Genomic DNA, 44,017 nt, shown 5'->3' with positions numbered 1-44,017 from the left:
CCCCGCCGTTCACGTTGACCCGCGACATGTCGACGCCGACCTCGCGCTGCCAGGCCAGGGGGACGCTCGCGAAGGCCTCGTTCATCTCGAAGAGGTCGATCTCGTCGAGCGTCGTGACGCCGTCCCGATGCAGCGCATCCCGGATCGCGTTCGCGGGTTGGTGCAGCAGGGACGTGTCCGGTCCGGACACCGTCCCGTACGCCCCGATCTCCGCGATCCACGCGAGGCCGAGCGGATCGAGCGCGGCGGCCAGCCGACGCACCCCTTCGGGCCTGAGGTTGAAGTTGAGGTCCAGCATCAGCTCGGCGCCGGCGCCCGCCCCGGCGCGCAGGCGCTCCACCAGCCGGCACGCGTCGGCGACCAGTGCCCGGGAGGCGTTCAGCGCGGGATCGGCGTGCGCGCCGCGCCGTAGAACAGGGTGCCCATGGATCGAATCTAGGCCGACGGGCCGCAGGATGAACCGGGCATCCTCGATCGAGGAGCTCGCCGCCGCCGTGCGCGAGCACGCCCGAGGGCGGGGGATGACGGTCTCGGTCGCCGAGTCGCTCACGGGTGGCGCCCTCAGTGCGGCACTCGCGAGGGCGGGCGACGCGAGCGAGTGGTTCGCCGGCGGGGTGGTCGCCTACCGGAACGGGACCAAGTACCGCGCGCTCGGCGTGCCCGAAGGGCCGGTGGTCTCCCGGGCGGCGGCGCGGGCTTCCAGGGCGGCCAGGGCGTCGCCCTTGGTCACGCGGCCGTCCTTGCCGGTGCCCGCGACCTTCGACAGGTCCAGGCCGGTCTCGGCGGCGATGCGAGCCGGAGCCGGGCTGACCGGCGCGGCGGCCGGAGCCGCGGCGGCGACCGGCGCGGGCGCCGGGGCCGGAGCAGCGGCGGGAGCCGGAGCCGGCTTCGGCGCCTCGGCGGCCTTCGGGGCGGCCGGAGCGGCGGCCGCGGCGGCGCCTTCGGTCACCACGCCCAGGACCGTGCCCGGAACAACCGTCGCGCCTTCGGCGGCGCCGATGGCCGACAGCACGCCGTCGGCGGGCGAGGCCACTTCCAGCGAAACCTTGTCGGTTTCCAGCTCGACGAGGATCTCGTCCTTCTTCACGGCCTCACCGACCTTCTTGGTCCAGCGCGCCACCGTGGCTTCGGTGACGGATTCGCCGAGGGCGGGCGTATTGATGTCGGCCATGGGGCTTTCCGAGTCTCTCTTGCTTGGTCCGGCGGGTTTGTTGGTAACGGGAGCCTTCGCTTACGCGAAGGCCTCGTTGAGGAAGGTCTCGAGTTCTTTCAGGTGGCGGCTCATCAGGCCGGCGGCCGTCGAGGCCGAGGCCGGACGACCGACATAGCGGGCGCGCTTGGCCTTGATGTCCAGCTTGTCCAGCGTCAGCTCCAGCCACGGGTCGACGAAGGTCCAGCCGCCCATGTTCTTCGGCTCTTCCTGGCACCAGACCAGGTCAGCGTTCTTGAAGCGACCCAGCACGTTCATCAGCGACTTCATCGGCCACGGATAGAACTGCTCCAGACGCAGCAGATAGACGTCGTCGCGGCCGGTCTTGGCGCGGTGATCGACCAGGTCGAAGTAGACCTTGCCCGAGCAGACGATGACGCGCTTGATCTTGTCGTCGCTCTTCAGCGTGATCCCGCCGACGTCGCAGCCGGCCTCGGCGCCGTCCACCATCACGCGGTGGAAGCTGGAGCCTTCGGCGAAGTCCGCCAGGTTCGAGACGGCGCGCTTGTGGCGCAGCAGGCTCTTGGGCGACATCACGATCAGCGGCTTGCGGAACTCGCGCTTCATCTGGCGACGAAGGGCGTGGAAGTAGTTGGCCGGCGTGGTGCAGTTCAGCACCTGCATGTTGTCTTCGGCGCACGACTGCAGGAAGCGCTCGAGGCGGGCCGAGCTGTGCTCGGGGCCCTGGCCTTCGTAGCCGTGCGGCAGCAGCATCACGAGGCCGCTCATCCGCAGCCACTTGCGCTCGCCCGAGCTGATGAACTGGTCGATCACCACCTGGGCGCCGTTCACGAAGTCGCCGAACTGGCCTTCCCACAGGGTCAGGGTGTTCGGATCGGCCAGCGAGAAGCCGTATTCGAAGCCCAGCACCGCCTCTTCCGACAGGGCCGAGTCGATCACTTCATAGTGCGCCTGGCCCGGACGGATGTTGTTGAGGGGCGTGTAGTGCTCCTCGGTCTTCTGGTCGATGATGTCCGAGTGGCGCTGGGTGAAGGTGCCGCGCACCGAGTCCTGGCCCGACAGGCGGACCGGATAGCCCTCGTCGAGCAGGGTGGCGAAGGCCAGGTGCTCGGCCGCGCCCCAGTCGATGCCCTCGCCCTTCTCGAACGCGTCGCGACGGTTCTCGATGGCGCGGCGCACGGTCTTGTGGGCGTCGATGCGCTCGGGGATCGTGGTGATCAGGCGGCCCAGTTCGAGCAGGCGGGTCTTCGGGAAGGCGGTCTTGCCGCGGCGATCCTCGTCGCCCGGCAGGGTCAGGCCGGCCCACTTGCCGTCCAGCCAGTCGGCCTTGTTCGGCTTGTAGGCCTTGCCCGCATCGAATTCCTTGTCGAGGAAGGTCTCGAATTCCGAGACCCAGCCGTCGACCTCGGCTTGCGTGACCACGCCTTCGCCGACCAGACGGCTGGCGTAGAGTTCGCGGGTCGGCGGGTGACCCTTGATCTTGGCGTACATGATCGGCGACGTCATGGTCGGATCGTCGCCTTCGTTGTGACCGAAGCGACGATAGCAGAACATGTCGATGACCACGTCCTTGCCGAACTTCTGGCGGTACTCGGTCGCGACCTTCGAGGCGAAGACGACGGCTTCGGGGTCGTCGCCGTTCACGTGGAAGATCGGGGCCTCGACCATCAGGGCGACGTCGGAGGGGTACGGCGAGCTGCGCGAGTAGCGCGGGCTGGTCGTGAAGCCGATCTGGTTGTTGACGATGAAGTGGATGGTGCCGCCCGTGCGGTAGCCCTTCAGGCCCGACAGGGTGAAGCACTCGGCCACCACGCCCTGGCCGGCGAAGGCGGCGTCGCCGTGCAGCAGAAGCGGCAGGACGTGGCCGCGGCCGGCGTCCGGCTGCTCGCGCAGCGTGAAGGCCTGCTTGGCGCGGGCCTTGCCGATCACGACCGGGTTGACGATTTCCAGGTGCGACGGATTGGCGGTGAGCGACAGGTGGACCTTGTTGTCGTCGAACTCACGGTCCGACGAGGCGCCCATGTGGTACTTCACGTCGCCCGAGCCCTCGACGTCCGAGGGGACCGACGAGCCGCCTTGGAACTCGTGGAAGATGACGTGGTAGGGCTTGCCCATCACGGCGGCCAAGACGTTCAGGCGACCGCGGTGCGGCATGCCCAGGACGATGTCCTTCACGCCCAGCGCGCCGCCGCGCTTGATGATCTGCTCCATGGCCGGGACCATGGCTTCGCCGCCGTCCAGGCCGAAGCGCTTGGTGCCGGGGAAGCGCTTGTGCAGGAACTTCTCGAAGCCCTCGGCCTCGATCAGCTTCTTCAGGATGGCGACCTTGCCTTCCTTGGTGAAGGTGATTTCCTTGTCGCGGCCTTCGATGCGCTCCTGCAGCCAGGCCTTCTCGGCCGGGTCGGAGATGTGCATGTACTGCACGCCGACATTGCCGCAGTAGGTGCGGCGCAGGATGTCGAGGATTTCGCGGATCGTGGCGGTCTCGAGGCCCAGCACGAAGTCCAGGAAGATCGGACGGTCGTAGTCGGCGTCCGAGAAGCCGTAGGTGGCCGGATCCAGTTCCGGTGCCGGCTTCGGCGGCTCAAGGCCCAGCGGGTCGAGGTTGGCGGCGAGGTGGCCGCGCATCCGGTAGGCCCGGATCATCATGATGGCGCGCAGGCTGTCCAGCGTGGCGGCGCGGACGGCTTCGGCGGAGGCGCCGGGGGCCTTGCCCTCGACGGCCTTGGCGATCTTGGCTTCGACGGCGGGGGCGACGGTGGCCCATTGGCCATCCAGGGCCGACAGCCAGTCCGGACGGACGGTCGGGACCTTCTTGGGCGTCCAGGCCGGATCCTGGGCCGCGCGCTTCACCTGGTCGGCCTGTTCGGCCAGGCTGGAGAAGAAGGCGTTCCACGAGGGCTCGACCGAGGCGGGGTTCTCCGCCCACTGGGCGTAGAGGTCCTCAACGAACGCCGCGTTGGCGCCGTAGAGGAAGCTGGTCTCGGTCAAGACCTGGTTGATGATGCCTGCGTCGTCCGCCATGGATTTTGTCGCCTTCAGATCCGCTTGCTTACGGGAGCGCTACCGCAAGCCCGTAAATATAGTCTCTCAATCGCCCGGGCGCCCGTCGCTTGGCGGGGCCCAGGTGATTTTTTCGGATCGTCGACTGGCGGTCGCAAAAAACCTGGGCCCCGCCGAGGCGGGGTTTCGGTGTTCTAGTTAGCCCTTGAGCACTTCAAGCAGGGTCTCGCCCAGCTTGGCCGGCGAAGGCGAGACGCGGATGCCCGCGTCTTCCATCGCCGCGATCTTGTCCTCGGCGCCGCCCTTGCCGCCCGAGACGATCGCGCCCGCGTGGCCCATGTGGCGGCCAGGAGGGGCCGTACGGCCGGCGATGAAACCAACCATCGGCTTCTTGCGGCCGCGCTTGGCTTCGTCCTTCAGGAACTGAGCCGCTTCTTCCTCGGCCGAGCCGCCGATCTCGCCGATCATGACGATCGACTTGGTGGCTTCGTCGGCCAGGAACATTTCCAGGACGTCGATGAACTCGGTGCCCTTGACCGGATCGCCGCCGATGCCGACGGCCGTGGTCTGGCCCAGGCCCGCGTTCGTGGTCTGGAACACCGCTTCGTAGGTCAGGGTGCCCGAGCGCGACACGACGCCAACCGAGCCCTTCGAGAAGATCGAGCCCGGCATGATGCCGATCTTGCACTCGCCCGGCGTCAGGACGCCGGGGCAGTTCGGGCCGATCAGGCGCGAACGCGAGCCTTGCAGGGCCTTCTTGACCTTGACCATGTCCAGCACCGGGATGCCCTCGGTGATGCAGACGATCAGCGGGATCTCGGCTTCGATGGCTTCCAGGATCGAGTCGGCCGCGAAGGGCGGCGGGACGTAGATCACCGAGGCGTCGGCGCCGGTGGCGTCCTTGGCTTCGGCGACGGTGTCGAACACCGGCAGGCCGATGTGCGTTTGACCGCCCTTACCCGGGGTGACGCCGCCGACCATCTTGGTGCCGTAGGCGATGGCCTGCTCGGAGTGGAACGTGCCTTGAGCGCCGGTGATGCCCTGGCAGATGACCTTGGTGTGAGAACCGATCAGAACCGACATTTAGCGGGCGCCCTTCACAGCGGCGACGATCTTCTCGGCGCCGTCAGACAGATCGTTGGCGGCGATGACGTTCAGGCCGCTTTCCGAGATGATTTTCTTGCCGAGTTCGACGTTGGTGCCTTCCAGACGGACGACCAGCGGAACCTTCAAGCCGACTTCCTTCACGGCGGCGATGACGCCTTCCGCGATGATGTCGCAGCGCATGATGCCGCCGAAAATGTTGACCAGGATGCCCTTCACGGCCGGATCGGCGGTGATGATCTTGAAGGCCGCGGTGACCTTCTCCTTGCTGGCGCCGCCGCCGACATCGAGGAAGTTGGCCGGCTCGGCGCCGTACAGCTTGATGATGTCCATGGTGGCCATGGCCAGGCCCGCGCCGTTGACCATGCAGCCGATTTCGCCGTCGAGGGCGATGTAGGCCAGGTCGTACTTCGAGGCTTCGATTTCCTTGGGGTCTTCTTCGCTCTCGTCGCGAAGCGCCTTGATGTCCGGGTGGCGGAACAGGCTGTTGCCGTCGAACGACAGCTTGGCGTCGAGGACGCGCAGGTGATCATCCGCCGTCACGATCAGCGGGTTGATCTCCAGCATGGCCATGTCCTTGGCCATGAACGCGGTATAGAGCTGGGTCAGCAGCGAGGCGGCTTCCTTGGCCAGGCCGCCGGTCAGGCCCAGGGCCTTGGCCAGAGCACGCTGGTGGGTCGGCCACACGCCCGTCGCCGGGTCGATGGTGAAGGTGTGGATCTTCTCGGGCGTCGAGTGGGCGACGTCCTCGATGTCCATGCCGCCTTCGGTCGAGGCGACGACCGAGACCTTGCTCGAGGCGCGGTCCACGAGAAGCGACAGGTAGAATTCCTTGGCGATCGCCGCGCCTTCTTCGATGTAGAGGCGGTTGACCTGCTTGCCCTTGGGGCCCGTCTGGTGGGTCACCAGCACGCGGCCGAGCATTTCGGCGGCGTTGGTCTTGACCTCTTCGACCGACTTGACGACGCGCACGCCGCCCTTGGCGTCGGGGCCGAGGCCCTCGAACTTGCCCTTGCCGCGGCCGCCGGCGTGGATCTGGCTCTTCACGACGAAGACCGGCCCGCCCAGCTTTTCAGCGGCGGCGGCGGCTTCATCGGGCGTGAAGGCGGCGAAGCCGCGCGGCACGGGGGCGCCGAACTCGGCGAGTACGGCTTTGGCTTGATGTTCGTGGATGTTCATGAGGGCCCGGTCTCGACGACGGCTTTCTGAAATGTGGCGGGGTTATAGGAGCGCTATTTCACAGGCGCAACCGCGTGTGGACGATAAGGTGAAGGCTTGCGCGCTTATCGCCCCCAATGAGAGGTCATCGCGCATCCCCTGCCCCGGCCAGGCAAGAGAAAGCCTTGACGTTGCGGAATTGTTACCGGTCACACCCTTTTCGCGCGATGACAACGTTTTCCATCCGAACAACGCATGGGATCATGCGTCCGAGGCCACCGAGGCGGTCGCCCGCCGCTCCAGCTTGCCCCAGCCGACGCGGCCGCCGCGGATGGCCATGACCACCGACTTGACCACCACATAGTACATCAGCTGGCGATAGCCGAAGCGCTGGACCGGCAGGAACGGCAGGTCGGCCCAAGGCGCGCGCTTCTCCAGGGCCATGCCCAGGGCGCCAGCCGAAAGATCCACCGCGATGAAGATCGCCCAGTAGACGAGACCCAGCAGCATGTCGTCGGGCCGCCACTCCACCGGGTGGGCGATAGCGCCATAGAGGCCGCTGATCAGGCTCCAGACCACCGCCAGGTCGACCAGCGGGGCGGCGACGGCCAGGATGATCTGGAACAGCCAGATCTGCGGCAGGGCCACGAAGCCCAGCACCGGCGTCTTGCGGCTGAACATCGCCCGGCGGTGCTTCCACACGCATTGCAGCGTGCCGAACGACCAGCGGAAGCGCTGCTTGAGCAGACCGCCGACCGTATCCGGCGCCTCGGTATAGGCGCGGGCCTCGGGATCGAAGGCGACCTTCCAGCCAGCGCGCTGGCAGGCGATGGTCAGGTCCTGGTCCTCGGCCAGGGTGTCGGCCGGATAGCCGCCCAGGGCGTCGAGCACGCTCTTTCGCCAGGCCCCGACCGCGCCGGGCACCACGGTGACCGCGCCCAGGGCCGAGAGCGCCCGACGCTCCAGGTTCTGGGCGGTCACGTATTCCAGGGCCTGCCAGCGGGTGACGATGTTGACCCGGTTGCCGACGATGGCGTTGCCGGCCACCGCCCCGATGTCCGGATCCTGGAACCAACGGGCCAGGCGGCCGATCGTCTCGCGCGGGAACAGGGTGTCGGCGTCCAGCGCCACGACATATTCGCCCTTGGCCACGGCCAGGCCCCGGTTGACCGCCCGCGCCTTGCCGCCGTTCTCGAACGACAGCAGCGTCACGCGCGGATCATTGGCGAAGTGCTTGCGCACCTCGTCGGCCGTGCGGTCCTTGGAGCCGTCGTCGAGGACCAGGACCTCCAGGTTCTTCCAGTCGCTCTCCAGGATCCGCGCCACCGAGGCGGCGATCACCTTCTCCTCGTTGAAGCAAGGGATCAGCACGCTGACCAGCGGGCCGGTCTCGGGATCGAGGTCGGCGGGCTCCTCGTGCGTCCAGAAGCGATGGACCAGCGACAGGCTCGCCAGGAACACCAGACGCGCCACGCCCAGGAAGATAGCCAGGATGAACAGGGCGGCCATGCCGGCCTGGGTCCAGCGGAAGAAATCGAAGCCCAGGCGGTCGATCGCCAGGTCGAGCGCCGTGCGCGAGGTCGGCGGCATCACCTGCTCGGGCGTCATGCCGGCCAGCTCACCCACCGTGACGAGCTTGTAGCCGCGCGCCCGGATCGCGTCGATCAGACCGGGCAGCGCCTCGATCGTATGACTGCGGTCGCCGCCGGCGTCGTGCAGCAGCACCACCTGGCCCGGCCGATCGCCCGGATTGTCCAGGCGGTCGAGCGTGCGGTCGATAATCTGTTGCGGCGTGGGCTTTTGCCAGTCGTCCGGGTCGATCCGCAGGCCCACGGTCATGTAGCCCAGGGTCTGGGCGATCACCAGCGGGGCGACCTCGTGCGGGGTCGAGGGCTCGGCGTCGCCGAAGTACGGCGGCCGGAACAGGCGCATCGACCGGCCGGTCAACACCTCGAACAGGCGCTGAGTGGCGTTCAGCTCGACCTGCACCTGAGGCAGCGGCGTCTCGCCGATGTTGGGATGGGTCCAGCTGTGGCCGCCGACATCGTGGCCCTCGGCCACCTCGCGCTGAACGATATCGGGCCGCTTCTGCATGTTCTGGCCGATCACGAAGAACGTGGCCGGCGCTTGCTTCTCCTTGAGGATGTCGAGGATTTTCGGCGTCCAGCGCGGGTCCGGTCCGTCGTCGAAGGTCAGGGCGACCATGCCCTTTTGCTGGCCGTAGCGCTCGATGACGTAGGAGCTGGGGATGACGTCGTAGGTCTCGTTGGAGATCAGGCCCGTGGCTGGATCGAGCTGCAGGCTGCGCTTGCCCGGCGTCGGCAGCGCCGCGACCCGCAGCACCTCGCCCCCACCGTCGAAGTCCACGCCCTGGCCGTTGGCCAGGGTCGTGAGCCCGGCGATCGAGGCCTGACCATAGGGCTTGCCCAGCAGCGACCAGACGCCCGGATCCTCCATGCCCATCCGCCAGAGGGCATAGCCGCGCGGCTTCCAGGGGTCGGAGACCTTGACCTCGTTGAACAGCGTGACCGCGTCCATGAACCAGACGACGTGATCGTCGCCGTTGTCGTCGGTGTACGCGTAGGTCGGGTTCAGCACGTCCGGGTCCATCCGGATCGACGCCCCGGCGTCCTGGGCGTTGCGCATGGCCTCGTGGAACGTCGCCGGCGCGCCGGACGCCGGGCGGCCATGCTTGTCCAGCGTCCAGTCGTAGCCGTAGGCGGCCAAGGCCAGCACCGTGCGCGCCGGGTCAAGCTCGGCGAAGCGCTTGGCGAGCTCGGCCTGATACCAGTCCTGGCCGGCGTTGGGGCCTGGGTCTCCTCCGGCGTAGTGCTGGTCATAGGCCATCAGCACCACGGTGTCGGAGGCCTGCGCCAAATGCTTCAGCGGCCATCCTTGCGCGTCGTAGGGCGCGGCGACCCAGACCTCGCGGCCAGCGGGCTGCAAGGCGGCGCGGGCCTCGGCCAGGAACTTGGGATAGGCGGCCAGACCCTTGTCGGAGAGCGCCTCGAAGTCGAAGACATAGCCGCCGTAGCCGCGCTGGGCGGCCAGGTCCTTGAGATTGGCGATCAGCTTGGCCCGCGCCTTGGGGTCGCCCAGAAGCGCGTCGGCCAGCGGTCCGTTGAAGGCGGCGTTGGCCGAGTTGTGCACCAGGGGCAGGACGGCCGGGTGGTTGGGCGCGTTAGCGATGCGCGCGGCGCCTTCCGGATCGTCGGTGACGACGATGTCGCCCCCGGAGCCCTTGATCGCGACCCACTGCGGCGAGACGACGTCCAGCTTGTCGATGTTGCGGCGCAGGGACTCGCGGCTGTCCTGATCCCAATCGACATAGAAGCCGACCGAGAGCGGCCGCGCCGCGGCGCCGTTGGGCGCGGCCTTTGGGCGCGGAACGCGCTTCCAGGAGGTGACCGGCTTGGTCTTGCGCGGCGTCTCTTGGTGCAGGGCCGTCAGGGCGCGGGGGTCCTTGAGCGGCGCGTCCGGAAGACGCGGCGCGAAGGCCAGGGTCGCCACGAAGCCCGCCACCAGCGCGGCGATCAGCGAAATGACGATCCCGAGGATCAGCTTTGCCCGTCGTTCACGCTTGCCCGTAGGGTCGTGAAAGATGTGGCGGTCTTCGGGGGTCATTCAGGGCGCTCGCGATTTGCCGCGGGCTTGATACCTGAAATTGTCCGAAGCGTGGCGGTTGGGACCTTGCGACCTTCCGCCGCCCCCTTAGTCGACCCAGTCGCGCTCCAGGCGTCGCGAGGCCAGGAAGAACAGCAGCGCCGCCAGCAGGTAGAAGCCCATGCCGGTATAGATCGCCCAGCGTAGCGACTCCGCGCCGAACACCGGCTTCAGCAGGTCCGAGACCTTGCCGAAGTAGTAGAGGCCGACGGCGATGCCGAGCAGGTTGTTGATCAGCAGGAACAGGGCCGAGGCCGTGGTGCGCATCGGCGCGGGCGCCAGGTGCTGGACGGCGGCGGTGATGGGGCCCAGCCACGTCAGGTTCAGGCCCGTGGGGATCAGGAAGATCAGGAACGCCACGGCCAGCGCCGCCTGACCGCCGAGGTCGCCCACCAGCGCGCCGCTGTTCATCGCCAGCAGGAAGCACGGCACCGAGATCAGGAAGGCCACTGCCGGGGTCAGCGGATAGCCCGCCTTGGACTTGGCGCCGAGCTTGTCGGCCATCACGCCGCCCAGCCAGATGCCGACGACGCCGCCCAGGAAGGCGATGCCCGAATAGTACCAAGCGGTCTGCGCCAGGGTCAGGCCCAGGCTGCGCATGAAGAACGACGGCAGCCAGGCCGCGACGCCGTAGCCGCAGACCGACGACGAGGCCGCGCCCAGAGAGAGCAGCCAGAAGCTGGGCTTGGCCGCCAGCAGGCGCGCGACCTGGCCCAGCGGCGCGGCCGGCGCGGGAGCGGGGCCCGGCTCGCCGGGCGCGCGGTCGGCGCCGCCACGCGGCGGGTCGCGCACGATCAGGCGGAACATCGGCGCCAGCAGCACGCCCAGCAGGCCGACCACGATGAAGGCCGTCCGCCAGCCGTAGTGGACCGCCAGCAGGCCGCCGACCAGGGTCCCGGCCGCGGTGCCCAGCGGGATGCCGAAGGCGTAGGCCGCGAGCGCCCGCGCGCGCTGATGCTTGGGGAAGTAGTCCGAGATCAGCGAATAGGCTGGCGCGACGCCGCCCGCCTCGCCGATGCCCACGCCCATCCGGGCCAGGAACAGATGACCGAAGCTGCCGACGACGCCGCACAGGGCGGTGAAGCCGCTCCACAGGGTCAGGGCCGCCGTCATGATCCAGACGCGGCTGAAGCGGTCGGCCAGCCAGGCGATCGGTATTGCGAGGGTCGTGTACAGCAGGGCGAAGGCCAGGCCGCCCATCAGGCCGAACTGGGCGTCGGTCAGGCCGAACTCGTCCTTGATCGGCTTGGCCAGGATGCCGAGGATCTGCCGGTCCAGGAAATTGAAGGTGTAGGCCAGCACCAGCATGGCCAGGACGACATAGCGATATCCCGACGCCTTCTCCGGCGCCGCGTTTCCATTGTCGCTCATCGATCGTCCCCCGCTCACGCCACTGGTTACATAAAAAACGGGCGGGGCTTGTTGCAGCAAGCCCCGCCCCAGCTTTCGCCTAGAGGATTAGAACGCCACCTCGATCGAGCCGGCGATGGTGCGCGGCGGGCCGTAGAAGCCGATCACCGAGTTGTTGTAGGTGGCCCCGGCGAAGTTGTAGCCGCCGGTGCGATAGCGCTCGTCGGTCAGGTTCTTGCCGGTCAGGGCCAGCTTGTACTTGCCGCCCGGCGCGGTCCAGATCGCCGTCAGGTCGACCAGGGTGAAGGCCTTCTGGTCGAGGGCCGGCAGGGGCTGCTCGAACTGCTGGTACTTGTCGCGATAGCTGACCATCGGCGTGATCGCCAGATCACCGCCGGCCAGTTCGCCCCGCCAGGTCAGGCTGACATTGCCGGTCCACTGCGGGGTGTTCTGGAAGCCGTAGAGGTCGGCGACGTTGATCACCTGACCGGTCGCCAGGGTCTGCGACGGGTTCAGCGGGTTGGGCGCGCCGGCCGGCACGAAGCGGCTGAAAGTGTCATACTTGGCGTGGATGTAGCCCAGGGCGACATTGGCCGAGAGGCTGCGGCTCAGCTTGGCGTTCGCCTCGAACTCGGCGCCGTACAGCGTCGAGGCGCCGGCGTTGTCGACCGAGCTGGCGATGCCCGACGGCACCACGACCTGGGTCGTGACCTGCTGGTCGGTGTACTTCGACAGGAAGACCGCCGACGAGAACGACACGCGGCGCTCCAGGGCGAAGCCCTTCAGGCCGGCTTCGTAAGTCTTCACGATCTCGGGCTTGTAGCCATTGACCGTCTGCGGGGTGATGAAGGCGTCGCCGCGCATGTCCCAGCCGCCCGACTTGTAGCCCTTGGAGAACGAGGCGTAGGTCGTCAGGTCGTCGTTCAGCTCGTACGAGACCGAGATGCGCGGGGTGAACTGCTCGAAAGTCTTGTCGGCGCTGTAGTTGGTGCGCGTCTGCAGGATCGGCCGCTGCGCGCCGCCTTGGAACGGCGAGCGGGTGGCGCCGAGATAGAAGAGGCGGAACACGTTGGCGCGCTTGGCGTCGCGGGTGGCGCGGGCGCCCAGGGAGACCTTCAGGCGGTCCGTGAGGTTGGCGCTGAAGTCGAAGAAGGCCGCGAAGCTCTGGGTGCTGACCTTGCCGCCGTCGGCGATCGACACGCCGAGATTGCCGGCGATGGTGTCGAACTCGCCCGAGGCCTGGCTGTTCATGTAGTACAGGCCAAAGACCCCCTGGACATTGTCGTCCGCGTAGACGGCCTGCAGTTCCTGCGAGAACGAGCGGTCGTCATAGGTGGCCGGCACGTCCAGGGTCGGCAGCGGGGTGCCGTCGAAGTCGATCAGGGTGTCGGTGTGGCCGCGACGATTGGCGGTGATCGACTTCAGCGTGACCTTGTCGGTGACGTTCCACTGGCCGGTCAGCGACACGCCCTTGGTCAGGACGTGGTTCTTGTCGCCCAGGCCCGCCTGGGTGTCATAGACGTCCAGCACCTGATAGCCGCCCGTCAGCGAGGGCAGCTCCCGGCGACCGTGGCGGGGATTGGAGTTGTCCTCGACCCGGTCGTAGGCCAGGCGGAAGAACAGGTCTTCGGTCGGCTTGTACTCGGCGCTCAGGCGATAGGCGTGGACGTCCTTGTCGTAATGGTCAGCGCCGGTCGTCAGGTTCTTGCCGTAGCCATCACGCTTGTAGAGGGCGTAGGCGGCGCCGACCGACAGGCCGGTGTCGGCGATCGGGGTCTGGGCCGTGACCAGCACATCGGTCTGGTTGTAGCTGCCATAGGTCGCCTTGACCTTGGCGCCGGCTTCGTCGCCCAGGCGCTTGGTGACGTACTTGATCGCGCCGCCGATGGTGTTGCGGCCGTACAGCGTGCCCTGCGGACCGCGCAGCACTTCGATGCGCTCGATGTCGAAGATGTCCAGCACCGCGCCCTGCGGGCGGTAGATGTAGACGTCGTCGACGTACAGGCCGACGCCGGGCTCATAGCCCCACAGCGGGTCCTGCTGGCCCACGCCGCGGATATAGCTGATCAGGGTCGAGTTCGAACCGCGCGCCGTCTGCACCGTGATGTTCGGCGTCGTCTGCTGCAGCACGGTGATGTCGGTCCCGCCCGCGCGTTCCAGCTTGTCGGCCGAGAAGGCCGAGACCGCGACGGGCACGTCCTTGAGGTTCTCTTCGCGCCGGCGGGCGGTCACGACCACCTGTTCGACGCCGACGCTGTCGTCGGCGGCCGGAGCCTGTTGCGCCGAAGCCGCGCCCGCGACAGCGCTCCACGCCGCGCCCGCCAGCAATGCGGCCTTCCACATCGAAGTCATGGGTTTCCCTCCCTCGTTTCCGCCCGTCCCGGTCGGTCCGTCTTCGCGGACGCGCGCTCGGGAGTTTCGCCAATTCATCGAACAGCGAATTGACGACACCATCACCCGAACCGGCGCCATGCGCCAGCCCTTTTTCATCAGGTGATGAAAATAGACGAAGGGTGTTGTTCCGAAGACAGACTAGGCCGCGCCAGCCTTGGCGATCACCGCCTCGAAGCCGGCGGCGCAATAGGAGAACAGCCGAGCCCTCACCGCCTCCAGATCGCTGGAGTGGCATTCGCCCTCCGACAGCGAGTCGATCCGTCCGGTCTCGGACAGGGCCAGCATCATCGAGCCGGTCAGGAACTGATAGCACCAGTAAAGATCGCGGTACTCGGCCTGGGGCCGCACGCTCTTCAGCGTCTCGACCAGCCGGTGGACCACGGGATCGAAGAACCGGGTCATGGTCTCGCCGCCCCAGGCCGGCGTGTTGTTCACCTGGGCCACCAAGGCGAAATAGCTTTTCCAACCCGGACCGCCGTCCTGCGAAATGCGCAGAAGCGGGTCGATAAAGGCCTCGATCACGCCCTCGACCGTCATGGCGCCGCCATGGTCTCTCAGATAGGCGTCCATCGACGCCTCGCGGGCCTGGTTCAGGATTTCGGCCCGGCGCAGGAACACCGCGTCGAACAGCTCCCGCTTGGCGCCGAAGTAGTAGTGGATCAGGGCGGTGTCGACGCCGGCCTCGGCCGCCACCTGCCGGGTGGTGACGCCATAGAAGCCGTGGCGCGCGAACAGGCCCTCGGCCGCGTCTAGGATCGTCTCCTTCAGGTCCAGGCCCTTGGCCTTGGACGGACGGCCCCGCCCGCCGGGGCGGGCCCCTGACTTGGGTGCAGTCTTGGCTGCGGTCATGAGGAAGGGCCCGCCTTGGTTGCGCTGCGTCCCCGGATAGGCGCAACCCGGCGGGCCTGGCAAGGACCGGCGTTCTCTAAGCTTGCACGAACACCCCGTGAAAGGTCACCGGCAGGGCCACCGGCGCGCGCCAGGCGGCGATCGGCCCCCTGTCCACGCGGCGGGCGTCGAACACATGCAGCTCGGTCGCCTTGGCGTCGAGGTTCAGGGTCGTGCCCACGATCCAGCCGTCCAGTTCCTGGCTGGCGCCCGGGCGCGGGACGAAGACCATCTCCTCGACCAGGTGTCGCGGCCCGAAGCCGAAGATCTGCTCGCGATCGCGCTTCCAGTCGCGCACCGCGACGCCCTGGAACAGCGGACGGTCAGGTTGCTCGTTGGTGACGTGGACCGAGTACTGACGAACTTCGCCGGCGAAGCGGGGATCGCCGCGCGGGAACTCGGCGGTAATCGCTTCCCTGGCCAGCTCGGCCTGGCCGTCAGCGCGCAGGGTGATGAAGGCCCGCCGGGGCGGCGGGCCCGGCACATGCTGGCCCCGCAGGAACATGCCCGCGTTCTGGGCCGTGCCGACGGGGCTTTCGTCGACGCAGGCGTCGAAGCGAATGGTCCCGTCGCGCTCCTCCCAGGCGTCGCCCAGGTGGAAGAAGAAGAACGGCGGCAGCTCAAACACGCGGCGCTTGGACAGGTCGTCCTTGTCGATGACCAGGACCTGGGTTCCCAGCTCCGGCTTCCAGGCCATGGCCGTGGCGATGGGCATGCGGAAGCGCTCGACCACCCACGGCTGCAGCAGGATGACGAGGTGGCGCGAGGTGGCCGTGAAGTCGTGCATGTAGCTGGCGCGCGGCAGCGCGATCATCTCGGCCTTCTGCAGGGCGCCGTCGGGGGCGAGCTTCCAGACGATGGCGTGGCGACCCGACAGGCCGAGGTTCCAGATCGTCCCGTCCGGCTGGACGCGCGGGTGCGCCAGGAACGGCATGCCCTTGAGATCAGGACGCAGCGTCTTGAAGCCGCGCGTCTCCAGGCTTGCGGGGTCGAGCGCGGTGGGCGAACCGCCCTCCCACAGGGCCCACAGCTCGCCGCCGGCCATGATCACCGAGGTGTTGGCGGCGTTGGCGTCGTCGGGGCCCGTCAGGCGCGCGCCGGGCCCAGGGGCGGTGCCGTAGCCGGGGGTGATCACGGCGTTGGCGGCCGTGTCGTTGCGGCGCTTGACCGTGTCGACGAACCGGGCGGCCATCCGCGCCTCGCCATCGGCGATCTGGAACTTGCGGACCATGCCGTCGCCGTCGAACCAGTGGCCGACCGAGCCGCCCGGCCGCCGGAACTTGGCCGGGCCGTTGCGGAACAAGGTCCCCTTCAGCTCGGCCGGCGCGCGGCCGTGCAGGCGGATCATGGCGGTCGGCGCGACGTCGCTCTCGACATCGGCCAGACCCAGGGCCCAATCGCCGGCCGTGACGTTGGCCGCGCCGGCCCAAACCGCCTCGGGGGTCAGCAGGGCGGCCCCGCCCATCAGGGCCGCGCCGCGCAGGATGTCGCGTCGGTTCATGATCCCCTCCTTAGTGCAGGTGCAGCGCTTGGGCGTTGGCGCCGGCCTTCACCGCGAAGGCGGCGTCATCGAAGGTCGGCGGGCCCATGGCGCCCATGGCGTCGCGCGAGAAGCCGTACGGCTCGGTCGGCAGGCCAAAGGGGTTCTTGCCCATCTTGCCGTCGCCATCGACGTCCTGGAACGCGCGGACGGCGTAGGTCCCGGCCGGCAGGGCGGGGATCTTGGCGCTGGGCTCGGCGTCCGAGGCGCTGGCGACGGCGACCCGCACGGCCTTGCCGGCGGCCCAGCCCTGGGCGCTGTCATAGACCGCGATCATCACCTTGCCGGACTTGGTGGCCAGGCCGGGGAAGCTCAGGGTCAGGTCGCCGAGGGCCTCCTGGGCGCGGGCGGCCGGGACGAGCGCCAGGGCGGCGAAGGCGAGGCCGGCGAGCAGGGTCTTGGGCAGGGTCTTGGAGAGGGTCATGTCGGGACTCCTTGTATTTCGATGTGAGGAAAGGCGGGCTCAGCCCAGGAACAGCGCCCAGAGCAGGCGGCCGGGGATGAAGGCGAACAGGCCGGCCAGCAGCAGGCCGCCGACGAACATGCCGGTCATGGCCTTACGGTGGGTGGCGACCTTGCCGCGCTTGATCGCGTAGACCGCGCCGGGCAGGCCGACGATCGTCCAGCCGGACAAGAGGTGGATGAGGCTGAAGTGGCCGTGGTTCAGCTGGCGGATGAACAGCGAGCTGACGGCGGTGACGCCCATGGCGATCACCCAGGTCCAGCCCAGGGTCTTGTGCAGGCCGGTCCCCTTCACCCGCATCATCAGGGCGACGCCGATCAGCAGGGCGGTGATGGCGGCGGTCAGGTGGATCTTGATCGCCAGCGGCTGAGCCGCCAGCAGCGACAGGTTGGGCGCATGGGGATGGACGCCGCGCTCGACCAGGAAGGCGCCCATTCCGGTGAACATCCTGGGTCCGGCGACCACCACGATCAGGACCGCCAGCCCCACGCCCAGAATCGCGTTCCGCAGGGCGTCGTCGCTCATCACCAGGCGACCGATTGACTTGGCCTTCGCATCCATCTTCCTTCACTCCCGGTTCGAGCGGGGCGACCGATCGCCTCGCCGTCGACATCGGTGTTGGAGTGGGCGGCCTCGTGTCTCAATCGTCTTTGCGTCAATCGCCGCCCTCGGTTCGTGAGCGGCTGGCGGACGCCATTCACGCTTCGCGAACGGCGCTGTTCGGACGCGAGGCGGTGCGGGGCTATCTCGTGTCGGGCGGGGCCGGCGTCTTTCTCGCGCTGATCGGCGCGATGGGCTCCCACAACGTGCCGATGCTCATGCGGCTCGCCTACTGGGTCGGCCTCTGCCTGGCCGGCGCGGTCGTGGGCACGGGCGTCACCCAGCTGATTGGGCGCGAGGGACGGGCCGACAACCACCCTTGGCTCTATGGCGTGATGACGGTGGTCCTAATCACCCTGCCGTTCACCGGCGTCGTCTGGTTCGTCAGCGAGATACTGTTCGCGCGGGGCCTGCGCCTCGAGGTCCTGCCGCGCTATCTCTTGCCAGTGTTCATCATGACCACGGCCATGACGGCCCTCAACTTCCTGGTCCAGCGCCAGCCGATCGAGACCCACGCCGCCCCCAAGGGCGCCCCCGCCCCGCGCTTCCTTGACCGCCTGCCGCCCAAGCTGCGCGGCGCGGACCTCTACGCGGTCGAGGCCCAGGATCACTATCTGCGCCTGCACACCTCGCGCGGACAGGACCTGGTGCTGATGCGCCTCTCGGACGCGATCGCCGAGCTGGAGGGCATAGAAGGCGCCCAGACCCACCGCTCGTGGTGGGTGGCCAAGGGCGCGGTCGAGGACGCCCGGCGCGGCGACGGCCGGGCGGTCCTCTCCCTCAAGGGCGGCGTCGAGGCGCCGGTCAGCCGCGCCTACGCCAAGGCCCTTCGCGAGGCGGGCTGGTTCTGATCAGCCGTAGTGGATGTCGGCGGCGGTCGCCCCGGTTCCGACGCTGAGACCCGTGACGCCGACAAGGCGGATCAGGCCGTCGCCGGCATTGACCGCGACCGTGGCGTCCTGGTGGTAGATGTAGGTGTCGCCGTTGTACTCAAAGACGCCCGTGGCGTTGGCCGCCACCTGGCCCGAGACGTTGATCAGGGCCTGCTCCAGCGTCGTCGCCGAGCCCGCGCTCAGACCCGTGACCACAGAAGGAATCTCGACGCCGAGGTTCACCTGATCCACGCCCTTGGCGAAGTCGGTGATCGTGGAATAGGTGGTCACCTTGTTGTTCTCGACGCCCAGGTTCGAGAAGCGCGGCGCGGCGAAGCCATCCTGATAGAGTTTGAAGACGTCGGCGCCGGCGCCCAGCGTATAGACGGAGACTGATTGCCCGCGCAGATCGGCGGCGACACTGTCGTTGTAGCTGGACAACACGACGGTGACCTGTCGGCTGTCCGGGCCATCCGTGCCGATCCCGGTGATATCGACGCCGCCCGAGCCCGAGGCGTCCAGGCTGTAGGTCGTATAGTCCGCGCCGCTGACATTGCTGACAAAGCCGGCGGTGAGGCGGCCGATCCCGGTGACAATGACCGTGCTGATATCCCCGGTGGCGGTCTGGGAGTTGATGGTCCCCAGCACGCTGTCGCTCTGGACATGCAGCGTCAGCGCGCCGTCATTGCCCGTGACGTAGAGATTGCTCTTGGTCGCGCCATTGCTGGTGACGCCGTTCAGATAGGCGTGGACGCCCTTCGCTCCGGATTGGACCGAGGACGGGCCGCTGAACACCAGATCGGTGTGATAGTTGGCCGTCAGCGTCGCGCCGCTGACGCCGTCCATCTTCAAGGCCACGCCGTCGGCGATCTCGTTGATCTTCGTCGTGTGTGAGGAGCGCAGCGTAATGTCCTGCAGACCGGCGTAGCCCGCCACGCTGAGCGGAAAGATCTGAACCTCGCCCGTGCTCGGCAGGGTGAACGACAGCTTGAAATTGTTGAGCACCAGGTGCTCGACATTGGTGATCTTGGTCTTGTCGAACAGGTCGGTGTCCGCGCCCATCACGAGCGTGTCGTCGCCCGCGCCGCCGTCGATGATCGCGCCGTTTACCACCTTGCCGATGGTGATCAAGTCGTTGCCGGCGCCGCCGCTGATCTTGCCGTTCGGCGCGCCGCCCAGGACATCGACGGCGGCGTTCAGCTGACCGACGGTGATGGTGTCATTACCATCGCCGCCGTCGATATAGCCGCCCACCGCGCCCGAGAAGGTGATGACGTCGTGGCCGCCGGCGGTCAGGATAGACTGCGAGGCGTTGCTGTCGGCCCCCGTCACCGTATCGTTGTCGGCCGTCGATCGCAGGCCCGCCGTCGCCGCGTCGGGCGAGACGCTCTGGCTGGAGGTCACCGCGATCGTTGCGCCGGTCGCGAAGGTCGGCTGCTGACCATAGACGCCCAGCAAGTCAACATTGAACGAAGCCTGGCCGTCGGCCGCCAGATCAGCCAGGAAGGCGTCGTTGGCCTTGGCGTAGACCCCGAGATCGGCCTTGGCCGCCTCATTTAGCAGCCAGCCGACCATGGCGGCCTTGGTTCCCTGGCCATTCAGGCCATCGCCGCCGTAGCTGGCGAAATACTGGGCGCGGGCGTAGGTCCCGCCGAGGCCGTTGGGCACCTGGTCGTTCAGGATGGCGTCGATCTTGCCGGCCGCCGGCGCGAAGCCGAAAATCTCCGTATAGGCCTTGGTCGCCGAGGCGGTCAGGTCCAGCGCGCCGTAGGCGGCTTGGAACTTGGCCGCGCCTTCGCCCGTCTTGCCCAGATTGACCGAGAAATTGATGTAGCGGTTCTCGGCGGTGAACGACGTGTAGTAAGCCGAGTTGAGGTTGTTGGCGTTGCCGCCCGTCGGCGACACCAGATAGTCGAGACCGGCCATCTTCGGGGTCGCGCCGGTGAAGAAGGCATAGGAAAGGTTGGCGACCGAGGTTGAGGCGATCGCCATCTTGCCGATTTCCGCCCGCGCCTCGGACAAGGTCAGGGTCGCGGCGTCGACCTGCACCGCCAGCGCCTGAAGCTTAACCAGATCCGGCGCGGGAATGTTCGCGAACTTGATCCGAGCGACATCGGCATAGGCCGACTCTAGAACTTGAAGCGTAGCCACAACTCAACCTCCGGCATGTCCTACGGATAGGGGTATGGTATTTGCTGTACACATGCAAGCGTAGCCGCTGAAAAAAGAAACCCGGCCGAGGTCTCGGCCGGGTTGAATAACGCGCGAGTGGATTATGGTTTCTGATCAGCTGGTCCAGCCGCCGCCCAGCGCCTTGTAGATCGCCACCACGTCGGTATTGACGCCGGTCTCGGCAACGGTGAGGGCGTCCTCGGCGGCCAGTAGCGTGCGCTCGGCGTCCAGCAAGACGAGGAAGTCGATGCCGCCTTCGCGGTACTGGATGCGCGCCAGTTCGGCCGCGCGGCGCGACGCGGCGGCCTGGTCGGCCAGGCTCTTCAGCTGGGCCTGTTGCTGGCGGTAGGAGACGAGGGCGTTTTCCAGGTCCTCCAGCGCCAGAAGCACGGCCTTGTCGTAGGCCGCCAGGGCCGCGTCATCGCGGGCCCGCGCCGCCCGCAGGCGGGCGTGGGCGCTGCCGATATCGAGCGCCGGCCAGCTGACCGTCGGGGCCACGGCCCACGCCTGACTGGCGCTGTTTCCGAAGCCCGCCGAGGTCCCCGACAGGAAACCGACGAAGCCGGTCACCGAGACGCGCGGGAAGAGGTCGGCGGTGGCCACGCCCACCCGCGCGGTCGACGCCGCCAGGCGACGCTCGGCGGCTTGGACATCGGGACGACGGCGCAGGAACTGGCCCGCCTCGCCGATCGGCAAGGCGGCGACCAGCGGCGGCGTGTCATCCGAGCGCGGGGCCAGCAGGGCGTCCAGCGCTCCGGGCCGTTGGCCGGTCAGGACCGCCAGACGATAGTTGGCGCGGGTCGCGGCCGTGATCAGGCCGGGGATCGCCGACTCGGTGGCGTTGAGGCGCGCCTGGGCCGAGGCGACGTCGATCGGGCTGCCGGCGCCCGCGTCGAACCGCACCTTGGTCAGGCGGAGGGTCTCGCGCTGGGTCTCGAGGTTGCGCTGGGCGACCTTGAGGCGGGCCTGGGCCCCGCGTAGCTCGAGATAGTTGCGGGCCACCTCGGCGGCGACGGTGACCTGAGCGTCGCGCAGGTCGGCCTGCGCCGCGCCCGCTTCCGCCCCCGCCGCTTCCACGCCCCGACGAACGCGGCCGAAGAGGTCGATCTCCCAGCGGGCGTCGAAGCCGGCCTGGTAGGTCTGGCTCTCGACGCGGTCGGTGGTCACGCCCGGCTGCTGCTGCTTGCTCTTCGTGTAGGTCCCGTCGGCGGTGACGTGCGGGGCCAGGTCCAGCTTCTGCTCGGTGAACAGGGCGCGGGCCTCGGCGACGCGGGCCAGGGCGATCTTCAGGTCGAGGTTGGCGCCCAGGGCCTGGCCGACCAGCTGGTCCAGCACCGGGTCGCCGAACGCCTTCCACCACTGGGCCTCGGGATTGGCGGCGGTGAAGACGGCCGGGTCGGCGTTCTGAAAGGCCGCCGGCGGGGTCGCCGGCGTCTTGTAGTTCGGCCCCACCGCGCAGGCGGCGGCGGTCAGGGATACGCCGGCGATCAGCGCGGCGCGCAGGGTGTGCTTGAAGACAGACATCAGTGCGCCTCCACAGGCGAGGTCAGCGCCGTCTTCTCCGCGGCCTTGCGGGCCGTGAAGCGACGGATGACGTAGTAGAAGATCGGGGTCAGGATCAGACCGAAGACCGTCACGCCCAGCATCCCCGAGAACACCGCCACGCCCATGGCGCGGCGCATCTCGGCCCCGGCCCCGTGCGACACCACCAGGGGGTAGACCCCCATGATGAAGGCGATCGAGGTCATCAGGATCGGCCGCAGGCGCAGGCGGCAGGCCTCAAGAACCGCCTGGAGCGGGCTGTCGCCATGCTCCTCGCGCTCCTTGGCGAACTCCACGATCAGGATGGCGTTCTTACAGGCCAGGCCCACCAGCACGATCAGGCCGATCTGGGTGAAGATGTTGTTGTCGCCTTTGCTGATCCAGACGCCGGCCAGGGCCGACAGCAGGGTCATCGGGACGATCAGGATCACGACCAGCGGCAGGCTCCAGCTTTCGTACTGGGCGACCAGCACCAGGAAGGCCAGCAGCACGCAGAGCGGGAAGATGAAGACCGCCGTGTTGCCCGCCAGGATCTGCTGGTAGGTCAGCTCGGTCCACTCGAAGCCCATGCCGTTGGGCAGCTCCTTCTTGGCCAGATCCTCAAGGGCCTTCTGGGCCTGGCCGGTCGAGTAGCCGGGCGCGGGGCCGCCGTTAATCTCGGCGGTCAGCATGCCGTTGTAGTGGCTCTCGCGGTCGGGGCCGGTGGTCTCGTGGAAGCTGACGAAGGCGCCCAGCGGGATCATCTGGCCGTCGCCGTTGCGGGTCTGCAGGCGCAGCATCTGCTCGGGCTGCAGGCGGAAGCGCTGGTCGGCCTGCACGTTGACCTCGTAGGTCCGCCCGAAGCGGTTGAAGTCGTTGACGTACAGCGAGCCCAGATAGACCTGCATGGTCTCGAAGAGGTCGGTCAGGGACACGCCCTGGGCCCGAGCCTTCTCGCGATCGATGTCGGCCTGGATCTTAGGCACACTCACCTGATAGCTGGAGAAGATCCCCGCCAGGGCCGGGTCCTGGCGCGCCTTGTCGATCAGGTTCTGGGTGGCCTTGTTCAGCTCCTCCGGACCCAGGCCCGCCTTGTCGACGATCTGCATCCGGAAGCCGCCGATGGTGCCCAGGCCCTGGACGGACGGGGGCGGGAAGACGGCGATCTGGGCGTCGGGGATCGCGGCGAACTTCTGGTTCAGGGCCGCCACGATCGCGCCGGCCTGCTTGTCCTTTTCGCGACGATCCTTGAAGTCGGTGAGGGTGTAGAACACCGCGCCGGAGTTGGGGCTGTTGATCAGCCCGTTCACCGACAGGCCCGGGAAGGCCACCGAGCTCTTCACGCCTGGAATACCCTTGGAGATCTCGCCCATCTGGCGGATCACCGCTTCGGTGCGGTCCAGCGAGGCGGCGTCGGGCAGTTGCACGACGGCGACCACATAGGCCTTGTCCTGCTGCGGCACGAAGCCGGTCGGCGTCTTGGCGAAGGCGAAGACCGTCAGGGCCAGCAGCACGCCATAGACCACAAGGCCCGCGGTCGAGCGGCCCAGGGTCCTGGCGACGCCGCCGACATAGCCGTTCGAGGCCTTGGCGAAGAAGCGGTTGAACGGGTTGAACAGCCAGCCCAGGGCCGCGTCGATCAGCTTCTGGAAGCGGTCCTTGGGCGCGTCATGCGACTTCAGGAGCACCGCGGCCAGGGCGGGCGACAGGGTCAGGGAGTTGATGGCCGAGATCACCGTCGAGATGGCGATGGTCAGGGCGAACTGACGATAGAACTGACCCGACAGGCCGCTGATGAAGGCGGTCGGGATGAACACCGCGCAGAGCACCAGGGCCGTGGAGATGATCGGCCCGGTCACCTCGCTCATCGCCTTGCGCGTGGCGTCGGCGGGGGCAAGGCCCAGGCTGATGTTCCGCTCGACGTTTTCGACCACCACGATGGCGTCGTCGACCACGATGCCGATGGCCAGCACCAGGCCGAACAGGGTCAGGGCGTTCAGGCCAAAGCCCAGCATCAGCATGACGGCGAAGGTGCCGATCAAACTGACGGGCACGGCGATCAGCGGGATTACCGAGGCGCGCCAGCCCTGCAGGAAGATCACCACCACGATGACGACCAGGATGATCGCCTCGATCAGGGTGTGGACCACCGAGTCGATGCTCTCCTGCACGAAGGCGGTGGTGTCGTAGATGATCTCGTAGTCGACGCCCTCGGGGAACTCCTTCTTGAGCTCCTTCATGGTCTTCTTGACCTCGGCCGCCATCTGCAGGGCGTTGGAGCCGGGGCGCTGGAAGATCGGCATGGCGACGGCCGACTTGTTGTCGAGCAAGCTGCGCAGGGCGTAGTTGTTGGCGCCCAGCTCCACGCGGGCGACGTCGCCCAGGCGGGTGATCTGGCCGTCCTCGCCCGAGCGGATGATGACGTTGCGGAACTGCTCCTCGTCGGTCAGGCGGCCAGGCGCGTTGATCGACAGCTGGAAGTCGGCGCCCGAGCCGGCGTTGGGCGGCGCGCCCAGCTGGCCGGCGGCCACCTGGACGTTCTGCTCGCGCAGGGCCCGCACGACGTCGCCGGCCGTCATCGACAGGGCGGCCAGCTTCTCGGGATCCAGCCACACGCGCATCGAGTACGAGCCCGCGCCGAAGATCTGCACGTCGCCGACGCCGTCGATGCGCTTCAGCCGATCGCGCACGTTCAGCTGCGCGTAGTTGCTGAGGTACAGCATGTCGTAGCGGTTGTTCGGCGAGATCATGTGCACGACCAGGGTCAGGTCGGGCGAGGCCTTGTCCGTCGTGACGCCGATCCGCTGCACCTCCTGGGGCAGCTTGGGCAGGGCCTGGGCGACGCGGTTCTGAACCTGCACCTGGGCCTTATCCAGGTCGGTGCCCAGCGCGAAGGTCACGGTCAGGACCATGGCCCCGTCGGCGGCCGACTGGGACGACTGGTAGATCATGCCCTCGACGCCGTTGATCGCCTGCTCGAGCGGCGCGGCGACGGTCTGGCCGATGACGGACGGGTTGGCGCCCGGATAGGCCGCGCGCACGACCACGGTCGGCGGCACCACTTCCGGATACTCGCTGATCGGCAGCTGGGGCAGCGACACCAGGCCGGCGATGAAGATGATGATGGACAGCACCGCCGCGAAGCGGGGCCTGTTCACGAAGAACTTGGAAAAGGACATGCGGGTCGTCCTGGAGCTCCGGGGAGGAGACGTGTGCGGCCACGCCCCTTCCCTGGATCGGGAAGAGGCGGGCGTGGGGGATCGTCGAAGCGTAAGCGGCTAGTTCTGGCGGATCGGGCTTTCGATCTGGGCCAGTTGGTCCAGGTCGGCCTTGTCGGTCTTGACCGGCACCGGCGCGACGGTGTCGCCCGGCTTGACCTTCTGCAGGCCGCCGACGATCACCCGGTCGCCGGGCTTCAGGCCCGAGCGGATGATGCGCAGGTTGCCGGCCAGAGGGCCGATCTCGACCGGGCGGTACTCGGCCTTGTTGGCCTTGTTCACCACCACCACGAAGCGCTTGCCGAGGTCCGTGGCGACGGCGCGGTCGGGCGCCAGGGCCACGGTCTGGCTCTCGGCGCTGACCAGGCGGATGCGGGCGAACAGGCCCGGGGTGAAGCGGCCGTCGGCGTTGGCGAAGATCGCCCGGCCAGCGATGGTGCCGCTCTTGGCGTCCAGGGCGTTGTCGATGAAGGCCAGCTTGCCGACGTGCGGATAACCGTCCTCGGTCATCAGGCCCATATAGACCGGCCCGCCCTTGCCGCGCTCGGCCGAGGCGTACTTCAGGAAGGTCTGCTCATCGGCGTTGAACTCGGCGTAGATCGGGGTGTCGGACACCACGGTCGTCAGGAGCGACGACTGGGTGACCAGGTTGCCGCGCGTGATGATGGCCTTGGAGATCCGGCCGTCGATCGGCGAGGTCACCCGGGTCCATTCCAGGTTCAGGCGGGCGGTCTGCAGGGCGGCCTGGGCGGCGGAGAGATTGGCCTGGGCCGCGCGCTCTTCCGAGGCGAGACGATCGAATTCGCTCTGGGCCAGCGCGTTCTGCTCGATCAGGCGACGACCGCGCTCGCGGTTGACCACCGCCAGATCGAGCTGGGCCTTGGCGCGGGCCACCTCGGCGGCGGCGCGATCAGCCTCGGCCTTGTAGGGGCGCGGGTCGATCTGGAACAGCACCTGGCCCTTGTGGACGCGGGCGCCCTCGGCGAACTGCGCGCCGTCGATATAGCCCGAGACCCGAGGACGGATCTCGACGGTGTCGATCGGCTCGAGGCGGCCGGTGAAGTCGTCCCATTGGCGCAGGGACTTGAAGGCGACGTCGGTGACGGTGACCTGGGCGGGCGGCGGGGCGGCGGCGGCGTCCTGCTTGGCCTGGGCCGAGCAGGCGGCCAGCACGGCGACGGCGGCCAGACCGGCGAAGGACGTGATGACGGGTTGGAGACGCATGGGGGGAGAAACCTGTCGGGGGGAGGAAACGGAGAGACGCGAGGGCTATTCGAGGACGGGCAGGCGCGCGGTCCGTCGCTTGGACGAGCCGAAGGCGCGGACGGTGGTCCAGTCATGGCCGTCTTTGGCCTTGCTCTTGAAGAAGGCCAGGAAACCCTTGGACTTAGCGGCCAGGGCGGCGCCTTGCGGCGCGCTAACGTAAACGTTTGTTTGCGGGGGCATTGGCGCGCGCTCCTTAGGGGTTTAAGGGATCAAATGTCGCAGGGACGGTTACTTGACCCGGGCGACCGGAATGACGATTTAGGATGTGACGAGACCGTTCGGTATCATCGCTCCAGGCGAGAGATACTGACCGGTAACTCGCACGTCAAGGAGAGGTCCGCCAAAATGGCGACAAGAAATTCTGGGGACGGGGTTGTGGGCGATACGGAAGCGGCGGCTTGCGCGCCCGCGTCCAAGCGTCCGGCGCGTGACCGGATCTTCGAAACCGCCCGCGAGCTGTTCTATCAGCACGGCATCCGCGCCGTCGGCGTCGAGACGATCGCCGCCGAGGCCGACGCCACCAAGATGACGCTCTATCGCAACTTCCCGTCCAAGGACGAGCTGGTGGCCGAGGTCCTGCGCGAGCAGGAGCGCGAATACTGGGCCTGGTGGGAAAGTGTCACCGCCGTCTGCTGCACCGACCCGCGCGCCCAGCTCGAGGCGATCTTCGACGCCTTCGAGACCAAGGCCTGCAACAAGGACGTCCACGGCTGCCCGCTATCGAACGCCGCCATCGAGCTGCACGAGGAGGGCCACCCGGCCCAGGTCGTGTCGGTCAACTACAAGAAGGAGCTGCACCGCCGGCTCACGGACCTGGCGCGTCGCGCCGGGGCCAAGGACGACGACCTGGCCGACGCCCTGATGCTGCTGATGGAAGGCTCGTACACCGCCCGCGTCACCCTCGGCGCGGACGGTCCCTCGCGCGCCGTGGCCCGCTCGGCGCGGGCGCTGATTAGGTATCACCTGGACGGGTGCTGATCGGAGACTCCCACCTCCAAAAGCGTGTCATCCCGGCCGCAGCGCGTAGCGCGAAGAGCCGGGACCCAGGGGCCACGGGCTCGGCGCTCTTTCACCCCCTGGGTCCCGGATAGCCTCTATGAGGCTTCCGGGATGACACGGTGTTTTCGTTCTAACCTGTCAGCCGCGACCGAAGCTGCTCATGCATCGCGACGCATCAGGATCTTGGAACGACTCTCCAAGACCAGCAGCGCCAGCAGCACCGTGAACGCGAAGACCAGCAGCAGCAGGGACAGGCGGTGGGCCTGCCCCCACTCGAGCCCCTCGACCAGGCGATAGATCTCGGTCGAGAGCACCGTCGTCTCGCCGGGGATATTGCCGCCCAGCATCATGACCACGCCGAACTCGCCGACCGTGTGGGCGAAGGTCAGGATCGCGGCGGCGACATAGCCCGGCAGGGCCAGCGGCAAGGCCACACGCCAAAAGCTCGTCCAAGGCGAGGCGCCGAGGGTCGCGGCGGCCTCCAGCGGCTCGTCGCCGATGGCGAGGAAGGCGTTGCGTAGCGGCTGCGCCGCGAACGGCAGCGAATAGATCAGCGAGCCGATAACGAGGCCCTCGAAGGTGAAGGCCAGGGTCCGCACGCCGAAGGGCGCCAGCAGGGCCATCAGCGGGCTCTTCGGCCCCAGCGCGATCAGCAGATAGAAGCCTAGCACCGTCGGCGGCAGCACGATCGGCAGAGCGACCACCGCCATGACCACCGTGCGCAGCGACGAGCGCCCGCGCGCCAACCACCAGGACAGCGGCGTGGCCAAAACAAGCAGCAGCAGGGTGGTGACCCCCGCCAGCTTCGCCGTCAGCCACAGGACCTCGCCCATGCTCAGCGGACCTCGTAGCCGTAGCGCTTGATGATCGCCTTGGCCTCGCCGCCTTTCAGGAAGGCGACGAACGCCTTGGCCGCCGCGCTGTTCTGGCCGGTCTTCAGCAGCACCGCCTGCTGCTCGATCGGCGTGTGGTCAGCGGCCGGAACAATCCAGCGCGAGCCGCCCTTCTCGTCGATCACCTGCGACAGGGCCACGAAGCCTAGCTCGGCCGCGCCGGTCTGGACGTATTGGAAGGCCTGGGTGATCGAGGCGCCGGTGACGATCTTCGGCTTGAGGGCGTCGTAGAGCTTCAACTTGGTCAGGGCCTCGACCGCCGCCTGGCCATAGGGGGCGGCCTTCGGGTCGGCGATGGCGAGCTTGTCGAACCCGCCCTTGGCCAGCACCGCGCCCTTCCCGTCCACCAGACCCGGCGTCTTGCTGAACAGCACCAGCCGGCCCGTGGCGTAGGTGAAGCGCGAGCCCGGGACGGCCAGCCCCTCGGCCTCGGCCTTCTGAGGCCGCTCGACATCGGCCGACAGGAAGACCTCGTACGGCGCGCCGTTGGCGATCTGGGTGTAGAACTGGCCCGACGAACCGAAGCTCAGCGTCGCCTCGTGGCCCGTCCTGGCCTTGAACCGCGCGGCGATCTCCTTGGCCGCCTCGGTGAAGTTGGCGGCGACAGCGACCTTGGTCTCGCTGGCGAGGGCCACACCGCCAACCGCCAGCGACAGAACGCCGGCCAGGGCGGCGATCAGCATCGGACGACGGGCGATCATCTGGTAATCCTGGTCTTCGCGCTGCGGTTATGCAGCCAGACTACATAACGGTAGAAACGCGGGCCGACCAGTGACGGATGACTTCAGCGCCTCCCTGATCCTCAAGCGTGGCGGCTTGGCCCGCGTCGGGCTTGAACGCATCGCGCTTCTGGAGGCGATCGCGCGCCTGGGCTCGATCAGCGCGGCGGCCAAGGCGGCGGGGCTCTCCTACAAGGGGGCCTGGGACGGGGTGCAGGCGCTGAACAACCTGTTCGACGCGCCCCTGGTCAGCGCCGCGCCGGGCGGGCGCAGCGGCGGCGCGGCCCAGGTCACCGCGCGCGGCCAGGCGGTCATCCGCGCCTTCCGCGCCGCCGAGCGCGAGGTCGGGACAGCCTTCGCGCGGCTGGAGGCGGACCTGTCGGGCGACGCCGATCTGCTCTGGAGCCTGGGCCTGCGCACCAGCGCCCGCAACGCGCTGCGGGGCGTCGTCACGGCCATCGCGGGCGACGGCGTCACCGCGCTGGTCACCCTGGCGCTGGGCGAGGGCCTTGCCCTCCGCGCCTCGATCACCCAGCGCAGCGTCGAGGACCTGGCCCTCTCCCCCGGGCGCCCCGCCATCGCCTTGATCAAGTCGAGCTTCGTCCGGCTGGACGCGGGCGATGGCGACAACCGCCTGGCCGGCGAGATCATCGACCGCGAGGCGGGCGACCACTCCGCCGAGGTCACGATCGGCCTCTCGGCCGGCAAGACCCTCGTGGCGACCCTGAAGCCGGAGGACGCGGCCTGGTCCCTCCCCGTCGGCGCGAAGATGGAAGTCCGGATCGCCGCCTCCGACGTGATCCTGGCGGTCGACTAGGCGATCGCCCTCAGGCCCGCGCGAAGGTCGTCCGCGCCGCCGCCCAGATCCTCGTCCAGCTTGCCGTGTTCGCGGGTCCAGATCGGGAGCGCCTGGGCCAGCAAGGCCCGGCCGTCCGGGGTCAGGCTCAGTACCCGCGCCCGGCCATCCTTGGGATCGGGCGCGACCGTTAGCAGCCCCCGGCGCTCCAGCGGCTTCAGCGCCGCCGTCAGGGTCGTGCGGTCCATGGCCAGCAGATTGGCGACGCCGCCCATGCCGGCGGGCTCGGGTCGGTTCAGCGACATCAGCAGCGAGAACTGGCCGTTGGTCAGACCCAACGGTCGCAGAGCCTCGTCGAAGCGGCGGGCCAGCGCCCGCGCCGCCCGCTGGACGTGCAGGCACAGGCAAGTGTCGCGGACGTGGATCGTCGTCTCAAAGGGAATCACGACCGGCTTTGACATGCCCAATTTATGTTGATATCAACGTTATTAGTCAAGGAAAACAGCTCAGCTTACGGAGGACGTGATGTCGCATGCCGTGGTTTCCCGCGAGGAATGGCTGGACGCGCGCCGCGCCCTGCTGGTCAAGGAAAAGGCCCATACCCGCGCCCGTGACGCCCTGAACGCCGAGCGCATGGCCCTGCCCTGGGTGAAGCTGGACAAGGCCTACGCCTTCGACACCGAGGCGGGCCCCAAGAGCCTGGACCAGTTGTTCGAGGGCCGCAGCCAGCTGCTCGTCTACCACTTCATGCTGGGGCCGGACTGGGACGCGGGTTGCGAGGGCTGCTCGTTCATGGCCGATCATTTCGACGGGACGCTGCCGCACCTGAACCACCACGACGTGACGCTGGTCGCCGTGTCCCGAGCGCCCCTGGCCAAGATCCAGGCCTACAAGCGCCGCATGGGCTGGACGTTTCCGTGGGTGTCGTCGCACGGCGGCGACTTCAACCGCGACTTCCATGTCTCGTTCACGCCCGCAGAACTGGCGTCAGAGACGATCCGCTACAACTTCACCGACCTGCCGGCGGACCAAGGCCACGACGAGCTGCCGGGTCTGTCGGCCTTCTATCGCGACGCCGAGGGCCAAGTGTTCCACACCTATTCGACCTACGCCCGCGGGCTGGAAGAGGCGCTGGCGACCCTGATGCTTCTCGATCGCGCGCCGCTGGGGCGTAACGAGGGCGAGACGATGAACTTCATTCGCCGCCACGACGAGTATGAGGACGCTCAGCCCAAACCCGCCTGCTGCGGCGGGGCGGCCGCCTGACGCCCCAACGCATGATCCGTTCCTGGAACACCTTCGTCGAGGCCATGCCTCCGGCTGGCCTCCTGACACCCTCCCCTTCTCGAAGAAAGACTCCCATGGCTAGTGACTTCGTCTGGTTCGAACTGGTCACGCCCGACACGAAGGCGGCGGGAGCGTTCTACACGGCCGTTGTCGGCTGGACGACCGAGGCCTCCTCCGGTCCCGCCGGCCCCTACACGATCTTCAAGGCCGGAGGTTTCCATGTCGGCGGCATGCTGGAGATGAAGGACGTCCCGGCGGGCTGGCTGGGCTATGTCGGCGTCGATGACGTCGACGCCTTCGCCGGAAAGGTCGAGGCCGCCGGCGGCGCGGTCCACAAGGCGCCGCAGGACATTCCCGGCGTCGGCCGCTTCGCCGTCGTCGCCGATCCGCAAGGCGCGATGTTCATCCTGTTCCGGGGCCCGCTCGATGCGCCGCCGCCCCGTCCCGCGCCGATGTCGCCGGGTTCGCTGGGCTGGGCCGAACTGCACGCGGCCGACTGGGAAAAGGCCTTCGACTTCTATGCGCCCTTGTTCGGCTGGGTAAAGCACGACGCCGTGCCGATGGGCGAGATGGGCGTCTACCAGACCTTTGGCCCCAGCGCGGCGGCGATCGGCGGCATGTTCAGCAATCACGCGCCGGCGCCGATGCCGTACTGGCTCTATTATTTTGGCGTGGAGGGCGTCGACTCCGCTGTCGAGCGCATCAAGACCCATGGCGGCCAGGTGCTGATGGGCCCTGTCGAGGTTCCCGGCGGCGCCTTCGTGGTCAACGCCATGGACCCGCAGGGCGGGCTGTTCGCCGTCCTGGGCATGCGCGGATGATCACCGTCTACGGCGAGGGCCGAGGCTTCCGCGTGGTCTGGCTGCTGGAGGAGATGGGACTGCCCTATCGGCTCCGGGACGTCGATCTGCTGGCCGGGGTGGAGAACGATCCGGAGTTCCTGGCGATCAATCCCGCCGGCTTCATCCCGGCGATCCGGGACGGCGGGGTCACCATGGTCGAGTCGATCGCGATCATGGAGTACCTGCTGGGCCGCTACGGCCCCTCGCCCCTGGCGCCGGACGCGCAAGACGCCGCCTTCCCCGCCTACCAGCAGTTCCTGCATCTGGGCGAGGCGGGGCTGGCGGCTTCGGTCTTCTTCCTCACCGGCGCCAAGCACTTCGCCCCCGAGACCGACCGCGACAACTGGACCGTCCGCCAGGCCATGCACGTATTCACCAGCCGCCTCGGCTTGGTGACGCGGCGGCTGGGGGAGGCGCCCTACATGGCCGGCGACACCTTTACGGCGGCGGACGTCTCGGTCGGCTACGCCCTGGAGATGGCGCGCAAGAACATCGACTTCGCGCTCGGCGAGGCGGAGATGGCTTACGTTAAGCGGCTGCGCCAGCGGGACGGCTATCAGCGCGCGCTGGCGGCCTGCCCCGGCACGCGCGGTTGGTGGAGCAGCTAGCTCACGCAATCCGCCAAGCCGTCGCGGCGCACCGTCTTCGAGGCCTTGCCGATCTTCTGCGTGCGCTTGGCGACGTACTTGCCCGGCTTGATCACCCGCCACTTCAGCGGGCTGGGCAGGATCGCCGCCAGGCGCGAGGCCTGGGCCTGGGTCAGCTTGTCAGCGCCAACGCCGAAATAGCGGCGCGAGGCCGACTCCGCGCCATAGATGCCCGGGCCGAACTCGATGGAGTTCAGATAGACCTCCATGATCCGCTTCTTGCCCCAGCCGACCTCGATCAGCACGGTGAACCAGGCCTCCAGCCCCTTGCGGACATAGGAGCGGCCCGGCCACAGGAACACGTTCTTGGCCGTCTGCTGGCTGATGGTCGAGCCGCCGCGAATCTTCTTGCCCGCCTCGTTGTTGGCGTAGGCCTTCTGCAGGGCGTTGAAGTCGAAGCCGTGGTGCTCGCAGAACCGGGCGTCTTCGGCGGCGATCAGGGCGCGCGGCAGGGCCGGGGCGACCTCGTCGATCGGCCGCCAGCGATGGTCCAGCCCCTTCCCCTCGACCGCGCGGATCACCATCAGAGGCGTGATCGGCGGCGGCACGAACCGATAGATCAGCACGGTCACGATCGGTCCCGCGACCAGGATAATGAACAGAGCCAAAGCGATGTTGCGCAACAGCCGCCGCAAGGAACGCCCCCAAGGCTATCAGGAAGAGAATCTCGAACAGACTTGTCTTTACGCTGCGGCGGGATGCTAGCCAGAGGAAAAGTCGCTGGCTCGGGCTTAGCGGCGAGAAGATTAAGGGAGCCTTCGATGGACGTGATCGACGCCGTCAACCGCCGTATGTCGGTGCGCGCCTTCAAGCCGGACCCCGTCGACGCCGCCCTGGTGCGCGAGCTGCTGGAGCTGGCCGCCCGCGCCCCTTCGGGCGGCAATCTCCAGCCCTGGCGGGTCCAGGCCGTATCGGGCGCGCCGCTGAAGGCCCTGACCGACGCCATGCTGACCCGCGTCGCCTCGCCCGACCCGACCGAATACGACGTCTATCCCGCCAACCTGTGGGAGCCGCTGCGCAGCCGCCGCTTCCAGGTCGGCGAGGACATGTATGGCGCGCTGGGCATCCCGCGCGAGGACAAGATGGCTCGCCTACAGTGGTTCTCGACCAACGGTCAGGGCTTCGGCGCGCCGGTGCAGCTGTTCTTCTCGATCGACCGCCGCTGCGGCCCGCCGCAGTGGAGCGACGTCGGCATGTTCATGCAGACGTTCATGCTGCTGGCGGTCGAGCGCGGCCTCGACACCTGTCCGCAGGAGTTCTGGTCGCACTACAACAAGCTGGTCGACGAGCACGTCGGCCTGCCGGAAGGGCACATGCTGTTCTCCGGCATGGCCCTGGGCTATCGCGACGCCGACGCCCCGGTGAACAACTTCCGCTCCCGTCGCGCCCCGTTCGAGGAGTGGGGCGAGCTGAAGGGGTTCTAAGTCTAGGCCTTAACCCGCGAACTGGCGCGGGCCGCTGATGTCGGGGATCTCCATGACCCCGGCCTCGCCGCTCTCGTCGCCCCAGGCCATGAGCTTGCCGTCGGCGCTGACGGCCAGGGCGCTGATCGGAGCGCCCTTTTCGGCCTTCAGGGTCTCGATGCGGCCGTTGCGCATGTGAGCCGCCCAGATCTTGCCGTTGTCCTGGGCGGCCAGGCAGACCGGATGGGTGTCGATGCCGGCCACCCGGACGACCATCGAATCGCGGGAGAAGCCGATCTCGGCGGCTTCCTTGCCCATCGGGCCGCTGGCGCCGGCGAACGGCCAGATGACCGCGCCGTTGGCGCCGGCCGTGACCAAGAGGTTGCCTTTGTCGAAGAAGGCCAGGCTTTTGATCTTGGCCGGATAACCGCCCATCCGCATGTCCTTGCCGTCCGACAGGCGCCAGCCGTGCAGCTGGTTCTCCTGCATCGACGAGATCAGGAACTTGCCGTCGGGGCTGAAGGCCACGGCGATGTGGCTGCCGGCCCACTTCAGCAGTTGCGGCTTCTGGTCGGCGATCCGCGCGTACCAGAGATAGGCGCCGCCATAGGTGGCCGACGCCAGGCGGCGGCCCTTGGGCTCGAAGGCCAGGCCCGACACCGTCTTCTCGTGCGCGAAGGTCCGCGCGAAGGCCGGGTCGGCGGCGTCGCGGACGTGGACCTCCTTGCCGGCGGTGAAGGCGATCAGGCCCGAGGCGGCGCTGGTCGCCACGTGCTCGATCCACTTGTTCTTCACCTCGGCCAGCAGGGTCGCGACGACCTCGCCCTTCTCGATTCGGGTCCAGACCACGCGGCCATCGTCGCCGCCGGTGACGATGCCGGCGCCGCTGGGATGGGCGGCGGCGGCCAGGACGGCGCCGCCGAGCGGACCCCCATGGGCTTCCACGGTGACAAAGCCGTCCTCGGTCTGCAGGCGCACGGTGCCGTCGCCCAGGGCGAAGGCGGCGCGGCCGGAACGGTCGAAAAGGACGTCGGTGACGAAGGCGTCGAAGGAAAAGATCATGCGTCGCACTTAATGCGCCGAGGCCTTTCCGGCCAGACTCTTTCAAGGCGATGCGTTTCCGGGCGCGTTTGGCCCCAGGCGCCCGTTCGAACGGCGTTCGGCGAAAAGTCGAAAAAAGGGGCTTGCTATTGCGCCGCGTCGTCGGGCTTTACTTCCGCGCCCGTCTGCGCCAGACGTGGCGACGTAATGACATTTCAGGCGCGCGCGGGGCGCGTGGCCTTCTGGGAGACAGTCAGGCATGGCGGCTAAACTTGCTGGCGGCGGCGGTGGCCGTTATTCGCTGGGCCAAAATTCCGAAATCAACGTCACGCCCTTCGTGGACATCCTTCTGGTGCTGCTGATCATCTTCATGGTCGCCGTGCCGATGGCCGTGACCTCCATCAAGATCGACCTGCCGCCGGCGGTTCCGCCGCCGCCGAACGCGCCGAAGCCGAAGGAGCCGGTCTTCATCTCGATCCAGAAGTCGGGCGCTGTCTTCATCGCTGACAAGCAGACCAGCCTGGACGGCCTGGAAGCTGACCTGAACGCCAAGTTCGCCGCCAACGGCCAAGCCGGCCCGAAGGACGACCAGCGCATCATGATCCGCGCCGACGCCGACGTCATGTACGCCGACTTCATGGGCGTCCTGAACCAGCTGCAGACCTCGGGCTGGTACAAGGTCGGTCTGATCAACGAAGACATCCACTAAGGATCGTCCTCGGCGACAGCCAAGAACACGAAAGCCCCGGAGCGCGAGCTCCGGGGCTTTTGTTTGTCCGGAGCGGCCCTTCTCCCCTTGCGGGAGAAGGTGTCGCCAAAGGCGACGGATGAGGGGTCGCGCAAACGAAAGCCGCCGCGACGGCGGTCAGGCCTGTCGCGGCGGATCTCGTCTTCAACCCCTCACCCGGCCCTAACGGGCCACCCTCTCCCACAAGGGGAGAGGGAGACTCGTCCCTAAGCCGCCGTCGCTTCGAAGCCCGCGCGCAGCTCGGCCTCGTCCAGGTCGCGACCGATGAAGACCATGCGGCTGTAGCGCTTGTCCTTGTCGGTCCACTCGCGCTGGAAGTCGCCTTCCAGGATCATGTGCACGGCCTGGAAGACGAGACGCTTGTTCTCGCCCTTCACGTCGATGATCCCCTTGGCGCGCAGGATGTCCGGGCCGCGGCGGGCCAGGAGGTCGTTCAGCCAGGCGGTGATCTTCTGGCCGTCGACCGGCTTGTCCAGCGTCAGGGAGATCCCCTTCACGCCATCGTCGTGCACGTCGCTCTTGGCGTCGTGGTGATGATGGTGGTGGTCATGACCGCAGTGCTCGTCATGCACATGGTCATGATCGTGGTGGTGATGATGATCGTGGCCGCAGTGCTCGTCGTGCACGTGACCCGGCTCGCCGTGGGCGGGATTGAGGAAGTCCGGCTCCAGCTCGGTAATGCGGTCCAGGTCGAAGCTGTGCTTGCCCAGGATCGCGTCCAGCGGGACGTTCGAGCGCTGGGCGCGGTGGATCGGGGCCAGCGGATTGATCCGGCGGATGCGGGCCTCGACGTGGCGCAGGTCGTCCTCGGAGACGAGGTCGGTCTTGTTCAGCACGATCTGGTCGGCGAAGGCGATCTGCTCGACGGCCTCCTTGCTGTCGCCCAGGCGCAGCATGATGTGCTTGGCGTCGACCACGGCGGTGACCGAGTCCAGCGCCGTGCGCGCCTTGACGTCCTCGTCGACGAAGAAGGTCTGGGCCACCGGGCCGGGATCGGCCAGGCCCGTGGTCTCGACGATGATGGCGTCAAAGCCGCCCTTGCGCTTCATCAGGCCTTGCAGAACCCGGATCAGGTCGCCGCGCACCGTGCAGCAGACGCAGCCGTTGTTCATCTCGAACACTTCCTCGTCCGCGCCGACCACTAGGTCGTTGTCGATGCCGACCTCGCCGAACTCGTTGACGATCACGGCGTAGCGCTTGCCGTGCTCCTCGGTGAGGATGCGGTTGAGCAGGGTGGTCTTGCCGGCGCCGAGATAGCCGGTCAGCACGGTGACGGGGATCTTGCCATTTCCAGCAAGAGAATGAGCAGCGGAGGAGGCTTGGGTCATGGAGCGCTATTTAGGCGCTCGCCCCGGCAAACAAAAGCCGGGCGCGCTCTAGAGTTCGAGGAACGCGACCCCAAGGCCCATGGCGATCAGGGCCAGACCCAGGATCGTCGATTCGTAGCGGGCGATCCGCTCCAGCCCCAGGCGCTTGACGCCGGCCAGGCTGAGGGTCGTGAACAGCAGCATGCCCGTGGCGGTCGCGGCCATCAGAACAGCGCTTAGCGCCATGAAGCCGGTCCAGCCGTGCTTCACCCCCGCCAGATAGATCGGCAGGAAAGCTTCGCAAGGCGACAGGGTCAACAGCACGACCAAGGCGATGATGGCCGCGCGGTCGGAGGCGTAGCGGCGGGTCGTGATGTCGCCCTCGCCGTGCTCGTGCCGGCCGCGCCAGAGATAGAAGAGTCCCAGCGCCCCCATCAGCGCGCCGACCACCCAGCCGAACACCGCGCCCATGTGCGGCTGCACGGCCAAGCCCGCGCCGACCAGGACCATGCCCAGGAGGATGGTGAAGGCCACATGGCCCAGACCGGCCAGGGCGGTGACGCTCAGCGTCTTGCCCGCCGACCAATGCTGGCCGCGCCCGACCAAGACGAACGGCAGCCAGTGGGTCGGCAGCGCCGCGTGCAGGAAGGCGACGGCGAAACCAGTGGCGGCGATGGGGGCGAGAAGCGTCGGGTTCACGGCGAGCGATATAGCGTGTTATAAAGTAACACACCAGGGGTCATCGCGAACTTCTCGCATTTAGCGGATTCAGGGCCGGATTCCCGTGGCGACGCCGTTGACTCTCGGGCTCGCGGCTGTATAAGTCGCGCCCTCTTCGCCCGCCGGGTTTCCGAGCGGGCGTTCCCTATTTTGCGAACGCACGTTTTTAAGGCGCTAAACCTATGTACGCGGTGATCAAAACCGGCGGCAAGCAGTACCGGGTTCAAGCCGGCGACCTGCTGGTGGTCGAAAAGCTCGAAGGTGAACCCGGCGCGGCCGTGGCCTTTGGCGAAGTCCTGATGCTTGGCGAAGGCGAGGCCGTGACGGTCGGCGCCCCCACCGTGGACGGCGCTGTCGTCTCCGGCACCCTGATCGAAACCCGCAAGGGTGAGAAGGTGAAGATCTTCAAGAAGATCCGCCGTCAGGGCTACCGCCGCACCCGCGGTCACCGCCAGCTGGAATCGGTCGTGCGCGTCACGTCCGTCGCCGGCGCCGGCAAGGAAGCCAAGTGGGAAGGTTCGATCGACCTGACCCCGAAGGTCATCCTGGACGCCCGCGCTCGCGGCCTCGGCGACGCCGCCGTGCCGTTCACCGCTCCGGCCGCCGTCGAAGCCGCTCCGGTGGTGAAGAAGGCGTCGAAGGCCAGCCCGAAGGTTGAAGCCGCCGTCGTCGAACACGCCGACCCGGTCGCTGAAGCGCCGAAGAAGAAGGCCGCCCCTAAAAAGGCCGCCAAGAAGGAAGACGGCGAAGCCTAAGGCGACGCCCCCAGAGGATAGGAGAGCACAATGGCTCACAAAAAATCTGGCGGTTCGTCCAGCAACGGCCGCGACTCAGAGTCGAAGCGTCTTGGCGTGAAGAAGTTCGGCGGCGAGAAGGTTCTCGCCGGCAACATCCTCGTGCGTCAGCGCGGCACCAAGTTCTACCCGGGTTCGGGCGTGGGCATGGGCAAGGATCACACCCTCTTCGCGCTCGTGCAGGGCGCGGTGGGCTTCGTGACCAAGAAGCACAACCGCACCTACGTGACCGTGACCCCGGCCGCTCAGCCGGCCGAGTAAGCACGAACCAAGGTTTCTTCGGATCGTGCTTCAGTTGAAGACGATCCGGACAGACGATCTCTAGCGGGGAGTCCGGAACGCCGGGCTCCCCGCTTTTGTTTTGTCTCGTCGCCGCAACAGAACTCGCCACGGCGGCGTCACGGTCCCGCTTCAAGAGGACCGGAGGAACCTTGGGAGGCGCCGATGTGCGTCATCGAAGAAAGACCCATCATCGAAACCCAGCGGCTGACGCTGCGCGTTCCGGCCCAGGCCGACGTCGAGCGCGTGGCGGCCTTCTGCGTCGATCATGACGTGGCGCGCATGACCACGCGCATGCCCTCGCCCTACACCCGCGCCCACGCGGAAGACTTCGTCGCGCGCTGCGGAGCCCAGGACCGGTCGCGCGACAACACCTTCGCGATCGAGCTGGCGGACGAGGGGTTGATCGGCGTGGTCGGCCTGTTCACCACGCTCGAGGGCCAGGTCGAGATGGGCTACTGGATCGGCCGCCCCTACTGGGGCCGAGGCTACGCCACCGAGGCGACCAAGGGCGCCTTGGACTGGGCGCGCGGCGTCTGGAACAAGCGCTACGTCACCGCCGGCCACTTCGCCGATAACGACGCTTCGGGCCGGGTGCTGGTCAAGGCGGGCTTTCTGTACACCGGCGTCGTCGAGCATAAGCCGTCGGTCGCGCGCGGCGCCCTGACGCCCACGCGGATGATGGTGTGGCTGGCGTGAAGGCTATCCAGAACGCCCCCTCCGTCACGATGCGTATCCGCATCGCGCCACCTCCCCCGTTTCACGGGTGAGGAGGAAACAGCCGCCCTCCTACCCCGCTTGCGGGGGAGGTGGATCGGCGCGAAGCGACGAGACGGAGGGGGCGCTGAGCCGCCCCTAAGCCGCGCGGTGGGTGTGGATCACCTTCTGCGGGCCTTCGCGGAAGCGCTTCTCGGCCGTGACGATCCGCTCGCACAGGGCGTCGAGGTCGGTCAGCAGCGAATAGGTGGCGTAGATGGGGATCTCCATCATCGCCACCTGGGCCCGCGGCATGAACTCGGTGTACTTCTTCCAGGCCACGTGGCTGTCGCGCGCGTTCAGGGCGCGCTGGCCCAGCGGATTCCACAGGTCCAGATCGATCAGGTCGTCCCGGCACTGCTTCATCACGGGCAGCGCGATGTACAGGAACAGGAAGGTCGGGGTCGCGGCCTTGGCGAACTGCGGCTGCACCTGCAGGTGCCAGATGCGGTAGGCCTCGAAGAAGCCGGCCTTCTTGGTCGGATCGGGCGGCAGCCAGGAGGCGTTCTCGTTGATCAGGTCATTGGCCGTGGACGAGCGCTTGACCAGTTCATCGGCGCTGGTGCCGGCCGGCATGGTCTTGGACAGCGCGTTGACCGGAATGGCCAGCTTCTTGGCGACGTCGGTATAGGCCACCTGCTTGCCGGCCATCGGCGTCCACTGGCCGAACGACGGCGCGCCCGGCGTGCTGGCGCGCTTGGTCGCGGCGGCCTTGTGCAGCAGCAGCTGTTCCTCGCGCTGCTGTTCGGCGCGCAGGCGGTCGAATTCCTCCTCGTGCGCGGCCTGCTCCTCGGCCGTCATCCAACGGGCGCGGCCCGGGCCATAGGTCCGCTCGTAGCGGTTCAGCAGAACGAGGGTGTGGTCCGTCGAGGGGCGTCGCCCCACTTCGCCGAGGAAGGCCTTGAAGTCGCGCCACTGCGGCGCGACGCCGGTCCCGCGGCCGATCAGGATGTTGCGGTGGACGGATGCTTCGGCGCCGTACTTGCGATGGATTTCCTGCGTCGAGAGCTCGACCAGGTCCTTCGCCAGCACATCATCGACTTCTACTTCGGTCGCCAAGGTCAGCCTCCCGTTCCGCCGGCGAGAAACACGGCGGTTCGCTAGCCATGACTCTTTGTCGCATAACGTGTTTTAACATTTCGTCACGAAGACGAACGGCCGTCACGACTTTCTTGAGGTTAACGAGCGTGACCAAGCGTCACGGTGAAAACGGGGTTTTGGCTCGACGCGCGGGACGCCTTGGGACAAAAGGACCCCATGAAATTCTTGGACCAATGCAAGATCTACATCCGCTCCGGGAACGGCGGCGGCGGGTCGGTGTCGTTCCGCCGCGAGAAGTACATCGAGTACGGCGGCCCCGACGGCGGTGACGGCGGCCGCGGCGGCGACGTGTGGATCGAGGCCGTCGAGGGCCTCAACACCCTGATCGACTATCGCTACCAGCAGCACTTCAAGGCCGGCACGGGCGTGCACGGCATGGGTCGCGCGCGCCACGGCGCCGCCGGCGAGGATGTCGTCCTCAAGGTCCCCGTCGGCACCGAGGTGCTGGAGGAGGACAAGGAGACCCTGATCGCCGATCTGGATCATGCCGGCATGCGCGTGCTGCTGGCCAAGGGCGGCAACGGCGGCTGGGGCAACCTGCACTTCAAGGGCCCGGTGAACCAGGCGCCCAAGTACGCCAATCCCGGTCAGGAAGGCGAGGAGCGCTGGATCTGGCTGCGGCTGAAACTGATCGCCGATGTCGGCCTGGTCGGCCTGCCCAACGCCGGCAAGTCGACCTTCCTGGCCGCCGCCAGCGCGGCAAAGCCGAAGATCGCCGACTACCCGTTCACCACTCTGACCCCGAACCTCGGCGTCGTGGACCTGTCCAGCAGCGAACGCTTCGTGCTGGCCGACATCCCCGGCCTGATCGAGGGCGCGTCGGAGGGCGCGGGCCTCGGCACGCGGTTCCTCGGCCACGTCGAACGCTCGGCCACCCTGATCCACCTGATCGACGCCACCCAGGACGACGTCGTCGGCGCCTACGAGACGATCCGCGGCGAACTGGAAGCCTATGGCGACGAGCTGGCCGACAAGGCCGAGATCCTGGCGCTGAACAAGATCGACGCCCTCGACGAGGAAACCCTCGCAGAAAAGGTCGCCGAGTTGGAGGCCGTCGCGGGCGTGAAGCCTTACCTTGTCTCGGGCGTCTCGGGCCAGGGCGTGAAGGCGCTGCTGCGCGCGGCCTACAAGCAGGTCCGCATCCGTCGCGGCGATCTCGAGGAAGAGATCGAGGAGGACGAGGACCACGTCGACGAGACCCCCGGGGGCTGGACCCCGTGAGCCAGGCGGCCGAGGCATACCGGAACGCCCGTCGCATCGTCTTCAAGGTCGGCTCGGCCCTGCTGGTCGATGACAAGACGGGCGCGGCCGACCGCGCCTGGCTGGAGGCGTTCTGCGCCGACGCCGCCGCCCTGCGCGACGCCGAGACCCACGAACGGCGCCAGCCCGATCGCCTTGCGCAGCAGTTCGACGCCCTTCTCAGGGTCACCGGCCATGGCCGCCACGATACCCTGCAGCGCCAGCGCAGCCGGATGGTCGGGCACCGCGGCCAGCACGTCGGTCGGGCCCTCGCGGTCGAAGCGCACCGACGCGGCGTCGACCGTCACCGGACCGTCGAAGCCCTCGTCCAGCGGTTCCCGCTCGTGCAGGTCGACCCGGTCCTGGCAGTCGATGCGGGCGAACGCCCGCGGCGGCTCCGGCGAGTACACCGCGAAGCTGTGCTTGGTGGCGCTGCCCCCGTTGCCGTGGACGAGCCCCGCTCCCCCGGCCCGCACCAGCGGAACCATCGCCGCGATCGAGTGACCGACAGAGTTGCTGATCGCGGCACCGGCGAACCCCAGCCCGCCGGTGACGGTCAGGGGACGACCCTCGTCGAGCCCGAGAGCAGCCGACGACATCTGCACGATCGACGGGAAGCAGGCGTACAGGTCGACGTGGTCGATGTCGGACACGTCCAGCCCGGAGTGCTCGAGCGCCGCCTCCCCCGCCGCGGTGAGCGCCGGGCACCCGGTCAGCTCGGCGCGTCGGCGCACCTCCCAGGTCTCGTGGGAGGAGGTGACGACGTGCGGGAACACCCGCCGGTCGTCGGCCACGCCCGCGGAGCGGGCCAGCTCGGTCGAGCAGATCAGGACCGCCGACGCCATGTTGACCGTGTTGTTGGCCACCATCGCCTTGGGGTACGGGAAGCAGATCATCCGGTTCTGCTCCGACTCGTCGCGGATGGCTGCGACCTCGTGGCGGGTGCGGTCCCATGCGTACGGGTTCGCCTCCGCTACCCGAGACTCCCGCGCCCACAGCTCGGCGCAGTGGTCGCGTTGTTCGTCCACCGTGCGGCCGTGGCTCAGGCGCAGCGCATCCTCGAACAGGGCGTAGAACACCGTCGCCGATCCGAGCTGCGCCATCTCGGAGATCGCCTCGGGGGCGAACCCTCCGATCAGCTCCGGCGTTCCCTCGCCCGGCGACTCGTTCCAGCGCGGCGACAGGCCCTGGCGCTTGAGCTGCTGGTTGGTCCAACGGGCCTCGCCGCCCAGCACCAGCGCCGCATCGAGCTCTCCGGCCGCGATCCGCTCGCACGCGAGGCCGACCATGTCCTGGGGGGCGGTTCCGGTGATCTCGGTGATGGCGGTGCCGACACCGCTGAGTCCGAGCTCCTCGGCCACGACCGCGGCCGGGTTCCGATAGCGGTAGAAGCCTCCGGTGACCCCGATCCAGCCGACCCGGTCGAGCAGGGTGGGCGCCCCCGCGTCGTCGGCAGCCGCCCGGGCGGCCGCGACCATGAGCTCGATGGGCCCGGGCGCGTCGAGGAGGTCGTGGTCGCCCGGGCGGTCGATGCTCTGGGCCGCCCCCACGATGACGGGGGTGGCCACGGGGCGCAGGGGCGCGGGACCGGGGTCGTTCTGTGTCGGCACGGGCGACAGTCTGGCAGCGCCGTGACGCTGTGATCGCCGGCACGCACCGCGAACGACGTCGTTCCCGGCAGACTGTGACACAGGGGGGTTCGAGACCCGGAAGGGATCGCGTGGTGGAGAAGGCAGTGCCGATGTCCCGAACGTCACGACGCCGCAGTCGCGGGCACCGGTGGGTGCGCTGCGGTGCCGTGGTGCTCCTCGCGTCGCTCGGTGCCGCCTGCGGCGGGAGCAGCGACGACGCGACGGGCCGAGGCTCGACCGATCCCGGGACCGACACCCCCACGTGCGCCACGGACCTGGCCGACGGGCCGACCGAGATCACCGTGTGGCACCCCTACAACACCCTGACCAAGACCACGCTCGAGTCGATCGCCGAGGCCTACAACGCGTCGCAGTCCAGGGTGCACGTGAACGTCGAGGCCCAGGGCAACACCATCGAGCTCCAGAAGAAGT

Annotated in this window: 36 protein-coding genes and 5 pseudogenes; 15 read left to right on the top strand and 26 right to left on the bottom strand. The window is 68.0% G+C overall.

From position 1 onward, the window contains the following. Positions 1 to 550 (bottom strand): annotated as a pseudogene (locus Q0379_RS04610) (hypothetical protein); the annotation flags it as partial. On the opposite strand from Q0379_RS04610, the pseudogene Q0379_RS24145 reads away from it, so the two are divergent. After that, positions 522 to 611 (top strand): annotated as a pseudogene (locus Q0379_RS24145) (CinA family protein); the annotation flags it as partial. The pseudogenes Q0379_RS04610 and Q0379_RS24145 overlap by 29 nt on opposite strands. Positions 612 to 682: 71 nt before the next feature. Here Q0379_RS24145 and Q0379_RS04605 read toward each other — a convergent pair. The 11 genes and pseudogenes from Q0379_RS04605 to Q0379_RS04555 all read right to left on the bottom strand — a co-directional run. Continuing rightward, positions 683 to 1,171: pseudogene (locus tag Q0379_RS04605) on the bottom strand (biotin/lipoyl-containing protein); the annotation flags it as partial. 60 nt (positions 1,172 to 1,231) lie between these two features. Further along, positions 1,232 to 4,195, bottom strand: coding sequence for a 2-oxoglutarate dehydrogenase E1 component (locus tag Q0379_RS04600; RefSeq protein ID WP_299004878.1), 2,964 nt, complete (start codon positions 4,193 to 4,195; stop codon positions 1,232 to 1,234). Between the two features lie 177 nt (positions 4,196 to 4,372). Then, positions 4,373 to 5,257 carry a succinate--CoA ligase subunit alpha gene (sucD, locus tag Q0379_RS04595; RefSeq protein ID WP_299004876.1) on the bottom strand — a complete coding sequence of 295 codons (885 nt, stop codon included), beginning with the start codon at positions 5,255 to 5,257 and terminating at the stop codon, positions 4,373 to 4,375. Beyond that, positions 5,258 to 6,457 carry an ADP-forming succinate--CoA ligase subunit beta gene (gene sucC, locus Q0379_RS04590; RefSeq protein ID WP_013080871.1) on the bottom strand — a complete coding sequence of 400 codons (1,200 nt, stop codon included), beginning with the start codon at positions 6,455 to 6,457 and terminating at the stop codon, positions 5,258 to 5,260. 240 nt (positions 6,458 to 6,697) lie between these two features. Further along, positions 6,698 to 10,060, bottom strand: a complete 3,363-nt coding sequence (locus tag Q0379_RS04585; RefSeq protein WP_299004869.1) for a glycosyltransferase — start codon at positions 10,058 to 10,060, stop codon at positions 6,698 to 6,700. A gap of 87 nt (positions 10,061 to 10,147) precedes the next feature. Beyond that, entirely contained in the window at positions 10,148 to 11,470 is a 1,323-nt protein-coding gene (locus Q0379_RS04580) for an MFS transporter (protein ID WP_299004866.1), read from the bottom strand. Positions 11,471 to 11,557: 87 nt separating this feature from the next. Then, on the bottom strand, positions 11,558 to 13,801 hold the full coding sequence (locus Q0379_RS04575; RefSeq protein ID WP_299004863.1) for a TonB-dependent receptor: 2,244 nt from the start codon (positions 13,799 to 13,801) through the stop codon (positions 11,558 to 11,560). A gap of 180 nt (positions 13,802 to 13,981) precedes the next feature. Beyond that, positions 13,982 to 14,692: a TetR/AcrR family transcriptional regulator gene (locus tag Q0379_RS04570; protein ID WP_299004860.1), complete on the bottom strand. Its 711-nt coding sequence runs from the start codon at positions 14,690 to 14,692 to the stop codon at positions 13,982 to 13,984. Between the two features lie 76 nt (positions 14,693 to 14,768). Continuing rightward, complete coding sequence (locus Q0379_RS04565) at positions 14,769 to 16,232, bottom strand: carotenoid oxygenase family protein (protein WP_299004858.1); 1,464 nt, start codon at positions 16,230 to 16,232, stop codon at positions 14,769 to 14,771. Positions 16,233 to 16,242: 10 nt separating this feature from the next. Continuing rightward, positions 16,243 to 16,695 carry a DUF2141 domain-containing protein gene (locus Q0379_RS04560; RefSeq protein WP_299004856.1) on the bottom strand — a complete coding sequence of 151 codons (453 nt, stop codon included), beginning with the start codon at positions 16,693 to 16,695 and terminating at the stop codon, positions 16,243 to 16,245. A gap of 39 nt (positions 16,696 to 16,734) precedes the next feature. After that, on the bottom strand, positions 16,735 to 17,295 hold the full coding sequence (locus Q0379_RS04555) for a DUF2306 domain-containing protein (RefSeq protein WP_299004854.1): 561 nt from the start codon (positions 17,293 to 17,295) through the stop codon (positions 16,735 to 16,737). 62 nt (positions 17,296 to 17,357) lie between these two features. Between Q0379_RS04555 and Q0379_RS04550 the strand changes: the two genes are divergently transcribed. Continuing rightward, positions 17,358 to 18,185 carry a LytTR family DNA-binding domain-containing protein gene (locus Q0379_RS04550; RefSeq protein ID WP_299004851.1) on the top strand — a complete coding sequence of 276 codons (828 nt, stop codon included), beginning with the start codon at positions 17,358 to 17,360 and terminating at the stop codon, positions 18,183 to 18,185. Here the strand turns inward: Q0379_RS04550 and Q0379_RS04545 are convergent, their stop codons facing one another. The 5 genes from Q0379_RS04545 to Q0379_RS04525 form a co-directional block, all read right to left on the bottom strand. Further along, complete coding sequence (locus tag Q0379_RS04545; protein ID WP_299004848.1) at positions 18,186 to 20,357, bottom strand: hypothetical protein; 2,172 nt, start codon at positions 20,355 to 20,357, stop codon at positions 18,186 to 18,188. A 135-nt stretch (positions 20,358 to 20,492) separates the two neighbouring features. After that, positions 20,493 to 21,902: an efflux transporter outer membrane subunit gene (locus Q0379_RS04540; RefSeq protein ID WP_299004845.1), complete on the bottom strand. Its 1,410-nt coding sequence runs from the start codon at positions 21,900 to 21,902 to the stop codon at positions 20,493 to 20,495. Further along, positions 21,902 to 25,078, bottom strand: coding sequence for an efflux RND transporter permease subunit (locus Q0379_RS04535; RefSeq protein ID WP_299004842.1), 3,177 nt, complete (start codon positions 25,076 to 25,078; stop codon positions 21,902 to 21,904). Before Q0379_RS04535 ends, Q0379_RS04540 begins: the two co-directional genes overlap by 1 nt. Before the next feature lie 99 nt (positions 25,079 to 25,177). Further along, a complete protein-coding gene (locus Q0379_RS04530) occupies positions 25,178 to 26,341 on the bottom strand; it encodes an efflux RND transporter periplasmic adaptor subunit (RefSeq protein ID WP_299004839.1) in 1,164 nt (387 codons plus the stop codon). Positions 26,342 to 26,386: 45 nt separating this feature from the next. Beyond that, a complete protein-coding gene (locus tag Q0379_RS04525; RefSeq protein WP_299004836.1) occupies positions 26,387 to 26,563 on the bottom strand; it encodes a hypothetical protein in 177 nt (58 codons plus the stop codon). A gap of 165 nt (positions 26,564 to 26,728) precedes the next feature. Here Q0379_RS04525 and Q0379_RS04520 point away from each other — a divergent pair, with 165 nt between their 5' ends. After that, positions 26,729 to 27,361, top strand: a complete 633-nt coding sequence (locus tag Q0379_RS04520; RefSeq protein ID WP_299004833.1) for a TetR/AcrR family transcriptional regulator — start codon at positions 26,729 to 26,731, stop codon at positions 27,359 to 27,361. Positions 27,362 to 27,540: 179 nt separating this feature from the next. Here the strand turns inward: Q0379_RS04520 and modB are convergent, their stop codons facing one another. Both modB and modA read right to left on the bottom strand, forming a co-directional pair. Further along, complete coding sequence (modB, locus tag Q0379_RS04515; protein WP_299004830.1) at positions 27,541 to 28,215, bottom strand: molybdate ABC transporter permease subunit; 675 nt, start codon at positions 28,213 to 28,215, stop codon at positions 27,541 to 27,543. A 2-nt stretch (positions 28,216 to 28,217) separates the two neighbouring features. After that, positions 28,218 to 28,976 carry a molybdate ABC transporter substrate-binding protein gene (gene modA / locus Q0379_RS04510; RefSeq protein ID WP_299004827.1) on the bottom strand — a complete coding sequence of 253 codons (759 nt, stop codon included), beginning with the start codon at positions 28,974 to 28,976 and terminating at the stop codon, positions 28,218 to 28,220. Between the two features lie 70 nt (positions 28,977 to 29,046). Here modA and Q0379_RS04505 point away from each other — a divergent pair, with 70 nt between their 5' ends. After that, positions 29,047 to 29,811 carry a TOBE domain-containing protein gene (locus Q0379_RS04505; RefSeq protein ID WP_299004825.1) on the top strand — a complete coding sequence of 255 codons (765 nt, stop codon included), beginning with the start codon at positions 29,047 to 29,049 and terminating at the stop codon, positions 29,809 to 29,811. Here Q0379_RS04505 and Q0379_RS04500 read toward each other — a convergent pair. After that, positions 29,808 to 30,251, bottom strand: a complete 444-nt coding sequence (locus Q0379_RS04500) for a MarR family transcriptional regulator (RefSeq protein WP_066681462.1) — start codon at positions 30,249 to 30,251, stop codon at positions 29,808 to 29,810. The two genes, Q0379_RS04505 and Q0379_RS04500, sit on opposite strands and share 4 nt — an antisense overlap. 64 nt (positions 30,252 to 30,315) lie before the next feature. Between Q0379_RS04500 and Q0379_RS04495 the strand changes: the two genes are divergently transcribed. The 3 genes from Q0379_RS04495 (at position 30,316) to Q0379_RS04485 (ending at position 32,527) form a co-directional block, all read left to right on the top strand. Next, complete coding sequence (locus Q0379_RS04495) at positions 30,316 to 31,056, top strand: thioredoxin family protein (protein ID WP_299004821.1); 741 nt, start codon at positions 30,316 to 30,318, stop codon at positions 31,054 to 31,056. Between the two features lie 95 nt (positions 31,057 to 31,151). Next, complete coding sequence (locus tag Q0379_RS04490; RefSeq protein ID WP_299004817.1) at positions 31,152 to 31,898, top strand: VOC family protein; 747 nt, start codon at positions 31,152 to 31,154, stop codon at positions 31,896 to 31,898. Continuing rightward, positions 31,895 to 32,527 carry a glutathione S-transferase family protein gene (locus Q0379_RS04485; protein WP_299004814.1) on the top strand — a complete coding sequence of 211 codons (633 nt, stop codon included), beginning with the start codon at positions 31,895 to 31,897 and terminating at the stop codon, positions 32,525 to 32,527. The genes Q0379_RS04490 and Q0379_RS04485 overlap by 4 nt, the downstream gene beginning before the upstream one ends. Here Q0379_RS04485 and mtgA read toward each other — a convergent pair. Then, positions 32,524 to 33,201: a monofunctional biosynthetic peptidoglycan transglycosylase gene (mtgA, locus tag Q0379_RS04480; protein ID WP_299004811.1), complete on the bottom strand. Its 678-nt coding sequence runs from the start codon at positions 33,199 to 33,201 to the stop codon at positions 32,524 to 32,526. The genes Q0379_RS04485 and mtgA overlap by 4 nt on opposite strands. Before the next feature lie 126 nt (positions 33,202 to 33,327). On the opposite strand from mtgA, the gene Q0379_RS04475 reads away from it, so the two are divergent. Then, positions 33,328 to 33,990, top strand: a complete 663-nt coding sequence (locus Q0379_RS04475; protein WP_299004808.1) for a nitroreductase — start codon at positions 33,328 to 33,330, stop codon at positions 33,988 to 33,990. 9 nt (positions 33,991 to 33,999) lie between these two features. Here Q0379_RS04475 and Q0379_RS04470 read toward each other — a convergent pair whose 3' ends face one another. Then, positions 34,000 to 35,031, bottom strand: a complete 1,032-nt coding sequence (locus Q0379_RS04470) for a WD40 repeat domain-containing protein (RefSeq protein WP_299004806.1) — start codon at positions 35,029 to 35,031, stop codon at positions 34,000 to 34,002. A 238-nt stretch (positions 35,032 to 35,269) separates the two neighbouring features. On the opposite strand from Q0379_RS04470, the gene Q0379_RS04465 reads away from it, so the two are divergent. After that, a complete protein-coding gene (locus Q0379_RS04465; protein WP_066681448.1) occupies positions 35,270 to 35,719 on the top strand; it encodes a biopolymer transporter ExbD in 450 nt (149 codons plus the stop codon). A 245-nt stretch (positions 35,720 to 35,964) separates the two neighbouring features. On the opposite strand, the gene Q0379_RS04460 is transcribed toward Q0379_RS04465, so the two are convergent. After that, complete coding sequence (locus Q0379_RS04460; RefSeq protein WP_299004801.1) at positions 35,965 to 37,086, bottom strand: GTP-binding protein; 1,122 nt, start codon at positions 37,084 to 37,086, stop codon at positions 35,965 to 35,967. A gap of 48 nt (positions 37,087 to 37,134) precedes the next feature. Then, complete coding sequence (locus Q0379_RS04455) at positions 37,135 to 37,764, bottom strand: hypothetical protein (protein WP_299004798.1); 630 nt, start codon at positions 37,762 to 37,764, stop codon at positions 37,135 to 37,137. A 203-nt stretch (positions 37,765 to 37,967) separates the two neighbouring features. Here Q0379_RS04455 and rplU point away from each other — a divergent pair, with 203 nt between their 5' ends. From rplU to Q0379_RS04440, 3 genes are all read left to right on the top strand, one after another. Next, the gene (gene rplU, locus Q0379_RS04450; RefSeq protein ID WP_299004795.1) at positions 37,968 to 38,540 is read left to right on the top strand and encodes a 50S ribosomal protein L21; all 573 of its coding nucleotides are present in this window, start codon (positions 37,968 to 37,970) and stop codon (positions 38,538 to 38,540) included. Between the two features lie 30 nt (positions 38,541 to 38,570). Further along, positions 38,571 to 38,840, top strand: coding sequence for a 50S ribosomal protein L27 (gene rpmA / locus Q0379_RS04445; RefSeq protein ID WP_004615680.1), 270 nt, complete (start codon positions 38,571 to 38,573; stop codon positions 38,838 to 38,840). Between the two features lie 183 nt (positions 38,841 to 39,023). After that, positions 39,024 to 39,557, top strand: a complete 534-nt coding sequence (locus Q0379_RS04440) for a GNAT family N-acetyltransferase (RefSeq protein WP_299004791.1) — start codon at positions 39,024 to 39,026, stop codon at positions 39,555 to 39,557. A gap of 14 nt (positions 39,558 to 39,571) precedes the next feature. Here the strand turns inward: Q0379_RS04440 and Q0379_RS04435 are convergent. Both Q0379_RS04435 and Q0379_RS04430 read right to left on the bottom strand, forming a co-directional pair. Then, a pseudogene (locus tag Q0379_RS04435) lies at positions 39,572 to 39,704 on the bottom strand (hypothetical protein); the annotation flags it as partial. Between the two features lie 9 nt (positions 39,705 to 39,713). Next, the gene (locus Q0379_RS04430; protein WP_299004788.1) at positions 39,714 to 40,673 is read right to left on the bottom strand and encodes a hypothetical protein; all 960 of its coding nucleotides are present in this window, start codon (positions 40,671 to 40,673) and stop codon (positions 39,714 to 39,716) included. A 198-nt stretch (positions 40,674 to 40,871) separates the two neighbouring features. Between Q0379_RS04430 and obgE the strand changes: the two genes are divergently transcribed. From obgE to Q0379_RS04415, 3 genes and pseudogenes are all read left to right on the top strand, one after another. Then, positions 40,872 to 41,936, top strand: a complete 1,065-nt coding sequence (gene obgE / locus Q0379_RS04425) for a GTPase ObgE (protein WP_066681438.1) — start codon at positions 40,872 to 40,874, stop codon at positions 41,934 to 41,936. Further along, positions 41,933 to 42,079, top strand: a pseudogene (locus tag Q0379_RS04420) (glutamate 5-kinase); the annotation flags it as partial. The gene obgE and the pseudogene Q0379_RS04420, both read left to right, overlap by 4 nt. Before the next feature lie 1,673 nt (positions 42,080 to 43,752). Beyond that, on the top strand, positions 43,753 to 44,017 hold a 265-nt coding region (locus tag Q0379_RS04415), incomplete at its 3' end, for a hypothetical protein (RefSeq protein WP_299004780.1).

Source organism: uncultured Caulobacter sp., from assembly GCF_937900395.1.
GTDB lineage: Bacteria > Pseudomonadota > Alphaproteobacteria > Caulobacterales > Caulobacteraceae > Caulobacter.
This window is presented reverse-complemented; position numbering and strand designations above follow the sequence as displayed.

What these genes read in the sequence shown, in the direction of transcription:
- Q0379_RS04600 (WP_299004878.1), bottom strand. Translation starts at nt 4,195, where the DNA reads ATGGCGGACGACGCAGGCATCATCAACCAGGTCTTGACCGAGACCAGC.
- sucD (WP_299004876.1), bottom strand. Translation starts at nt 5,257, where the DNA reads ATGTCGGTTCTGATCGGTTCTCACACCAAGGTCATCTGCCAGGGCATC.
- sucC (WP_013080871.1), bottom strand. Translation starts at nt 6,457, where the DNA reads ATGAACATCCACGAACATCAAGCCAAAGCCGTACTCGCCGAGTTCGGC.
- Q0379_RS04585 (WP_299004869.1), bottom strand. Translation starts at nt 10,060, where the DNA reads ATGACCCCCGAAGACCGCCACATCTTTCACGACCCTACGGGCAAGCGT.
- Q0379_RS04580 (WP_299004866.1), bottom strand. Translation starts at nt 11,470, where the DNA reads ATGAGCGACAATGGAAACGCGGCGCCGGAGAAGGCGTCGGGATATCGC.
- Q0379_RS04575 (WP_299004863.1), bottom strand. Translation starts at nt 13,801, where the DNA reads ATGACTTCGATGTGGAAGGCCGCATTGCTGGCGGGCGCGGCGTGGAGC.
- Q0379_RS04570 (WP_299004860.1), bottom strand. Translation starts at nt 14,692, where the DNA reads ATGACCGCAGCCAAGACTGCACCCAAGTCAGGGGCCCGCCCCGGCGGG.
- Q0379_RS04565 (WP_299004858.1), bottom strand. Translation starts at nt 16,232, where the DNA reads ATGAACCGACGCGACATCCTGCGCGGCGCGGCCCTGATGGGCGGGGCC.
- Q0379_RS04560 (WP_299004856.1), bottom strand. Translation starts at nt 16,695, where the DNA reads ATGACCCTCTCCAAGACCCTGCCCAAGACCCTGCTCGCCGGCCTCGCC.
- Q0379_RS04555 (WP_299004854.1), bottom strand. Translation starts at nt 17,295, where the DNA reads ATGGATGCGAAGGCCAAGTCAATCGGTCGCCTGGTGATGAGCGACGAC.
- Q0379_RS04540 (WP_299004845.1), bottom strand. Translation starts at nt 21,902, where the DNA reads ATGTCTGTCTTCAAGCACACCCTGCGCGCCGCGCTGATCGCCGGCGTA.
- Q0379_RS04535 (WP_299004842.1), bottom strand. Translation starts at nt 25,078, where the DNA reads ATGTCCTTTTCCAAGTTCTTCGTGAACAGGCCCCGCTTCGCGGCGGTG.
- Q0379_RS04530 (WP_299004839.1), bottom strand. Translation starts at nt 26,341, where the DNA reads ATGCGTCTCCAACCCGTCATCACGTCCTTCGCCGGTCTGGCCGCCGTC.
- Q0379_RS04525 (WP_299004836.1), bottom strand. Translation starts at nt 26,563, where the DNA reads ATGCCCCCGCAAACAAACGTTTACGTTAGCGCGCCGCAAGGCGCCGCC.
- Q0379_RS04520 (WP_299004833.1), top strand. Translation starts at nt 26,729, where the DNA reads ATGGCGACAAGAAATTCTGGGGACGGGGTTGTGGGCGATACGGAAGCG.
- modB (WP_299004830.1), bottom strand. Translation starts at nt 28,215, where the DNA reads ATGGGCGAGGTCCTGTGGCTGACGGCGAAGCTGGCGGGGGTCACCACC.
- modA (WP_299004827.1), bottom strand. Translation starts at nt 28,976, where the DNA reads ATGATCGCCCGTCGTCCGATGCTGATCGCCGCCCTGGCCGGCGTTCTG.
- Q0379_RS04500 (WP_066681462.1), bottom strand. Translation starts at nt 30,251, where the DNA reads ATGTCAAAGCCGGTCGTGATTCCCTTTGAGACGACGATCCACGTCCGC.
- Q0379_RS04495 (WP_299004821.1), top strand. Translation starts at nt 30,316, where the DNA reads ATGTCGCATGCCGTGGTTTCCCGCGAGGAATGGCTGGACGCGCGCCGC.
- Q0379_RS04490 (WP_299004817.1), top strand. Translation starts at nt 31,152, where the DNA reads ATGGCTAGTGACTTCGTCTGGTTCGAACTGGTCACGCCCGACACGAAG.
- Q0379_RS04485 (WP_299004814.1), top strand. Translation starts at nt 31,895, where the DNA reads ATGATCACCGTCTACGGCGAGGGCCGAGGCTTCCGCGTGGTCTGGCTG.
- Q0379_RS04475 (WP_299004808.1), top strand. Translation starts at nt 33,328, where the DNA reads ATGGACGTGATCGACGCCGTCAACCGCCGTATGTCGGTGCGCGCCTTC.
- Q0379_RS04470 (WP_299004806.1), bottom strand. Translation starts at nt 35,031, where the DNA reads ATGATCTTTTCCTTCGACGCCTTCGTCACCGACGTCCTTTTCGACCGT.
- Q0379_RS04465 (WP_066681448.1), top strand. Translation starts at nt 35,270, where the DNA reads ATGGCGGCTAAACTTGCTGGCGGCGGCGGTGGCCGTTATTCGCTGGGC.
- Q0379_RS04460 (WP_299004801.1), bottom strand. Translation starts at nt 37,086, where the DNA reads ATGACCCAAGCCTCCTCCGCTGCTCATTCTCTTGCTGGAAATGGCAAG.
- rplU (WP_299004795.1), top strand. Translation starts at nt 37,968, where the DNA reads ATGTACGCGGTGATCAAAACCGGCGGCAAGCAGTACCGGGTTCAAGCC.
- rpmA (WP_004615680.1), top strand. Translation starts at nt 38,571, where the DNA reads ATGGCTCACAAAAAATCTGGCGGTTCGTCCAGCAACGGCCGCGACTCA.
- Q0379_RS04440 (WP_299004791.1), top strand. Translation starts at nt 39,024, where the DNA reads ATGTGCGTCATCGAAGAAAGACCCATCATCGAAACCCAGCGGCTGACG.
- obgE (WP_066681438.1), top strand. Translation starts at nt 40,872, where the DNA reads ATGAAATTCTTGGACCAATGCAAGATCTACATCCGCTCCGGGAACGGC.